General features: G+C 66.3%; 49 protein-coding genes and 5 tRNA genes (1 of these 54 running past the window's edge). 33 read left to right on the forward strand and 21 right to left on the reverse strand.

Annotated features, from left to right (window positions below):
- Positions 1–195: 195 nt before the first annotated feature.
- From folP to HLA98_RS15500, 12 genes are all read left to right on the forward strand, one after another.
- Positions 196–1,092, forward strand: coding sequence for a dihydropteroate synthase (folP, locus tag HLA98_RS15445; RefSeq protein ID WP_057500986.1), 897 nt, complete (start codon positions 196–198; stop codon positions 1,090–1,092).
- Entirely contained in the window at positions 1,092–2,045 is a 954-nt protein-coding gene (gene miaA, locus HLA98_RS15450; protein WP_057500985.1) for a tRNA (adenosine(37)-N6)-dimethylallyltransferase MiaA, read from the forward strand. The genes folP and miaA overlap by 1 nt, the downstream gene beginning before the upstream one ends.
- Before the next feature lie 96 nt (positions 2,046–2,141).
- The gene (hfq, locus tag HLA98_RS15455; RefSeq protein ID WP_004152891.1) at positions 2,142–2,417 is read left to right on the forward strand and encodes an RNA chaperone Hfq; all 276 of its coding nucleotides are present in this window, start codon (positions 2,142–2,144) and stop codon (positions 2,415–2,417) included.
- 14 nt (positions 2,418–2,431) lie between these two features.
- Positions 2,432–3,742, forward strand: a complete 1,311-nt coding sequence (gene hflX / locus HLA98_RS15460) for a ribosome rescue GTPase HflX (protein WP_005412934.1) — start codon at positions 2,432–2,434, stop codon at positions 3,740–3,742.
- A gap of 122 nt (positions 3,743–3,864) precedes the next feature.
- A complete protein-coding gene (locus HLA98_RS15465; protein WP_057500988.1) occupies positions 3,865–4,359 on the forward strand; it encodes a CinA family protein in 495 nt (164 codons plus the stop codon).
- A 34-nt stretch (positions 4,360–4,393) separates the two neighbouring features.
- Positions 4,394–6,076 carry a 2-polyprenylphenol 6-hydroxylase gene (gene ubiB, locus HLA98_RS15470; protein WP_057500987.1) on the forward strand — a complete coding sequence of 561 codons (1,683 nt, stop codon included), beginning with the start codon at positions 4,394–4,396 and terminating at the stop codon, positions 6,074–6,076.
- A gap of 215 nt (positions 6,077–6,291) precedes the next feature.
- On the forward strand, positions 6,292–6,927 hold the full coding sequence (gene lexA / locus HLA98_RS15475) for a transcriptional repressor LexA (RefSeq protein WP_032962190.1): 636 nt from the start codon (positions 6,292–6,294) through the stop codon (positions 6,925–6,927).
- A gap of 204 nt (positions 6,928–7,131) precedes the next feature.
- Positions 7,132–8,169 (forward strand): recombinase RecA, encoded by a 1,038-nt coding sequence (recA, locus tag HLA98_RS15480; protein ID WP_049449560.1) that lies wholly within the window; start codon positions 7,132–7,134, stop codon positions 8,167–8,169.
- A 110-nt stretch (positions 8,170–8,279) separates the two neighbouring features.
- A complete protein-coding gene (gene recX, locus HLA98_RS15485) occupies positions 8,280–8,771 on the forward strand; it encodes a recombination regulator RecX (protein WP_049449562.1) in 492 nt (163 codons plus the stop codon).
- A 109-nt stretch (positions 8,772–8,880) separates the two neighbouring features.
- Positions 8,881–11,529: an alanine--tRNA ligase gene (gene alaS / locus HLA98_RS15490; RefSeq protein ID WP_057500984.1), complete on the forward strand. Its 2,649-nt coding sequence runs from the start codon at positions 8,881–8,883 to the stop codon at positions 11,527–11,529.
- 147 nt (positions 11,530–11,676) lie between these two features.
- Complete coding sequence (gene csrA / locus HLA98_RS15495) at positions 11,677–11,880, forward strand: carbon storage regulator CsrA (RefSeq protein WP_004152909.1); 204 nt, start codon at positions 11,677–11,679, stop codon at positions 11,878–11,880.
- Positions 11,881–11,958: 78 nt separating this feature from the next.
- A tRNA-Ser gene (locus HLA98_RS15500) sits at positions 11,959–12,051 on the forward strand.
- Between the two features lie 120 nt (positions 12,052–12,171).
- On the opposite strand, the gene HLA98_RS15505 is transcribed toward HLA98_RS15500, so the two are convergent.
- Complete coding sequence (locus tag HLA98_RS15505; protein ID WP_129550540.1) at positions 12,172–14,502, reverse strand: TonB-dependent receptor; 2,331 nt, start codon at positions 14,500–14,502, stop codon at positions 12,172–12,174.
- 220 nt (positions 14,503–14,722) lie between these two features.
- Between HLA98_RS15505 and HLA98_RS15510 the strand changes: the two genes are divergently transcribed.
- Positions 14,723–15,205, forward strand: a complete 483-nt coding sequence (locus HLA98_RS15510) for a hypothetical protein (RefSeq protein ID WP_057501263.1) — start codon at positions 14,723–14,725, stop codon at positions 15,203–15,205.
- Positions 15,206–15,262: 57 nt separating this feature from the next.
- Here the strand turns inward: HLA98_RS15510 and aceE are convergent, their stop codons facing one another.
- Together aceE and HLA98_RS15520 are read right to left on the reverse strand one after the other, a co-directional pair.
- Positions 15,263–17,935, reverse strand: a complete 2,673-nt coding sequence (gene aceE, locus HLA98_RS15515) for a pyruvate dehydrogenase (acetyl-transferring), homodimeric type (protein WP_057501262.1) — start codon at positions 17,933–17,935, stop codon at positions 15,263–15,265.
- Between the two features lie 245 nt (positions 17,936–18,180).
- Positions 18,181–18,366 carry a hypothetical protein gene (locus HLA98_RS15520; protein ID WP_232015549.1) on the reverse strand — a complete coding sequence of 62 codons (186 nt, stop codon included), beginning with the start codon at positions 18,364–18,366 and terminating at the stop codon, positions 18,181–18,183.
- Positions 18,367–18,457: 91 nt separating this feature from the next.
- On the opposite strand from HLA98_RS15520, the gene HLA98_RS15525 reads away from it, so the two are divergent.
- The 4 genes from HLA98_RS15525 to HLA98_RS15540 all read left to right on the forward strand — a co-directional run bounded on the left by HLA98_RS15525 (position 18,458) and on the right by HLA98_RS15540 (position 24,673).
- Positions 18,458–18,973, forward strand: a complete 516-nt coding sequence (locus tag HLA98_RS15525; RefSeq protein WP_057501261.1) for an RNA polymerase sigma factor — start codon at positions 18,458–18,460, stop codon at positions 18,971–18,973.
- Entirely contained in the window at positions 18,970–19,992 is a 1,023-nt protein-coding gene (locus tag HLA98_RS15530; protein WP_057501260.1) for a FecR family protein, read from the forward strand. The genes HLA98_RS15525 and HLA98_RS15530 overlap by 4 nt, the downstream gene beginning before the upstream one ends.
- A gap of 141 nt (positions 19,993–20,133) precedes the next feature.
- Positions 20,134–23,067, forward strand: a complete 2,934-nt coding sequence (locus HLA98_RS15535) for a TonB-dependent receptor (protein ID WP_057501259.1) — start codon at positions 20,134–20,136, stop codon at positions 23,065–23,067.
- Between the two features lie 10 nt (positions 23,068–23,077).
- Entirely contained in the window at positions 23,078–24,673 is a 1,596-nt protein-coding gene (locus tag HLA98_RS15540; protein WP_057501258.1) for an alkaline phosphatase D family protein, read from the forward strand.
- Positions 24,674–24,773: 100 nt separating this feature from the next.
- Here the strand turns inward: HLA98_RS15540 and HLA98_RS15545 are convergent, their stop codons facing one another.
- From HLA98_RS15545 to HLA98_RS15560, 4 genes are all read right to left on the reverse strand, one after another.
- Positions 24,774–26,882 carry a phosphocholine-specific phospholipase C gene (locus HLA98_RS15545; RefSeq protein ID WP_057501257.1) on the reverse strand — a complete coding sequence of 703 codons (2,109 nt, stop codon included), beginning with the start codon at positions 26,880–26,882 and terminating at the stop codon, positions 24,774–24,776.
- Between the two features lie 8 nt (positions 26,883–26,890).
- Positions 26,891–29,269, reverse strand: coding sequence for a TonB-dependent receptor domain-containing protein (locus HLA98_RS15550; RefSeq protein ID WP_057501256.1), 2,379 nt, complete (start codon positions 29,267–29,269; stop codon positions 26,891–26,893).
- A 119-nt stretch (positions 29,270–29,388) separates the two neighbouring features.
- Positions 29,389–30,315: a c-type cytochrome gene (locus HLA98_RS15555; protein WP_057501255.1), complete on the reverse strand. Its 927-nt coding sequence runs from the start codon at positions 30,313–30,315 to the stop codon at positions 29,389–29,391.
- A complete protein-coding gene (locus HLA98_RS15560) occupies positions 30,312–31,658 on the reverse strand; it encodes a c-type cytochrome (RefSeq protein WP_057501254.1) in 1,347 nt (448 codons plus the stop codon). Before HLA98_RS15560 ends, HLA98_RS15555 begins: the two co-directional genes overlap by 4 nt.
- Positions 31,659–31,841: 183 nt before the next feature.
- Here HLA98_RS15560 and HLA98_RS15565 point away from each other — a divergent pair, with 183 nt between their 5' ends.
- On the forward strand, positions 31,842–32,960 hold the full coding sequence (locus HLA98_RS15565) for an alpha/beta fold hydrolase (RefSeq protein WP_057501253.1): 1,119 nt from the start codon (positions 31,842–31,844) through the stop codon (positions 32,958–32,960).
- An 81-nt stretch (positions 32,961–33,041) separates the two neighbouring features.
- Here HLA98_RS15565 and HLA98_RS15570 read toward each other — a convergent pair whose 3' ends face one another.
- The gene (locus tag HLA98_RS15570; RefSeq protein WP_057501252.1) at positions 33,042–34,181 is read right to left on the reverse strand and encodes an MFS transporter; all 1,140 of its coding nucleotides are present in this window, start codon (positions 34,179–34,181) and stop codon (positions 33,042–33,044) included.
- Between the two features lie 184 nt (positions 34,182–34,365).
- On the opposite strand from HLA98_RS15570, the gene HLA98_RS15575 reads away from it, so the two are divergent.
- Positions 34,366–35,061, forward strand: coding sequence for an alpha/beta hydrolase (locus HLA98_RS15575; RefSeq protein ID WP_057501251.1), 696 nt, complete (start codon positions 34,366–34,368; stop codon positions 35,059–35,061).
- Positions 35,062–35,208: 147 nt separating this feature from the next.
- Positions 35,209–37,413 carry a TonB-dependent siderophore receptor gene (locus tag HLA98_RS15580; RefSeq protein ID WP_057501250.1) on the forward strand — a complete coding sequence of 735 codons (2,205 nt, stop codon included), beginning with the start codon at positions 35,209–35,211 and terminating at the stop codon, positions 37,411–37,413.
- Positions 37,414–37,494: 81 nt separating this feature from the next.
- On the opposite strand, the gene HLA98_RS15585 is transcribed toward HLA98_RS15580, so the two are convergent.
- Positions 37,495–38,196, reverse strand: a complete 702-nt coding sequence (locus HLA98_RS15585; RefSeq protein ID WP_057501249.1) for a pirin family protein — start codon at positions 38,194–38,196, stop codon at positions 37,495–37,497.
- 140 nt (positions 38,197–38,336) lie between these two features.
- Here HLA98_RS15585 and HLA98_RS15590 point away from each other — a divergent pair, with 140 nt between their 5' ends.
- Positions 38,337–39,257: a LysR family transcriptional regulator gene (locus tag HLA98_RS15590; RefSeq protein WP_057501248.1), complete on the forward strand. Its 921-nt coding sequence runs from the start codon at positions 38,337–38,339 to the stop codon at positions 39,255–39,257.
- A gap of 663 nt (positions 39,258–39,920) precedes the next feature.
- Here the strand turns inward: HLA98_RS15590 and HLA98_RS15595 are convergent.
- The 10 genes from HLA98_RS15595 to HLA98_RS15640 form a co-directional block, all read right to left on the reverse strand.
- A tRNA-Arg gene (locus HLA98_RS15595) sits at positions 39,921–39,997 on the reverse strand.
- A gap of 33 nt (positions 39,998–40,030) precedes the next feature.
- Positions 40,031–40,107 (reverse strand) — tRNA-Arg (locus HLA98_RS15600).
- A 58-nt stretch (positions 40,108–40,165) separates the two neighbouring features.
- Positions 40,166–40,242: transfer RNA gene (locus HLA98_RS15605), tRNA-Arg, on the reverse strand.
- The gene (locus HLA98_RS15610; protein WP_080392889.1) at positions 40,233–41,159 is read right to left on the reverse strand and encodes an alpha/beta hydrolase family protein; all 927 of its coding nucleotides are present in this window, start codon (positions 41,157–41,159) and stop codon (positions 40,233–40,235) included. The genes HLA98_RS15605 and HLA98_RS15610 overlap by 10 nt, the downstream gene beginning before the upstream one ends.
- Positions 41,156–41,965: a bifunctional hydroxymethylpyrimidine kinase/phosphomethylpyrimidine kinase gene (gene thiD / locus HLA98_RS15615; protein WP_057500706.1), complete on the reverse strand. Its 810-nt coding sequence runs from the start codon at positions 41,963–41,965 to the stop codon at positions 41,156–41,158. The genes HLA98_RS15610 and thiD overlap by 4 nt, the downstream gene beginning before the upstream one ends.
- 64 nt (positions 41,966–42,029) lie before the next feature.
- Positions 42,030–42,698: a YoaK family protein gene (locus HLA98_RS15620; protein WP_010484284.1), complete on the reverse strand. Its 669-nt coding sequence runs from the start codon at positions 42,696–42,698 to the stop codon at positions 42,030–42,032.
- A gap of 12 nt (positions 42,699–42,710) precedes the next feature.
- Positions 42,711–43,217, reverse strand: a complete 507-nt coding sequence (locus HLA98_RS15625; RefSeq protein ID WP_057500707.1) for a hypothetical protein — start codon at positions 43,215–43,217, stop codon at positions 42,711–42,713.
- Positions 43,214–44,614, reverse strand: coding sequence for a PhoH family protein (locus HLA98_RS15630; protein ID WP_010484287.1), 1,401 nt, complete (start codon positions 44,612–44,614; stop codon positions 43,214–43,216). Before HLA98_RS15630 ends, HLA98_RS15625 begins: the two co-directional genes overlap by 4 nt.
- Positions 44,615–44,698: 84 nt before the next feature.
- Positions 44,699–45,178: a peroxiredoxin gene (locus HLA98_RS15635; protein WP_049445310.1), complete on the reverse strand. Its 480-nt coding sequence runs from the start codon at positions 45,176–45,178 to the stop codon at positions 44,699–44,701.
- 79 nt (positions 45,179–45,257) lie between these two features.
- Positions 45,258–45,818 (reverse strand): glycine cleavage system transcriptional repressor, encoded by a 561-nt coding sequence (locus HLA98_RS15640; protein WP_005409051.1) that lies wholly within the window; start codon positions 45,816–45,818, stop codon positions 45,258–45,260.
- A gap of 164 nt (positions 45,819–45,982) precedes the next feature.
- Between HLA98_RS15640 and dapA the strand changes: the two genes are divergently transcribed.
- Positions 45,983–46,876 (forward strand): 4-hydroxy-tetrahydrodipicolinate synthase, encoded by an 894-nt coding sequence (gene dapA, locus HLA98_RS15645; protein ID WP_049445307.1) that lies wholly within the window; start codon positions 45,983–45,985, stop codon positions 46,874–46,876.
- 32 nt (positions 46,877–46,908) lie between these two features.
- Complete coding sequence (locus tag HLA98_RS15650) at positions 46,909–47,424, forward strand: hypothetical protein (RefSeq protein WP_049410369.1); 516 nt, start codon at positions 46,909–46,911, stop codon at positions 47,422–47,424.
- 218 nt (positions 47,425–47,642) lie between these two features.
- On the opposite strand, the gene fdxA is transcribed toward HLA98_RS15650, so the two are convergent.
- Positions 47,643–47,966 (reverse strand): ferredoxin FdxA, encoded by a 324-nt coding sequence (fdxA, locus tag HLA98_RS15655; protein WP_004153066.1) that lies wholly within the window; start codon positions 47,964–47,966, stop codon positions 47,643–47,645.
- Positions 47,967–48,158: 192 nt separating this feature from the next.
- On the opposite strand from fdxA, the gene HLA98_RS15660 reads away from it, so the two are divergent.
- The gene (locus HLA98_RS15660) at positions 48,159–49,583 is read left to right on the forward strand and encodes a sugar porter family MFS transporter (protein WP_057500708.1); all 1,425 of its coding nucleotides are present in this window, start codon (positions 48,159–48,161) and stop codon (positions 49,581–49,583) included.
- Positions 49,584–50,110: 527 nt separating this feature from the next.
- Here HLA98_RS15660 and HLA98_RS15665 read toward each other — a convergent pair.
- Positions 50,111–50,185, reverse strand: a tRNA-Glu gene (locus HLA98_RS15665).
- 52 nt (positions 50,186–50,237) lie between these two features.
- Here HLA98_RS15665 and pcnB point away from each other — a divergent pair.
- The 9 genes from pcnB to HLA98_RS15710 all read left to right on the forward strand — a co-directional run.
- Positions 50,238–51,617, forward strand: coding sequence for a polynucleotide adenylyltransferase PcnB (gene pcnB, locus HLA98_RS15670; RefSeq protein WP_057500709.1), 1,380 nt, complete (start codon positions 50,238–50,240; stop codon positions 51,615–51,617).
- Positions 51,618–51,620: 3 nt separating this feature from the next.
- Entirely contained in the window at positions 51,621–52,106 is a 486-nt protein-coding gene (folK, locus tag HLA98_RS15675; protein WP_057500710.1) for a 2-amino-4-hydroxy-6-hydroxymethyldihydropteridine diphosphokinase, read from the forward strand.
- A gap of 34 nt (positions 52,107–52,140) precedes the next feature.
- Complete coding sequence (panB, locus tag HLA98_RS15680) at positions 52,141–52,956, forward strand: 3-methyl-2-oxobutanoate hydroxymethyltransferase (RefSeq protein ID WP_057500711.1); 816 nt, start codon at positions 52,141–52,143, stop codon at positions 52,954–52,956.
- Positions 52,953–53,792, forward strand: a complete 840-nt coding sequence (gene panC / locus HLA98_RS15685) for a pantoate--beta-alanine ligase (RefSeq protein WP_057500712.1) — start codon at positions 52,953–52,955, stop codon at positions 53,790–53,792. Before panB ends, panC begins: the two co-directional genes overlap by 4 nt.
- A 67-nt stretch (positions 53,793–53,859) precedes the next feature.
- Entirely contained in the window at positions 53,860–54,357 is a 498-nt protein-coding gene (locus HLA98_RS15690; RefSeq protein WP_057500713.1) for a hypothetical protein, read from the forward strand.
- A gap of 87 nt (positions 54,358–54,444) precedes the next feature.
- On the forward strand, positions 54,445–54,825 hold the full coding sequence (gene panD, locus HLA98_RS15695) for an aspartate 1-decarboxylase (protein ID WP_005409061.1): 381 nt from the start codon (positions 54,445–54,447) through the stop codon (positions 54,823–54,825).
- Positions 54,822–56,336, forward strand: coding sequence for a glucose-6-phosphate isomerase (pgi, locus tag HLA98_RS15700; RefSeq protein ID WP_049445291.1), 1,515 nt, complete (start codon positions 54,822–54,824; stop codon positions 56,334–56,336). Before panD ends, pgi begins: the two co-directional genes overlap by 4 nt.
- Positions 56,337–56,651: 315 nt before the next feature.
- Positions 56,652–56,858 carry a DUF6229 family protein gene (locus tag HLA98_RS15705; RefSeq protein ID WP_049423517.1) on the forward strand — a complete coding sequence of 69 codons (207 nt, stop codon included), beginning with the start codon at positions 56,652–56,654 and terminating at the stop codon, positions 56,856–56,858.
- An 82-nt stretch (positions 56,859–56,940) separates the two neighbouring features.
- A protein-coding gene (locus HLA98_RS15710; RefSeq protein ID WP_057500714.1) for a type 2 lanthipeptide synthetase LanM family protein crosses the window boundary here: on the forward strand, positions 56,941–57,671 show its 5' portion. The gene runs 2,167 nt beyond the window's last position; 731 of the gene's 2,898 nt are visible here — the first part of the coding sequence; its start codon is at positions 56,941–56,943; its stop codon lies beyond the right edge, outside the window.

Genomic DNA, 57,671 nt, shown 5'->3' on the forward strand with positions numbered 1-57,671 from the left:
GTTGCGGGGGCGTGAGCCGCATGGATGCGGCGACCGAGCTTACATGGACGTACTTGCAGCGGCCCCCGCAACCGGACCCACCCCGCCATCCCACAGGAAACCCGCTTTTGCTGTTGCTGTTGCTCTAGCCTCTGCGGGTGCAGGGCGCCGCCCTGCCGAACTAAACTACCCGCCGTTGTCCCAACAGGATTACCGATGTTCGATACCTCGCCCCAGCTCGATTGCGCCGGTCGCATCCTGCGCCTCGACCGTGCCCGGGTCATGGGCATCGTCAACGTCACTCCGGACTCGTTCTCCGATGGTGGCGCGCACGACACCACCGAGGCCGCGGTCGCTCATGGCCTCAAGCTGGTCGAGGAAGGCGCCGATCTGCTGGATATCGGCGGCGAATCGACCCGCCCGGGCGCTGCGCCGGTATCGGTGGAGGAGGAGCTGCGCCGGGTGATTCCGGTGATCGAGCAGCTGGCGGCCCGTACCCAGGTGCCGATCAGCATCGACACCTTCAAGCCGGAAGTGATGCGCGCGGCCGTGGCGGCTGGCGCCGGCATGATCAATGACATCTACGGCCTGCGTCAGGAAGGGGCGCTGGACGCCGCCGCTGCAACCGGCGTGCCGGTGGTGCTGATGCACATGCAGGGCGAGCCAGGCCACATGCAGGCCGATCCACATTACGACGACGTGGTCGCCGAGGTGCACGGCTTCCTGGTCCAGCGCCTGTTCGCTGCCGAGATGGCGGGCATTGCGAAGAAGAACCTGCTGATCGATCTCGGTTTCGGTTTCGGCAAAACCACTGCCCACAACATGACCCTGCTGGCACGCTCCGAGCGCTTCCTGGAGCTGGGCGTGCCGATGCTGGCTGGCCTGTCGCGCAAGCGCAGCCTGGGCGAACTGACCGGTCGCGACACACCGTCCCAGCGCGTGGCCGCGTCGGTGGCCGCGCACCTGATCGCGGTGCAGCGCGGCGCACGCATCGTACGCGTGCATGACGTAGCCGCCACCGTCGATGCGCTGAAGATCTGGCAGGCGGTCGAGGCCGTGCCGACGCCGCGTGCCGATGCCACGCCGACGATCCGCTGGCCGGACGAAGACTGATGGGCATCGACCGGCGGCCACTGGCGATCGCCGTGATGGGGCCGACCGCCAGTGGCAAGACCGCCACCGCGATCGCTCTGGCACAGCAGCTGGATGGCGAAATCGTCAGCGTCGATTCGGCGCTGGTATACCGCCACCTGGATATCGGCTCGGCCAAGCCGGATGCGGCCGAGCGTGCGCAGGCGCCGCACCATCTGCTGGACCTGCGCGATCCGTGGCAGACCTACTCGGCAGCCGAATTCGCCGCCGATGCCGGCCGGGTCGTTGCCGACATCGTGGCGCGCGGCAAGATGCCGATCCTGGCCGGCGGCACGGGTCTTTATTTCCGGGCGCTGCTGCAGGGTCTGTCGCCGATGCCGGAGGCCGATCCGGCGACGCGCGAAGCGCTCAGCGCCGAGGCGGCCGAACGCGGCTGGGCAGCACTGCACGCTGAGCTGGCCAAGGTCGACCCGGCCGCCGCCGCACGCATCCATGCCACCGACCCCCAGCGCATCCAGCGGGCGCTGGAGGTCTATCGCCTGACCGGTACCCCCATCACTGAATGGCAGCGTCGACCGGGCGTGGCGCCGTTGCCGGTACGCACGCTCAAGCTGATCCTGGCGCCGCGTGACCGCGCGGTGCTTCACCAGCGTATCGAGGCGCGCTTCGACGCCATGCTGGCACAGGGCTTTCTGGATGAGGTGCGGGCATTGCGCGCGATGCCGGAAATGGCCGCCGTGGAGGCGCCGCTGGACCTGCCGGCGGTGCGCGCGGTCGGCTATCGCCAGGCCTGGGAGTACCTGGATGGGGAGGGCGATGCCGCCCGCTTCCGGGACAAGGCGATCTTCGCCACCCGGCAGCTGGCCAAGCGCCAGCTGACCTGGCTGCGCGGCGAACTTGATGCGCGCTGGTTCGACCCCCATATCGACCGCGAGCGCCTTGCCGGCGCGGTGTCGACCTTCGTCGCACGCTGAACCCCCGCCAGCCGTGTAACATCATCGGTCGGCGGGCGGCTCGGGGGCCGTGGCAACCGTCGGCAACCCAATAAGAACAATAATCAGGAGTGTGCAATGTCCAAGGGGCAATCGCTGCAGGATCCTTTCTTGAACGCACTGCGGCGCGAGCGCGTGCCGGTTTCGGTGTACCTGGTCAACGGCATCAAGCTGCAGGGCACGATCGAGTCGTTCGACCAGTTCGTCGTCCTGCTGCGCAATACGGTCAGTCAGATGGTCTACAAGCACGCCATTTCCACGGTCGTTCCGGCACGCAACGTGAAGGTCGGTCCGGGCGGTGGTTACGTGCAGTCGGGTGAAGGTGGTCAGGCAGGTGATGAAGCAGACGAGTAATACCGGAGCGGTGAATGTTTGACCGCTCGAAAAAGGGTGAACACGCCCTGTTGATCCAGCCCCATTTCGGCAAGCTGGAAGACGATGTGCTGGAAGAATTCGGTGATCTGGCCCGCTCGGCTGGGGCCAGCATCGCCGCGACGATCACCGCACGCCTGGACCGTCCGAATCCGTCGACCCTGATCGGCAGCGGCAAGCTGGACGAGATCAAGGCTGCGGCCGACGCCAGCGGTGCCGACCTGATCCTGGTCAACCATGCGTTGAGCCCGGGCCAGGAACGCAACCTGGAACGCTTCCTCGAGCGCCGGGTGATCGACCGTACCGGCCTGATCCTGGACATCTTCGCCCAGCGTGCGCACAGCCACGAGGGCAAGCTGCAGGTCGAGCTGGCGCAGCTGCGCCACCTGGCCACGCGGCTGGTGCGCGGCTGGACCCATCTGGAGCGCCAGCGCGGTGGTTCCATCGGCCTGCGTGGCCCGGGTGAAACCCAGCTGGAAACCGACCGCCGCCTGCTGCAGAAGCGGGTCGAGCAGCTGCAGAAGCGCCTGGAAAAGGTGGAGGTGCAGCGCACCCAGATGCGGCGCGCGCGCGTGCGCAGCGAACTGCCGCGCGTGGCCCTGGTGGGCTACACCAACGCCGGCAAGTCGACCCTGTTCAATGCCATGACCGGGGCCGAGGCGTATGCCGCCGACCAGCTGTTCGCAACGCTGGACCCGACCGTGCGACGCATTGCGGTGCCCGGGGGCAACGTGGTGCTGGCCGATACCGTCGGCTTTGTTCGCGATCTGCCGCATGATCTGGTCGCCGCGTTCCGCTCGACCCTGTCCGAGGCGCGCGAGGCTGACTTCCTGCTGCACGTGGTCGACGCTGCTGATCCGCACCGCGAGGAGCGCATCGCCCAGGTGGACGAGGTACTGACCGCGGTCGGTGCCGGTGACCTGCCGCAGCTGCTGGTGTTCAACAAGATCGACCGCATCGACGGTGCCGACGTCCGCCACGATGGCCAGGACGGTATCCCGGATGAGTCGCGTCGCGAGCGGGTGTGGATTTCCGCGCGTGACGGGCAGGGCCTGGAGCTGCTGCAGGCGGTGCTGGGCAAACGCCTGGGCCTGCAGCATGTCACCGGCGAACTTCGACTGCCGCCGGATGCCGGTCGCCTGCGTGCGCGCCTGCACCAGCTGGAGGTGATCCGCAGCGAGCAGGCCGATGAAGACGGCTGGCTGCTGCAGGTCGACCTGCCGATCGCCGAAGCCGAAAAGCTGGCCGCCAGTGCCGACGGCGCGCCGATCCGGGCGCTGCTGCCGGAGAAGCTGCCGGAGTGGTGAGCTAGCGGCCGATACCGGGTAGTGCCGGCCGCTGGCCGGCAGCGCAGCCGCGCCGGAGGGCCGCGACATCCGCCTGTCATCTGCGGTACAACGTGCAGGTTCTTCACCCCACCGTCATGCCGATGTCCATTCCCACCGACGCTGAACTCAATGCCCAGTCCGCCGCGCTCGGGCGGCGCCTGCAGCAGGTCTCGCTGCAGCTGGTGACCGCTGAAAGCTGCAGTGGTGGCTGGATCGCCAAGTGCATGACCGATATCGCCGGTTCCTCGGCGTTCTTCGACTGCGGCATGGTGGTGTACAGCTACGAGGCCAAGCAGCGCCTGCTGGGTGTGCGCGCGCAGACCCTGGAGCAGTTCGGTGCGGTCAGCCGCGAAACCGTGCTGGAGATGGTGTCCGGCGCACTGGTCAATTCCGGTGCCGGCATCGCCGTGGCGGTGACCGGCATCGCCGGTCCTGGCGGTGGCAGCCCGGACAAGCCGGTCGGCAGTGTCTGGATCGGCTGGAAGCGGCGCGGCGGCTACGCCCGCGCCGAGCTGTTCCAGTTCGATGGCGACCGCGAAGCCATCCGCCGGCAAACCGTGGCGGCGGCATTGCGCGGTATCGACGCCCAGCTGTGACATGCTGCTCCGGTAATCGTCCGGAGCACGCATGATGTGGGAAACGCTGGGCACGGTCCGTGACCTGGGCCGACTGCAGGAAATCGCTGTCGTCCTGATCCGCTATGGCTTCGGCGATGTGGTGCGGCGCATCGGCCTGGCCAGCACGCTGGAGCGGGCAGGGCGCCTGCTGCACTGGAACGAGGAGCGGCAGGAACTGCTGCGGATGACCGCGCCGGTGCGTGTGCGCAGCGCGATGCAGGATCTTGGCCCAACCTTCGTCAAGCTTGGGCAGGTGCTGGCAACGCGTGTCGACCTGTTGCCGCCGGAATGGATCGCCGAGCTTTCTGAACTTCAGAACGCGGTGCCGGCGCTGCCGTATGCGGATATCCGCGAGCAGCTCGAGGCCGACCTTGGCGCACCGCCTGCAGAGGTGTTCGCCTTCCTCGATGAAACCCCGATGGCTGCCGCATCGCTAGCGCAGGCCCATCGCGCGCGCCTGCATGATGGTCGCGAGGTGGTGCTGAAGGTGCGGCGCCCCGGCATCCGCGATGTGGTCGAGGCCGACCTGCGTCTGCTGGCCCGCCTGGCCGAGATCGTTGAAGCGCGACTGCCGGACCTGCGTCGTTACCGCCCGGCCGAAGTCGTGCAGCAGTTCACCGTGTCGCTGCGCCGCGAGCTGGATTTCGCTGCCGAATGCCGCAATGCCGAGCGCATCGCGCGCAACTTCAGCGGCCGTGACGACATACTGATTCCGAAGGTGCACTGGCAGTGGACCTGCGAAAGCCTGAACGTGCAGGACTTCGTCGACGGCATTCCCGGGCGCGACCTGGCTGGCGTCGACGCGGCAGGACTGGACCGGCGCGAACTGGCGCGGTGCGGTGCGGACATCGTGTTGAAGATGGTGCTGGAGGACGGCAGCTTCCATGCCGACCCGCATCCGGGCAACATCATCTACCTGCGCGACGGCCGCATCGGCGTGATTGATTTCGGCATGGTCGGTGCCTTGTCGGAAGTCCGGCGTTTCCAGGTGGCGCAGCTGCTGCACGGGCTGGTCGAGCAGGACCCGCAGGGCGTGGCCGACGTGCTGCTGGACTGGGCCGGCGGTGTTGAGGTGGACGAGAACCGGCTGCAGCACGACATCAGCCAGTTCGTCGACCAGTACCGTGGCGTGCCGCTGAAGGACCTGCGCATCGGCCTGATGCTGGGCGACATCACCCAGCTGCTGCGCAGCTACAGCCTGACCCTGCCGGCTGACCTGGCGCTGATGATCAAGGCGTTCCTGACCCTGGAAGGCATGGGCCGGCAGCTGGACCCGGATTTCGACATGGCCAGTGCCGCGCGCCCGTTCCTGGAGCGGGTGGTGCTGCAGCGCTATGCGCCCAAGGCGCTGCTCAAGCGCGGCCGCCGCAGCCTGCTGGGCCTGGTCGACTTCGCCGGTGAGCTTCCCCGCGACCTACGCAAGCTGGTGCAGGCGGCGCGCCGGGGACGCCTGCAGTTGAAGGTGGAAACCACGGCGCTGCAGGGCTTTGGCGAACAGGTGAACCGCGCAGCGAACCGGTTGGTGATGGGCATCGTCACTGCTGCGCTGATCATCGGTTCCTCGATCGTGATGCACAGCGTCGGCGGCGTCTCCAGCCGCTGGCTGCTGGCGCTGGGCGTCTGCGGCTTCATCGGCGCCGGCTTCTGCGGCGTGTGGATCCTGTTCTCGATATGGAGAAGTGGCAAACACACGTGAATGCGTTTACCGCGGAATCGCGCAGCGATTCCTGCAGAGCCGACTGTTGGTCGGCTGCGGCTGCGGCTGCGGCCGCGGTTGCATTTGCTTTTGCTTTGCCGACCGGCCGGGCGTTAGTGCGCTTGCCGAGCATGCCTCGGCCCAACAGGGCCCGCATCATCCCCTGTCGTCCCCGGCACTTGCAGTCTCGTCGGTTAGTAGTAATACTACTAACCATGGACCTGACCGACACCCAGCAGGCGATCCTGCAGTTGATCGCCGAGCGTATCGAGAGCGAAGGCGCACCGCCGTCGCAGACTGAAATCGCACGTGCGTTCGGCTTCAAGGGCGTGCGCGCGGCCCAGTACCACCTGGAAGCCCTGGAGCAGGCCGGTGCGATCCGTCGCATCCCTGGCCAGGCCCGCGGTATCCGCCTGGTGCAGGCGCCGCCCGTCGAAAAGCTGGCCGAGCCGGGCCTGGCGGACAGCGTGTTGCGCCTGCCGGTTCTCGGCCGGGTTGCGGCCGGCCTGCCGATCGGCGCCGACATCGGCTCGGACGATTTCGTGGTGCTGGACCGGGTGTTCTTCTCGCCGGCGCCGGACTACCTGCTGAAGGTGCAGGGCGATTCGATGATCGATGAGGGCATCTTCGACGGTGACCTGATCGGCGTCCATCGCACCCGCGACGCCCATTCCGGCCAGATCGTGGTGGCGCGCATCGATGACGAGATCACCGTCAAGCTGCTGAAGATCGCCAAGGATCGTATCCGCCTGCTGCCGCGTAATCCCGACTACAAGCCGATCGAAGTGCTGCCGGATCAGGATTTCGCGATCGAAGGCCTCTATTGCGGCCTGCTGCGACCCAATCGTTGACCCGTTCCATAGCGCATTACCCCGCGGTCTTTTGTGGCGATTCTCTGGTTCCACTGAGGTTGGTACGGATGTCCGATAATTCTTTTCAGAGCGCCGGGCAGAATCTCAGCCTGTGCGATACATCCGACTTAAAGTGAGCCCATGGCAAAGAAGACCCCCAAAGACAGCACTTCCAACGACACGACCTCTGCAAGGACCAATCCGATGGACGAGAACAAGAAGCGCGCCCTCGCTGCAGCTCTGGGCCAGATCGAAAAGCAGTTCGGCAAGGGCTCGGTGATGCGCATGGGCGACCGCGTGGTTGAGCCCGTCGAGGCTATCCCGACCGGTTCGCTGATGCTCGACATCGCACTGGGCATTGGTGGTCTGCCGAAGGGCCGTGTCGTTGAAATCTACGGGCCGGAATCCTCGGGCAAGACCACGCTGACCCTGCAGGCCATCGCCGAATGCCAGAAGATGGGCGGCACTGCGGCCTTCATCGATGCCGAGCACGCGCTGGACCCGATCTACGCCGCCAAGCTGGGCGTGAACGTGGACGACCTGCTGCTGTCGCAGCCGGATACCGGTGAGCAGGCGCTGGAAATCGCCGACATGCTGGTCCGTTCGGGTTCGGTCGACATCCTGGTGATCGACTCGGTCGCCGCGCTGACCCCGAAGGCTGAAATCGAAGGCGAGATGGGCGATCAGCTGCCGGGCCTGCAGGCCCGCCTGATGAGCCAGGCGCTGCGCAAGCTGACCGGCAACATCAAGCGCTCCAACACCCTGGTGGTCTTCATCAACCAGCTGCGCATGAAGATCGGCGTGATGATGCCGGGCCAGAGCCCGGAAACCACCACCGGTGGCAACGCGCTGAAGTTCTACGCCTCGGTGCGCCTGGACATCCGCCGTATCGGCGCGATCAAGAAGGGCGACGAGATCATCGGCAACCAGACCAAGATCAAGGTCGTCAAGAACAAGCTGGCGCCTCCGTTCAAGCAGGTCATCACCGAGATCCTGTACGGCGAAGGCATCAGCCGCGAGGGCGAGCTGATCGACATGGGTGTGGATGCCAAGCTGGTCGAGAAGGCCGGCGCCTGGTACAGCTACGGTGAGGAGCGCATCGGCCAGGGCAAGGACAACGCCCGCGGCTACCTGCGCGACAACCCGACGGTTGCCGCGAAGCTCGAAGCCGAGCTGCGCGAGAAGTTCCAGCCGACCGAAGCCACCCGTGAGGAAGGCGACGACGAAGGCGACGACGAATAAGGCTTGCTGTGGGGCAGGGTGGCGCCGTCAGTGACGTCGCCCTGTCCCGCAGGTTCGAATCGCCCAGGGATGGGCAGGGCGCCACGGACGGCGCCACCCTTGGAGCACCGATGTCCGACGCCGACGACATTCCCACCGGCCGCAAACGCCGGTCGCGCGAGCAGACGCCCGTGCAACGAGCGCTGGGCCTGCTGGTCCGCCGCGAGCACTCGCGCAAGGAACTCACCCGCAAGCTGACCGCTCGTGGCATCGAAGACGAGGCTGCGCAGGCGGCTGTCGCCAAGCTGACCGAGGCCGGCTGGCAGGACGACACCCGTTTTGCCGAAAACCTGGTGCGGATGCGCGCCAACACCGGCTATGGGCCGATCCATGTCCGCGCCGAGCTGGGGACCCACGGCCTGGACAGCGCCGCGATTGCCGCGGCGATGGACAGCTACGAAGGCGACTGGCAGGAAAACGCCCGTGATCTGGTCCGCCGACGCTTTGGCGAGGCCGGCCCGCAGGACCTGACACAGCGGCGCAAGGCCGCCGATCTGCTGGCCCGACGGGGCTTCGACGGCGACAGCATCCGCCGCGCGACCCGCTACGACCCGGATGACTGAGACTGGCGGCGCCGGGCCTGATACCCTTTAGGTTTTCGGCGGTCCCTCGCGACCCTGGCCAACGCGGCCGGTGGTCCGGGCCCGCCGGCCCGCAGACTGCCAGCCCCCAATGAACGCATCCGCCAAATTCACGACTTCCCAGATCCGCAGCGACTTCCTTGAGTTCTTCAAGGGTAAAGGCCACACCATCGTGCCGTCGGCGCCGCTGGTGCCGGGCAATGATCCGACCCTGCTGTTCACCAACTCCGGCATGGTGCAGTTCAAGGACGTGTTCCTTGGCGCGGAAAAGCGCAGCTACGTGCGCGCGGCCGACGTCCAGCGCTGCCTGCGCGCGGGCGGCAAGCACAACGACCTCGACCAGGTCGGCTACACCGCGCGCCACCACACTTTCTTCGAAATGCTGGGCAACTGGTCGTTCGGCGACTACTTCAAGAAGGACGCGATCGCCTGGGCCTGGGAACTGCTGACCCAGGTCTGGAAGCTGCCGGCCGAACGCCTGCTGGTCACCGTCTACCAGACCGATGACGAAGCCTACGAACTGTGGCGCGACATGGTCGGCGTGCCGGAAGCGCGCATCGTGCGCATCGGCGACAACAAGGGCGCACCGTTCGCCTCGGACAACTTCTGGCAGATGGCCGACACCGGCCCGTGCGGCCCGTGCACCGAGATCTTCTACGACCACGGTGACCATATCGCCGGCGGCCCCCCGGGTTCTCCGGATGAAGACGGCGACCGCTTCATCGAAATCTGGAACCTGGTGTTCATGCAGTTCGACCGCCAGCCGGATGGCACCCTGGTGCCGCTGCCGGCACCGTGCGTGGATACCGGCATGGGCCTGGAGCGCCTGGCGGCGATCCTGCAGCACGTGCACACCAACTACGAGATCGACCTGTTCCAGGCCCTGATCCGCAAGGCCAGCGAACTGACCGGCACTGCCGATCTGGAAAACAAGTCGCTGCGCGTGATCGCCGACCACATCCGGGCCTGTTCGTTCCTGATCGTCGATGGCGTGCTGCCGTCCAACGAAGGCCGCGGCTACGTGCTGCGCCGTATCATTCGTCGCGCACTGCGCCACGGCTGGATGCTGGGCGTGCGCCAGCCGTTCTTCAGCAAGCTGGTGCCCACCCTGGTCGAGCAGATGGGCGAGGCCTATCCGGAACTGCCGGCAGCGGTGGACACCGTCACCCGTGCGCTGCAGGCCGAAGAAGAGCGTTTCGCCGAAACCCTCGACGCCGGCATGAAGATCTTCGAAGACGTCGCGGGCAAGGCCAGTAATGGCGTGATCCCGGGCGTTGACGCGTTCCGCCTGTACGACACCTATGGCTTCCCGCTCGACCTGACCCAGGACATCGCCCGCGAGCGCGACCTGACCGTTGACATTGCCGGCTTCGATGCCGCGATGGAGCAGCAGCGCGAGACCGCGCGTGCGGCCGGCAAGTTCGGTGGTGGCGTGACCCTGCCGGCCGAGCTGGTGGCGACCCTGAGCCCGACCCGGTTCCTCGGTTACGACCGCCTGCAGGCCGACGGCCTGACCGTGCTGGCCCTGCTCAAGGACGGTCGTCCGGTGCAGTCGGTCGAAGCCGGTGACGCAGTCATCGTCATCACCAACCAGACTCCGTTCTACGCCGAGTCCGGCGGCCAGGTCGGCGACACCGGCGTGCTGACCGGCAGCGGTGTGCGCCTGGCGGTGGAAGACACCCAGAAGTTTGCCGGCCAGTTCCACGGCCATGTCGGTATCCTGTCCGAAGGCGGCCTGAAGGTCGGTGATGTGCTGTCTGGCCAGGTCGATGGCGAGCGCCGTGGCGCCACCATCCTCAACCACTCGGCCACCCACCTGTTGCACGCCGCCCTGCGCGAAGTGCTCGGCACCCACGTGCAGCAGAAGGGCTCGCTGGTCGCTCCGGACCGCCTGCGTTTCGACTTCTCGCACTTCCAGCCGATCAGCGCGGATGAACTGGCCGTGATCGAGCGCAAGGTCAATCAGCAGGTGCGCGCCAACAACGCCGCCGAAGTGCACAACATGGGCATGCAGGAAGCGCTGGACTTCGGCGCGATGGCCCTGTTCGGCGAAAAGTACGGCGAGCATGTGCGCGTGCTGAAGATGGGTGACTACTCCACCGAGCTGTGCGGCGGTACCCACGTCAACCGTACCGGCGACATCGGCCTGTTCAAGATCACCTCCGAGGGCGGCGTCTCCGCCGGCGTGCGCCGCATCGAGGCTGTTACCGGCCAGGGTGCGCTGGATTACGTGGACGCCGAAGAGGCCCGCCTGGTCGAGGCCGCTGAACTGCTCGGCGGCAGCGCCGCCGACGTGGTCGAGAAGATCCGTGCCCTCGGCCAGCGCCAGAAGCAGCTGGAACGCGAACTGGAAGCCGTGAAGGCCAAGGTTGCCGCGGGTGCCACGGCCGACCTGTCCGGCCAGGCCGTCGAGGTTGCTGGCGTGAAAGTACTGGCTGCCCGCCTGGAGGGCTTCGACGCCAAGGCCTTGCGTGACGCCATGGACCGCCTCAAGCAGCAGTTGGGCGACGCTGTGATCGTGCTGGCCGGCGCCCAGGACGGCAAGGCCGCCCTGGTCGCGGGTGTGAACGGCAGCGCAATGGGCAAGGTCAAGGCTGGGGAACTGTTGTCCCATATCGCCAGTCAGATCGGGGGCAAGGGCGGCGGACGCCCGGACCTCGCCCAGGGTGGTGGCGAGGACGGGCCCGCCCTTGCCACTGCGCTGGCTGCAGTCGTCGAATGGGTCAGCCCCCGCCTGTGATGAACCTGGCCGTCCCCCTCCTTGTAGGAGCGGGACGGCTGACGGTACCATTGCGAATCTTTTCCCTTTGTCGTGGTAGCGCTTCTTGACGGAGCGTCAAGCCGGTGGGGGATACCCTTCCACACGGTTCCATGGAGACTTACAAAAATGTTGATCCTGACTCGCCGCGTCGGCGAAACCCTGATGATCGGAGACTCGGTGAGCGTCACCGTGCTTGGCGTCAAGGGTAACCAGGTGCGTATCGGCATCACCGCGCCGAAGGACGTCGCTGTGCATCGCGAAGAGATCTATCAGCGCATCCAGCGTGGTGATGAAGCCGGTGGCACCGGTAGCGAAAATTCTGCCGAATAACGCTTTACCTTCGCACTCGATTAACGTTATGATTCACGCCCCGCTGAGGTGCAACGCACCAGACGCGGAGAAAACCCCGGAGTGATGCCCGAGTGGCCGAAGGGGCTCCCCTGCTAAGGGAGTATAGGGTCAAAAGCTCTATCGAGGGTTCGAATCCCTCTCACTCCGCCAGATACAAAGAAGCGCCTGCAGATCCTCGATCTGCAGGCGTTTTTCTTTGCGCGGATGGAGGGGCCCGGCATGCCATCCAGCGATCATTGATCGTTGGATGGCGACCGAATCACGCTCTCCTCAGAGCTTCACCGTCACACCCACCTGGAAACCACGCCCCGGCAACGGCGCGATGTACTTCAGCGGCGAGTTGTGCGGCCGTGCTTCTTCATTGAGCAGGTTGCTGCCGTTGACGAAAATTTCCATGCCGGCGATATAGCTGTTGCGTACCGGCAGCTCATGACTGACCTGCAGGTCGACCAGGTTGAAGGCATCCAGCGGCACTTCCTCGCTCACGTTGCGGCCGAGGTACTTCTGCGTGTCGTAGTAGGTGCTGGACAGCTGCGCCTTCCAGCCTTCGCGCTGCCACTGCAGATTGGCACCGTAGCGGTTGGTCGGCATGTTCGGCAGGTACTCGCCGTCATTGTGGGCACGCAGCGAATCGGGGCGGTCGGCCTTGTTCTTCACCAGGTCGGCGAAGGCGGACACGTTCAACGTGCCGTAGCGGCCCAGGTCCAATGCCTGCGAGGCATCGATCTCGTAGCCCTTCACCGTGGTGTCGGTCTGCTTCCAGTACTTCAGCGGCAGGCGATTGGCGGTCTGCACGCCCGAGTAACCCAGGTACAGATAGTTCTCGTACTTCATCCGGTACGCGGTGGCCGACAGTTCGAAATCGCCTACGTGGAACAGGCCGGTCAACTCCAGGTTCTTCGCGCGTTCCGGCTCGAGGTTCTGGTTGCCTTCTTCCTGGGTCATCACCGAATAGTGAGCATTGCTCGCATACAGCTCGTTGATTTCCGGTGCGCGCTGCGAGGACGAGTAGCGCACCTTGGCGGCGAACAACGGACCGAGCTCGACATACGATCCCAGGCTGTAGCTGTTGAGTCGGTAGTCGCGGTCCTGCAGTTTCGTGTTGGCGGCATTGCGCGCTGTCTTGAAGCGGCTTGGTTGCAGGTCATGGTCAACGCGCTCGTGGCGCACGCCAGCGTCGAAACTGGCCCAGCCGACGTCCAGCGTCTCCTTCAGGAACACCGCGTTGCTGCGGGTGTCGACGTCAGGCAGGTAGCGCAGCGAACCGCTGCCGGTGACATCACGCGACTGGTGGCTGTAGCCGAGCAGGCCGCTGAGCGGACCGACGCGCTGATGGCTGAGCAGCAGCTCGGCCTGGGTGCTCTCGAAATCGTAGTCGTTGGCCCGGGTGGCACCCAGCCGTTCGCCTGAGGTGTTGTCCAGCTTCGAAACACGCAGTTCGGCGCGCTCGAACCACGGCAGCGGATCGCGCAACAGGGCTTCCAGTGCGTAGCGTTCCTGCTTGATCACCACGCCCACCGGCAATGCGTTGGCGTAGTTGGAACCGAACGACAGATTCTGCATCGAGAACCCCGGCACGCCGTATTCGCTGTCCTTGGCATCGATGCTGACGCCGACGTAGCCACGGTCGAAGAACAGGGTCGACCCGAACGCCACCTGCGAATTGCGCGCGTAGCTGTTGCCCAGCCGGTGGTGATAGTCGGGGGTCACATCATTGTTGATCTGCTTCTGTACGTATGACGGCGTACCGGCGACATAGGCCGGATTGACCGGATTGATATAGGTACGGCGCTGCCAGACCGAAGTCGGGTTGTTGGTGTAGAAGGAGAAATCGCCATCGGCCCAGTCCGGGTTCTCGGTCATGAACTGGTCGATGTAGGGCTGCGAGGCCTTGTTGTAGATCTGCTGCACGCGCGCTTCCTTCTGGCAGCTGTCGGCCAGCGCCGAGTTGACGCCGCCGGTCGGCGGGAACAGTCGGGTGTTGCAGACACTGGCCTTGCTCTTGCCGGGGATGTCGTAGTGCGAGATACGCTGGCGCGAGACCTGCAGGTTGGTCGAGAGGTTGCGCTGGTTGTTGAAGTTCATGCGGAAGCCCTGCGCGTCGGCGGCATTGAAGCCCTTGCGCAGGACCAGTTCCATCGACTGGTCCTTGTCTTCCATGCTGCGCGAGATCAGGCCCGGATCGATCTCCACGCTGCCGCCGATCGCATTGCCGCCGTAGCGCACGGTGTCGGAGGACTTGTTGACGGTGACGCTGCGTACGAACAGCGGATCGAACGGAATGTTGATGTCGCCGCTGATCGCGTTCATGCCGAGGATGGACTGGCCGTCCTGCAGGATCTGCACGCGGTTGCCGCTGAGGCTGCGGATGACCGGAGCGCCCGCGTTCGGCCCGAAGGCACTGCTTTGCACACCGGAGACATGTTCGAGCAGGTTGCCGAGGGTGCGGTTCTGGGCTTGTGGATTGTCGACAGTGGCCCGGCTGTCGATGCGCGAGGGCTGGGAGGCCTGGACCTGGAGGGTGGGGAGGGTGGGTTCGTCCGCGGCCTGGGCGGTGTGGACGGCGAACAGAATGGCAGCAGCAAGCAGGTGGCGACGCATGGCACGATCCGTGAAAAAGACGTGAAATGTTATAACGTAACTATTTGTATCGACAAGGGTGGAACGGGCCTTGCGGCAGGGGCAACGCGCGCGGTGGAGCGAACGCGGTCGCCGCCCGTTCAACGCTTGGTCTTGTGCTGGGCTGCCAATGCCGCGCACGATTCGGGCGCTGCCCCCGATCGCGTCACGCAGCGCTTTCTTCACTGGAACGGAGCAACGTATGAAACTGTTGTCCGCTGTGTTGTTGTCTGCGCTTTCGCTACCCGCCGTTCCGGCGCTGGCAGTGGACGCGTCGCCTTCCCCGCTGCTGGGGCGCTGGTCGCTGGATATCGCCACGTCTGCGCTTCCCGAAGCACAGCGCCCGAAGCACGTGGTGCTCGAGTTCAAGGACGCCGGTGCGGGCCGTTGGAGTTCACACGTGGACATCGTCCTGCACGACGGCAAGACCATGAAATCCGACGGCACGCTGGCGCTCGATGGTACGCCGGGGCCCTTGTCCGGCACCTACGGCGCGGACAAGGCCAACCTGAAACTGCCGGCGCCGAACACCCTGGTGATGCAGCTGGTGGACCATGGCACGCCGGCCTCCACCCGCATCTATACCGTGGCGGCCGACCGTACGACGATGACCGAGACCAAGGCGTTCTACGGTCACGACGGTACGCCGATCCTGCAGACCAACCTGTTCAAGCGGATACCGTAGCGGCGCCGCCGGTGCCATGCCCACGGGGAGGAACTCCGCGGGCATGGCACCGGCACCTTACACCGTCGCCGGGTCGCGCTTGCCGGTGTCGATGCCATACGTGTCGATGGCCTCCTGCATCCGCGCGCGCTCGATGCGGCCTTCGTCGGCCAGCGACTTCAGGGCGGCCAGCACGATGAAGTGGCGATCCACTTCGAAGAACGTGCGCAGCGACTCACGCGTGTCGGAACGGCCGAAGCCATCGGTGCCGAGTGCAGTGAAGCGTCGGTCGTTGATGAACGGCCGGATCTGGTCGCCGACGATCTTCATGTAGTCGGTGGCCACCACCACCGGGCCTTCATGGCCCTGCAGGCACTGCTGCACAAAGGGTACGCGCGGTTCCTCGGCCGGGTGCAGCAGGTTCCAGCGTTCGGCGGCCAGGCCGTCGCGGCGCAGTTCGGTCAGGCTGGTGGCGCTCCACACGTCGCTGGCGACGCCGAAGTCCTGCTGCAGCAGTTCTGCCGCGGCTTCCACTTCGCGCAGGATCGAGCCGCTGCCCATCAGCTGCACGCGTGGCTGCGAGGCGGCATCGGCGGCTGCCGGACGCAGCAGGTAGAGGCCCTTCAGGATGCAGGCCTCGGCGCCTTCGGGCAGTGCCGGCTGCGGGTAGTTCTCGTTGAGCACGGTGATGTAGTAGTAGATGTCTTCCTGGTCGACATACATGCGACGCAGGCCGTCATGGATGATCACCGCCAGCTCGTAGTTGTAGGTCGGGTCGTAGGACACGCAGCTCGGAATCACCGACGACAGCACGTGGCTGTGGCCATCATCGTGCTGCAGGCCTTCGCCCATCAGCGTGGTGCGGCCCGACGTGGCACCGAGCAGGAAGCCGCGGGTACGCGCATCGGCAGCGGCCCAGGCCAGGTCGCCGACGCGCTGCAGGCCGAACATCGAATAGAAGATGTAGAACGGAATCGTCGCCAGGCCGTGGTTGCTGTAGGCGGTACCGGCCGCGATCCATGAACAGATCGCACCGGATTCGTTGATGCCTTCCTGCAGGATCTGACCGTCCTTGGCTTCCTTGTAATAGCTCAGCTGGCCGGCATCCTGCGGGGTGTACAGCTGGCCCAGGTAGGAGTGGATGCCTATCTGGCGGAACAGGCCTTCCATGCCGAAGGTGCGCGATTCATCGGGCACGATCGGAATCACCAGCTTGCCCAGTTCCGGGTCCTTCAGCAGGCTGGTGAGGATGCGCACGAAGCCCATGGTGGTGGACTGGCCGCGATCACCGCTGCCCTGCAGCTGGGTGTTGAAGATCGACAGCGGCGGCAGCGGCAGCGGATCCACCTTGGCCAGGCGCGCTGGCAGCTGCCCACCCTGGATGCGGCGGCGTTCGGCGAAGTAGGCGGCCTCGGCGCTGCCGGGTTCCGGGCGCAGATAGGGCATCTCCTCCAACTGGTCGTCGCTGACCGGCAGGTTGAAGCGGTCACGGAAGGCGCGCACCGCATCGGCGCTCATCTTCTTCAGCTGGTGGTTGATGTTCTGGCCTTCGCCGGCTTCGCCCATGCCGAAGCCCTTGACCGTCTTGGCCAGGATCACCGTCGGCCGGCCGCGGGTGTTCACCGCCTGCTGGTAGGCGGCGTACACCTTCTGCGGATCGTGGCCACCACGTGCCAGCGCCCAGATGTCGTCGTCGCTCATGTGCGCGACCAGCGCCAGCAGCTCGGGGTAACGGCCGAAGAAGTGTTCGCGCACGTAGGCGCCGCTCTGCGACTTGAAGGTCTGGTAGTCGCCGTCCACGCACTCCATCATGCGCTGGCGCAGCAGGCCGCTGTGGTCGCGGACCAGCAGATCGTCCCAGCCACTGCCCCAGATCAGCTTGATCACGTTCCAGCCAGCCGCGCGGAAGGTGCCTTCCAGTTCCTGGATGACCTTGGCGTTGCCGCGTACCGGTCCATCGAGGCGCTGCAGGTTGCAGTTGACCACGAACACGATGTTGTCCAGCCGCTCGCGGCCGGCCAGGGAAATTGCCGCCAGCGATTCGGGCTGATCCATCTCGCCGTCGCCGAGGAAGGCCCAGACTTTGCGGCCCTGGTGTTGTTTCAGGCCGCGGTATTCCAGGTAACGCATGTAGCGCGCCTGGTAGGCGGCGGTCAGCGGGCCCAGCCCCATCGACACGGTGGGGAACTGCCAGAACTCCGGCATCAGGCGCGGGTGCGGATACGAGGACAGGCCTTCGCGGCCGGCTTCGCGGCGGAAGTTGTCCATCCGTGCCGGATCGATGCGGCCTTCCACGTATGCGCGGCCGTAGATGCCAGGCGCGGAGTGGCCCTGGATGTAGATCATGTCGCCGTCGAAGGTGTCGGTGCGGCCACGGAAGAAGTGGTCGAAGCCCACGTCGTACAGCACCGCTGCGGACTGGTAGGTGGCGATGTGGCCGCCGACGTTGGAATGCTTGCCGGCACGCAGCACCATCACCATCGCGTTCCAGCGGATCATCGCGTTCAGGCGGCGCTCGATGGCCAGGTCACCCGGGTAGGCCGGCTGGCGCTCGGGCGGGATGGTGTTGACGTAGGCGGTCCAGGCACGGGTATGCAGGTCGCCGTGCTGCTCGGCGTCCAGATCGCTCAGCTGGTCGATGAGGTAGTGCGCGCGCGGCCGGCCGCCGGCCTGCATCACCGCCTCCAGCGATTCACGCCACTCCCGCGTTTCCAGCGGGTCGGTATCGAAGGGGATCAGGGCTTGGTTCATGGCTTTCTCCAGAGGGCGCCGGTCGGACGTCTGCCTGGGCGACAACACCGGCAGGGCGCACAGCACTGGAGCGGGGTCGCAACGGCGGGGGCCGTGACGCGAAGGGCGACCGTGGCGGCCACCGAGAAGACAAGCGTAGGCCTGCCCCCCAGGCTTCGGTAGGCGGGCGGGGCTTGGGTCTCTGGCAAGCAAGGGTTGGTGCCGCGCGCCGTATCATGGGCCGATGCGCTGGGCGCGGCCGCTGATCAGGCCGGGGACAGCCCCGGCAGGAACACCGGGATGATCGCCACGCCGACGCCCAGCAGGCACCAGGCGACGATGGGCAACCAGCGCGCCAGGCGTTGGGCGGGTTCCGGTGCACGACGGCCACCGATCCAAAGCAGCGCGGGGCACTCCTTGTGCCGGCTGCCGGGACATTGCAGGGGCGGCATTCTAGCGGCTGCCCGCCGGTCGTTGAAACGCCCCTGTCATCGATGGCGGTCACCCTGCGGGGCTTTCCAGCCTCGGGGTGGTTGGCCGGCCGTGAACAGCGTGAGGATCTGGGAGAAGAGCTACGCGCTGCGGCGCCGGCTGCTGCGTGGCTTCTTCCTGCGTCGCGGTTCGGCCAGCGAGGATGCCGAAGACCTGGCGCAGGAGGTCTATCTTCGCCTGCTGCGCAGCACCGGCGAAGATGCCGGTGCGGTCGAGAACCCGGAAGCCTACCTGTTCACCGTGGCGGCCAACCTCGCGCGCGAGCATGCGCGTGCGCGGTCGTTGCTGCCGCCGCTGGAAGACGTCGATCTGCTGGCCGAAGTGCTGAAAAGCGAAGAAGACATCGAAGGTGAATTCGAGCGTGCGCAGCGCTGGAATGACATCCGCAGCACCATCGCACGACTGCCGGCAACCACGCGTCGGGTGATGGAGCTGCACTACCGCGACGGGCTGGATTGCCCGGCCATCAGTCAGCAGCTGCAGGTGTCGGTGCACATGGTGCGCAAGCACATCGGCAAGGGGCTGGAGGCCTGCAGGAAGGCGCTGGGCGCCAGGGAGCACACATGAACCGGACCTCATCGCCCGTAGTCGACGACACGATCGCCTGCGAGGCCATGGACTGGTTCCTGCGCAATCGCGACGGAACACTGGGCGAGGCCGAGCGGGTTGCGTTCCTGGGCTGGATGAAGCACTCGCCGGAGCACGTGCGCGCCTACATGCACGCCCTCGCGTTGCACCGGCAGGTGGGTGAGGCGCTGCAATCACCGTTGCCTGAAGAGGCGCTGGTGCCGCCACGGCAGGTCGCTGCCAAGGTGGTGCCGCTGTTCGCCAGCGTGCACGCACCGCCGCGCGCTGTGCCGCGTCGCGGTCGTGCGCGCTGGTGGGTGATGGCCGCCGCAGCCTGTATCGCCCTGCTCGGCGTGGGCCTGGTTCCGCAGGTGATGCCCACCGGGCAGCTCTACAGTGCCGGACAGGGTGAACTTCGCGACCTGGTGCTGCCCGACCAGACCCAGGTGCGGCTCAACGCGGACAGCCGCCTGCGGGTACGCATTGGCTGGTTCAGCCGCAAGGTGGAGTTGCTGCAGGGTGAGGCCACGTTCGATATCGCCGGTGACCGACGGCCGTTCGAGGTGCAGGTGAACGGCTTGCAGATCCGCGATATCGGCACGGTGTTCGATGTGTCCCGACGGTTGCAGGGCACGCGCATCGGCGTGGTTTCCGGCGAGGTGGAGGTATGGAGCCAGGGCGCGGACGCCCGGCGCCTTGCGCAACTGGGCGAAGGCCGGGTGGTGCAGGTCGACGCGCGCAGCCATGCGGTGGAGTCGCTGGATGTACCGTTGTCGATGCTGCTGGACTGGCAGCGGCGCAAAGTGTCCTTCCTGGATGAGCGGCTGGACGAGGTGGCCGCTGCCTTCAACCGGCACAACCAGATGCAGGTGCGCGTGCTGGACGAAGGTGCGGCATCGGCACGGTTGTCGGGCAGCCTCGATGCGCATCGCATCGGTGCGCTGCAGGCCTTCCTCGAACGCGACCCGCGCTTCGTGGTGAGGCGCGAAGGCGACACCGTGCGGGTTGGCAGCCGCTGAGGCCCGTGTGGTCGTGGACTGTCAGAAAAAATTCATCGAATCCGCGTTCTCCACTTCGGTGGATGCGGGCTCTTACTTGGGAGAAGCCGCTGCCGATCCGCGCAGCGGCACCTGCTGCCTTCTCTCTTCCAAGGACCCGTGATGCGCAACACGCTCTACCTGTCGATCATCCTCGCCCTGTCTCCCTGCAGCGTGCCGTCGGCGGCTGCGGCCACTACCGATGGTCTCGAGGCCCGCGTTTCGGCGCCGATCGAGGCGCAGCCGTTGGCGCGTGCGCTGGAGCAGTTGTCGCGCAGTTCCGGGGTGCAGTTCCTGTACTCGGCCGGCGGTGATGCCCGCATGGCCGGTGCGGTGCCGCGCGGTGCCACCGTCAAGCAGGCGCTGGATGCACTGCTGGCCGGTACCGGCCTGGGCTACACCGTGGTGGATGGCAATGTCATCGCAATCGATCCGGCACCCGTACGCAACGCGCCGAAGCCGGCCCCGCCGAAGCCGCGCGAGGCCGAGGCGATGGCGGCGCCGACCCTGGACACGGTGAAGGTGATTGCCGCACATGAGGTCATCGACCAGAAGAAGTCGTCGCCGGTGATCAAGGATTCGGTGGTGTATGACGAGATGGACAGCTACGGCGACGAGACCCTGGCCGAAAGCCTGATGGCCGCGCCAGGCCTGAGTGCGGTGGAGGATGCCGGTGAGCCACGTTACGTGACCGTGCGCGGCGTACAGGCCAACCTCAACTACACCACCATCGATGGCATCGCGATTGCCAGCGTGGGAGGCAGTGGCTCCGGCGAGCGCATGAACAACCTGCAGCTGATTCCCAGCGACATCGGCACCCGTACCGACATCTACAAGAGTTTCAGTGCCGAGCAGGCTCCGGATGCGATCGGCGGCGTGATCGACATCATCAGCCGCAGCGCCTTCGATCGGTCCGGCAAGTACGTGTTTGCCGATGTGGCAGGCATCTATTCCACCGCCGAGACCAACGTCGAGCGCAGCGCTGGCGGCAACCACGAGACCCTGGGCCACTTCGGCAAGAGCGCCAAGATGGTGTTCTCCAACCAGTTCGGCGTCGACCAGTCGTTCGGCATCGTTGCGGTGGCACGCTATGAGCAGCGTTCGCGCAACAGCGTCAAGCGCTGGGTGGAGTCGAACTACTACTACAACGACGCTGGCAAATACCTCACCGACGGTACCACGGGTCCGGACGAGGCCAAGGGCTGGAACGGGTTGCGTGCGCCTGGCAACTTCAGCACCGGCACCTATACCAACTTCATCACCAACTTCGGTGGCTCCGCCAAGCTTGAGTGGAAGCCCTCGGATGATCCGTTCTACGCATCGCTGCTGCTGTACTCGTACCGGTTCTACGAGAACTCGACGATGAACAAGACCGATCTGTACGGCAACGCCAAGTTTCCGATCCGCAACCAGACCGAAGACAGCGGCACCACCCAGATCAACAGCATCTACATCAAGAACCGGCACGACCGTTGGGACCGCAACAACCGCGGTGCCATCGCCAGCTTCAACTGGGATATCGGTGATCGATCGCAGCTGACCCTGCGCGGTGGCCATACCGAAGAGACCTTCCACAACAACCAGGTTTACTGGGGGGTGCGCGCCTACCCAAGCAATCTGTTCGTCGATTACGAGAATGACAGCCACGGCTTCCCCAACGCGGTGGCCGTTTCCGATTCCAGCCTGCTGACCAGTTCCGCATTCAAGCTCAATCCGGCGCAGGCCTACGTCTCCCCGCGCGATGCCAAGGAGAGCATCGACAACCTGCGCGCCGACTTCAGCTACAACATCGATGCCGATGCGAGAGGTTTCGGCCTGGCCGCCGGTGCCGAGTACCGCCATCTGAAGATCTGGCAGGACATCGACTTCGACTATTTCAAGAGCAGTGCCACGCTCAACGATTACCTGTACCCGGGTTCGACGCTGCTGGGCAGCGTGCCGGGCTTTCCGCTGATCGACAACCGCAAGTGGAACGAGGAACTGCTGCCAAAACTGGGCAACAACAATGCGGCGTATCCGAATGCCAACGTCACCAGTGACTACAAGTATGTGGAGGACATCACCAATGCCTATGTATCCGCGCACTACGCCTGGGACCGGCTGCTGCTGATCGGCGGCCTGCGTTACGACCACACCCGCTTCGATGCCTACAGCCCGTTCAGCGATGATGGCGGCACTACCTATACCTCCGCCTTCCGCAACACGAGCGGTGGCTACAACAATCTGCTGCCCTCCTTGAATGCAACCTTCAAGCTTACCGAGAACCAGCGCCTGCGCTTCTCCGCCAGCCGAACGCTGGGCCGGCCGACGCCGAGCAACATCGCCCAGGCCACCAGCACCAGTTGCGGCGATGACGAGGAGGGCAGGGGCTTCTGCAGCATCAAGCAGGGCAATGCCAACCTGCAGCCGCGCCGTTCCAACAACATCGACCTGGCGTGGGACCTGTATTTCAACGGCAACAACGGCCTGGTCTCGGTGGCGCTGTTCGACAAGGTGATCAAGGACGACATCTACACCCTGACCACCTTCGAGAACGTGGGTGATACCCGCTACCGGGTGACCCAGCCGATGAACACCGATGAGTCCACGCTGCGCGGTGTCGAGTTCGCGGTGGCCAACCGCAACCTGCAGTGGGGCCGCCAGCGTTTCGACATGTACTTCAACGCCACGCGGCTGGAAGGGCAGACCAACTACCGCATCAGTGATGGCACCGAGCGCCGCCTGGACCGGCTGCTGTACCAGCCGGACTGGTCGCTAAACGGTTCGGTGATCTGGCGCATGCCGTGGAAGAGCGCGCAGCTGCGCCTGTCCGGCACCTACCGCAGCCGCATGCTGGTCGACTTCGGCGACACCCAGTGGCTGGATTCGTACTACGACCCGTACATGACCTTCAACATGGGCTTCAGCCACAAGGTCAGCAGGCACGTGACGCTGAAGTACGAGGCCAAGAACCTGTTCAACACCCAGCCGACCTACAGCACCGGCCCGAAGGGGCGCTTCCGTACCGAGATCGACGACTACGGCCGCTTCTTCTACTTCCACATCATCTACAACTGAGGGCGCAGCCGTGGATACGATCAATCGCAGGCGATTCCTGGCCCTGGCCGGCCTCTCTGCCGCCGGCGCCTGGATGGGCACCGCACACGCGCTGGCCGCGCAGGCCGATGCCACCGCGCTGAACCCGCGCAACCTGCTGGTCAAGCCGCGCTTCGCCAGCACACCCTTCACCCTGGGCGTGGCCTCGGGTGATCCCTCGGCCGATGGCATGGTGCTGTGGACACGGCTGGCAACTGAGCCACTGGTGTTCGGCGGCGGTATGCCAAACCGGCCGATGGTGGTCGAGTGGCAACTGGCAGCAGACGATGGCATGCGCAAGGTGGTGCGTCAGGGCTCGGCAATGGCGCATCCCGAACTCGGCCACGCCGTGCACGTGGAGCTGGATGGATTGGCGCCCGGACGGCCCTACTGGTACCGCTTCACCATCGGCGGCCACGCCAGTGCGGTCGGTTGCACCCGCACGCTGCCCGCAGCCACGGCCGTGGTGGATCGCGTGCGTTTTGCGGTGGCCGGTTGCCAGCACTACGAAGAAGGCCACTACACCGCGTGGCGGCGTATTGCCGAGGAGCCGCTGGATTTCGTCTTCCACTACGGTGATTACATCTACGAAGGCGAAAGCCAGCCGGGCCTGCGGAAGATGAACGGCCAGCCGTTCACCAACCTGCGGAATCATGTCGGGCCGCAGACCTACACGCTGGACGATTACCGCCGCCGCTACGCCCAGTACAAGAGCGATGCCGACCTGCAGGCCGCGCATGCGTCGGCACCCTGGTTCGTCACCTTCGATGACCATGAAGTGGACAACAACTGGGCTGGTGCCGAAGACCAGGACGATACGCCCAGCGAAGTGTTCCTGCTGCGCCGCGCACAGGCGTTCCAGGCCTACTACGAGAACATGCCACTGCGCCGTTCGGCATTCCCTCGCAATGGCCACATGCAGATGTACGGGCGCGCACGCTACGGCACGCTGATGGATCTGCACCTGCTCGATACCCGCCAATACCGGAGCAAGCAGGTGAACATGGCGCTGCGTGAGGAGGTGGAATCGCCGGAGCGCAGCATCGTGGGGGCGAAGCAGGAGCGCTGGCTGTTCGACGGCCTGGCCGATGCCGCACCGCGCTGGCACACCATCGCCCAACAGGTGGCGCTGGGCAACTACATGCGCGAGAAGGACGGCGTGGTGCAGTCGTCCGATGACCAGTGGTCGGGCTACCTGGACAGCCGCCGGCGCCTGCTTGACCACATCCAGAAGGTGGGCTTCGGCAACGTGGTGACCGCCTGCGGCGACGCGCATCGCCACTATGCCAGCGATCTGGTGCAGGACTACCGTGACTCGGGTGTGGTCTCCAGCGAGTTCCTCGCCACGTCGATCACTTCGGGGGCGGATGGTCAGGGCGTGGATGCGTACGCCAGGAATCAGCTCGCGCACAGCCCTTATCTGAGGGCGACCACCGACAAGCGTGGCTATGTGCTGTGCGATGTCACCCGTGATGCGTGGATCGGCGACATGAAAACGCTGGATACCGTGATGCAGCCAGATGGCGCACTGCAGAGCTGGAAGCGCTATGCGGTGGAGCACGGCCGGCCGGGATTGCAGGAGGCCTGAGGCTACCGGTCCAGCCTGTAGAGCCGAGCCCATGCTCGGTTGCTTTTCCGGTCAGTTATCGAAGAGCAGCCGAGCATGGGCTCGGCTCTACAGAGATCCTTCAATCGTGTTCGAACCGCAATGGCTCGCTGCCCATCGCCGGGTCACTGGTGCCGGGGCGCCCATCCTCGGCGCGGCCGGCCAGGCGCAGGGTACTGTCGCCCGCACCGATGTGCAGGTCGTACCAGCCTGCGGTGGGCGTTGCGTCCCACGCCAACGTGGTCTCCGCGCGCGCCGGCAGGGCCACCGTCTGCTCGGGCATGTGGCCGGCATAGGCGCCCGCCTGCACACGCACCTGCTGTGCGCTGTCATCCAGGTTGCGCAGGTGCAGCCGCAATTGGCCATCCGCGCGATCGATTGAAGCCTGCAGGGCAGGATCCTTGGCCGCCCCCTGGAAGTGGCGGTGGAAGCCGTTCGGGCCCAGCAGCCACAGGTCATAGCGGCCCTGGGCATCGAGCGGCCAGCGCTCGCGCAGCGGTATGCCCGGCAGCAGCGTGTAGCGGCGTGGCACCGCATCCAGCCGCAGCCGGTCGTAGACATGCAGCACCGCCGCTGCACCTTCGCAGGCCAGCGCCAGATCCACACCCGAGGCGTCCACCGCAGCGATCGATGCCTGTGGTCGATAGGGCAGGGCGCGCGCCGGGCGTACGCCGATTTCCTGCTTTGCTGGTTTCAGCCCCTCCGGCAGCGCCGGCACGGTACGCCCTGGCAAGGCAGCGGCACGTGCGGCCACCGCGCTCACATCGGGCAGGCTGCGGACGAACGGGCGGGTATCGCGCTGGGCGAAGTCGAAGGCACCCGTCAGGTCACCGCAGACCGCGCGGCGCCACGGCGAGATGTCCGGTGCGGCCACGCCAAAGCGTTGTTCGATCAGCCGCATGACCGAGGTGTGGTCGTACACCTGCGAATCGACCCAGCCACCCCGGCTCCACGGCGAGATCACATACAGCGGCACGCGCGGGCCCAGTCCATACGGGCGGCCGCGCAGTTCGGCGAGGTCGTACTTCTCATCACCCGGCGCAGGATGGCGGTGGTACTCGCCTTCGGTACTGACCGAAGACGCACCCGCCCAGCCAGTGCCCACTGGTGAAGGAGGAGCCGGCGGAGGCATGTGGTCGAAGAAGCCGTCGTTCTCGTCGAACATCAGCAACAGCGCGGTGCGGCTCCAGACTTCCGGAACGGCAGTCAGCGCATCCAGCACGCGCGCGGTATAGGCCGCGCCCTGCGCCGGGCTGGAGGGCCCGGGGTGCTCGCTGCCGGCCGCGTCGGCGATGATGAAGCTGACCTGCGGCAGGCGCCCGTCGAGTACGTCCTGGCGCAGCTGTGCCAGGCCACGCGTGCTGACACCGCGTGCGCGCAGCTGCGGATCATGCCCGGGTGCAGCGCTGTACGCCCGACGGAACGCCTCGAAGCCGGCCAGCGGGTTGTCGGTGAAGTTGTCGGCCATGTCCTGGTAGATCTGCCAGGACACGCCGGCCTTCTGCAGGCGCTCGACATGGCTGGTCCAGCGGTACGACGCCGGATGCCCGCCGTGTTCGGGGAAGTTGTCATGCGAATTGGCGATCACCGGGCCGCCGGCGCGGGCCTGTGCATCGTTGTGGCCGGTCCACAGGAACACCCGGTTCGGGTTGGTGCCTGCCTGCATCGCGCAGTGGTAGGCGTCGCAGATCGTGAAGGCATCGGCCAGGGCGAACTGGAAGGGCAGGTCGCTGCGCTGGAAGTAGCCCATCGAGTGGTTCTGCTTGGCCTTCGGCCATTGCCCCATGCGGCCGTGGTCCCAGGCACGCTGCGCGTCGGGCCAGGTGTGCGGCGTGCCTTCCACGCGCATGTAGCCGAAGTGCGCGGCGGTATCCAGCGGGAACGGTGCGATTGCGCGCGTGCCGCTCGCGTCGGGCTGCAGCCACAGACTGCGGGTGCGGCCACCGGCCTGCAGCGCCGGCGCCGGGGCCACGAAGCGGTCGCCGAAACCACGTACCCCCGGCAGCGTGCCGAAGTAGTGGTCGAACGAGCGGTTCTCCTGCATGAACACCACGATGTGCTGCAGGTCTTCCAGGCTGCGCGCCTGCGCCGCAGGGGCGATCGCTGCGGCCCGGGCGATGCTGGGCAGCAGCGGTGAAAGGCCGGCGGTAACGCCGGCCTGCAACAACCGGCGTCGGCCGATATCGGTCACGGGCTCACTCACAGGTCCACGCGGAAGGAGATGCCGACGGTGCGCGGAGCGCCGATGAAGGCGTTGTCGCGGCCGTCCACCCCCGCAAGATACCGCTTGTCGGTGAGGTTGCTCACCACCAGGTTGGCACCCATGCCCTTCAGACGCGGCGACAGGCCCTGCAGGTCGAAGCCGATGTTGGCGTTGAACACGGTGGCCGAGGGCAGCTTGTTGACGTTGGCGGCGTCGAGATAACGCGTGCCCAGGTAACGGCCGGACAGGCCGAAATTCCAGTTCTCGCCCTCCCAGTCGGCCGACAGCACCAGGGTCTGTTCGGGCTGGCCGATCACCTTGGCGCCATCGACGATGCCCAGCTGGGTATCGCGCGCGGCATCGCCACTGCCCAGGTACTTGGAGCGGTTGTAGGTATAGGCGGCGTTGAGGCGCCAGCCGTTGTCCCAGCCGTAGCCGAACGCGGCTTCCAGGCCGTTGCTTTCCACACCGCCGAAATTCTCGTAGACGCCGTCGGTCTCGCCGAGATAGTCGATGCCACTGACGAAACCTGCCGGCAGGTAGACGATGCGGTTGTCGAACTTGATGTTGTAAAGGGTCACCGAGGCGGTCAGCGGCCAGCGGCTGATGCGCATGCCCACTTCGATGTTGTCGGCGGTCTCCGGCTCGACGTTGCGGAAGCGTTGCGGATCAGTCTCGCCAAGCACGCCGGAGGGAATGGCGGCGAAGTTCTGCGAGAAGCCGGCGAACAGCTCCATGCCTTCCACGCCCGGCGCCCAGGTGAAGCCGGTGGAGAGCAGCGGATCGGACTTGGAATCGGACGTCACGTGTTCGCTGGCGCCGATCACGCGGCGACGCGACTGGTCGACGAAGAACTGCTTCACGCCCAGGCGTGCACTGAACGGCCCGAAGCGGGCCACGTCCTCGACGTAGTACATCTGCTCGTCGACCTTGTACTTGTCCTCGAACTGTACCCAGTACGGCTGGTGGTCGAAGGCGATGTCCTGGCCGACGTTGAGCAGGCGGTGCCAGTCGCGGCGCGCCGAGCGGTCCAGCTTCTCCACCCACAGGCCGCCGCGGATCGTGTTGTCGACTGCGCCGAAGGTCTGGCGCCATTCGACGTCGGTGGTCACGCCCATGCGGTCGTTGTCGTAGTGGGTGTGGCGGTAGGACTGCGCGCCCAGCACGTTGCCCGCATAGCAGTTCGGATCGTACTCGGCGGTGAAGCCCTGGCGCGGGGTGCAGCTGGCCAGGCGCTGGGCGGCACTGCCATCGGGATTGACGAAGAAGATCTGGCCGCGGTTGCTACCGCCATACACGGTCTTGCCACCGAGGTATTCCGATTCGGGGCGGCCCGCACCCTCATCGCTGACCTGTGCCAGGTAGGGGGGCAGCCAATCGCCACGACCTTGCATGCGGTGCCCGTAGGCGGCCACCGAGGCCTTGAAGCCGTTGCCGCCGTCGAAGGCCGCGCGCAGGTACCCGAAGGTGTTCTCGCGCAGTGCACGCGAGCCGGAGCGGTAGTTCTGGTCCAGATAGGGAATGCCGGTGAGGGTCCCCACCAGGTTGTCACGATCCGGATTGGTGGCGAAGCCCTTCGGTGAGACGCTGGTGTATTCCGGCTCGTCGGCATCGTTGTAGGACAGGTAGCCGGTCAGCGTCCAGCGGTCCAGTTCGGTGATGAACTTGCCGGCGACGTGGTCGTTGCTGGTCTTGCCGCTGCCATCGATCCAGTCATGCACGCGCGCCGACGAGGCGCTGACCCAGGCACGGGTGTGGCCGCCGAGCAGGCCGGTGTCGTAGCGCACGTAGTACTTGCGCGCCTCGTTGTCACCGGCGCCGACCACGAAGCGCAGACGGCTGTCCTGCAGCGGATCGCTGGTGAGGAAGTTCAGAGTGCCGCCGAGGGCCTCGTTCGAGCGCGAGGAGATATCAGCGGTGCCCTGGCTGACTTCCACCGTTTCCAGGTCCAGGGTGTCGATGTAGCGGTTGGCCAGCGAGCCGCCGCCGTAACCTGAGCCGCCATTGGGCAGGCCGTCGATGGTAGTGCCGATCTGCTGGGTGTCGCGGTTGGTGACGAAGCCACGCATGCTGATCTGCGTAGCCCACACCGACGAGCCGGTGGCATCGGCCTCGCTGACCACCACGCCGGGCACTTCATTGAGCGCGTCGTTGACGCTGCTCATCACCGTCTGGCGGTTCAGCGTTTCCGCGCGCACCGAGGTCTTGGCGTAGCTGGTGGCCTGGCCGATCACCTGCACCTGGTCGAGGGTGCGGGCCTCACTGCTGCGCGCTTCAGCGGCATCGCCCTGCGGTGCTTCGGCCAGGGCGTCCAGTGCGGGGGCGATCAGCAGGGCAAGCAGCGAGACACGGGGAAAGCGCGCAGACGTTCGCATCGAGACCGGACCTTCAGAGGAGGGAAGCCCCGGAGTGTCGGCAGCGCCAATGACATCGGCATGACGTGGCGATGCAGGAACCGTGTTGTGTGACGGCCGTGCCCCCGGCCGCCTGCCTGTCAGTACCGCGCGTCCTTGGGTTTCGGGTCGCGCGGCCAGTCCTTGGCCTTGTTGGCGAAGTCCGGTCGGGGCTGATTGATGAAGTAGCTGGCGATGTCCACCGCGTCCTGGTCGGGCATCACCTGCTGCCCCAGTGGCGGCTCGCGGGTCACCGCCGGTGGCATGTTGTGCTTGACGAAGCCGGCGGCCTTGTACAGCCGCGCCATGCCGGCGCCGATGTTGAAGCTGTGGTCGCCCCACAGCGGCGGGAAGGCGATGTCACCGCTGGCGTCGCGCCGTCCTTCGCCGTTGTCGCCATGGCACGCGGCGCACTGCACGGCGTACAGCGCCTGGCCGCGGACCGGGTCCGGCGTCAGCGTGCTGTCGATGGGCCCCTCACTGGGGGCGGCCACCTTTGCACCCTCTGGCACAGGACTGCTCAACCACGCCATGTAATCGAGCATGGCGCGCATCTGCGGCGAGTCCTTCGGCAGCGGCTTGCCGTTCATCGAACGCTGCAGGCAACCGTTGATGCGCTCGGTCAGCCCGATCACCTTGCCCGGGCGCGGCATGTAACGCGGATAGGCGCCGCCGCCGGTGTTGAAATAGTGATTGCCGAAAGGCCGCTTGCCCTCGGCCATGTGGCACGAGTTGCAGTTCAGATCGTTGCCGACATTGTCCGGCAGCAGCCGTGCGGTCTCGTTGAGGATACGGCGGCCGAGCATCACCGATTCGGCATTGCCGAGCCCGGCGATTTCTTCGGCGCTGGGCGCATGGTAGTGCCCGACCACCTTGCCCTGCGCATCGAGGATATCGATCGTGCTGGCCACGGCGGCATCCAGGTCCGGATACAGATGACGGTAAGCGAGGGTACCGGCCCCGGCGAGCATCACGAGGGTGATCGCACTGCCGATCAGCAGGCGGGAGCGTTTGCGCGAACGTTTCATCGTGCGGCCTCCTGCGGAACGTAGTGCACCGGCTTGTCGCGCACCACCCGGCGCATGCGCGCCACGTCGACCTCGCTCACGGCACTGGCCTGGTTGCCCCAGCTGCTGCGGATGAAAGTCAGGATCTGCGCCAGCTGCGCGTTCGGCAGCTGTTCGAAGCCGGGCATGGTGAAGGCCATCCGGTCGTGCGGGGTGTGCGGCGTGCGGCCACCGATCAGGGTTACCTGCACCAGCGAGCTGGGGTCATCGGCGAACACGATCGAGTTGCCGGCCAGCGCCGGATAGACGCGGGGCATGCCGCGCCCGTCGGCACGGTGGCAGGCCTGGCAGTGCTCGGCATAGGCCAGCGAACCGGCAACACGGTAGTCGCCGCTGCGCAGTGCGGCGGAGGTGGTGTCGGCACCGGGCGACCACTGTGCGCTACGCCCTTCGCGGGCCGGCAGTTGTTTCAGGTAACGGGCCATGGCCAGCAGGTCGGCGTCGGACAGGTACTGCGTGCTGTGCTCGACCACGTCGGCCATGCCACCGAAGGCTGCCGATCGATCGGTGCGGCCGGTGCGCAGGAAGTCGACGATCTCGCCCTCGCTCCAGCTGGCCAGGCCGGTCGATTCGTTGCGCAGGTTCTTCGCGTACCAGCCTTCCAGTACCGAGCCGGACAGAAATTGGCGACCGCCATCGTCGGCCATCGCCTTTTCCTGGAAGGCCAGCCCGCGTGGCGTGTGGCAGGCGCCGCAGTGGGCCAGGCCTTCCACCAGTTCGGCGCCGCGCTGCTGGCCGGCATCCAGCGACGGATCCGGGTTGAACGTGCGCGGGCGTGCGAACAGCAGCTGCCACCAGGCCAGGGGCCAGCGCATGTTGGCCGGCCATGGAATCGTGCTGTCGGCGTTGCTTTGCTTCACCGGCTGCACCGAGCCCATGAAATAGGCATACAGCGCCTTGATCTCGGCATCGCTGGCGATCACGTACGAGGCGTACGGCATGGCCGGATACAGCGGCTGGCCGTCGTGGCGGATGCCGCGGCGCACCGCGCGTTCGAAATCGGCGTAGTCATAGGCACCAATGCCGGTGTCCGGATCGGGCGTGATGTTGGTCGAGTAGATCGTGCCCATCGGCGTCTGCATGCCGAGGCCACCGGCGAACGGCCTGCCGCCCGGCGCGGTGTGGCAGGCCGCGCAGTCGGCGGCGCGCGACAGGTACTGTCCCTGCGCGATCAGGGTCGGATCGCGGATGTCGACCTGCGCCGTCTGTCGTGGTGCGAACCAGTAGGGCGTGGTGCGGGCGATGCCGTAGGCGGCGGCCAGCGTGGCGGCCAGGGCAATGGCGAGCTTGAACGAGGTGCGCATGGCGGCACTGTGGGCAATGCTGCGCGCGTGTTCATTGATCCGGATCAATGACTGAACGGATACAGCGTTCACACCAAGCTGAATCGTTCCTGCGTTGTCATCAAGCCGTCATCCGCGCGCGATAGATGGCCTACGCCCGCATCGCTAACCTGCCACGCTGTCGCACCTTTTCCCTGATTGCCCATGAAGCGCCTGCTGCTGTTGTTGCTGGCGTGCGCCGGCCTGTGGCTGGCTGCATGCTCGTCCTCGATCAATGCCTCGTCCACCTCGCTCGCCGATCGGCTGATCGCGCCGGGTGGCGTATCGACCCTGCTCGATCGCCCGCGCATTGCTGCGGCCATCGCTGAGCTGCCCAACCGCCACGGTTTTGCGCCCGGCCGCGATGGCGTGCCGATCTTCTGGCGTGTGTTCGATCCTGGCGATTACGGCGCGCGTTACCACTACCTGCCGCAGCGCCACGAGAACGGCCTGCCGCTGGATACCGGCCTGAGCCTGGCAGTACCGCAGCCGTTCCGCGCGCAGGCACCGCGCGGCACCGTGGTGCTGCTGCACGGCTGGATGATGAACGGTGATTCGATGCTGCCATGGTCGCTGCAGTTGGCCGAATCCGGCTACCGCGTGGTCACGCTCGACCTACGCAACCATGGACAGTCCGGTACCGGGCCGTCGGGCTATGGCACCTATGAATCGGATGACGTGGTCGATGTGATCGGCGAGCTGCGTGCACGTGGTGAAGTGACCGGCCCGCTGTACCTGTTTGGCGTGTCCTATGGTGCGGCCACGGCGGTGTTCACCGCCGACAAGCTCGGTGACCAGGTGGAAGGCGTGGTGGCGATGGAATCGTTCGCCAATGCCGGCGTAGCGATCCGCACGATGATCCCGCACCTGATGGGACTGCAGCCGGAAGGCCTGAAGGCGCAGGCGGTGGCGTCGTACGCGCGTTGGCGCTATGGCGGCCAGGACATCAACCAGGTGATCGCCGCCGCCAGCCGCCGCATCGACGTCGATCTGGACCGCGTGGATGTAGCGCGCGCGCTGGCCGATACCCGCGCCTGTGTGCTGCTGCTGCACGGGCAGGGCGACCAGCACATTCCGGTCAGCCAGGGCCGCGAACTGGCCCAGGCCAACCCGCGCGCGCACTACATCGAGATGCGCGGCGAGGACCACATCACCCTGCCGCTGCGGCTGGACCTGCTGGCTGGAGTGGTCGACGACTGGATGGCGCGCGACGAGCATCATCCGCAGAGCGTGTGCCCCGCACCGCAGCTGCCGGCCCAGGCCGAGTGGCTGACGCGCAGCTGAGAAAAGGGGACGGAGGGGATTAAGTCGTTTCCCGCACTCCTGGGTTGGAAACGACTTAATCCCCTCCGTCCCCTTTTTCTGTCAGGCCACCCGTCGTGCCAGCGAGCGGGCAGACGCCGCGACGCCCAGCAGCAATGCGGCCACGCACAGGAAGGCGAAGCCGAGGCTGGTGCCGTGTGCCAGCGCACCGATCGCTGCCGGGCCGGCGAGAATGCCGGCGTAACCCAGCGTGGTCACCGCGGTGATGGCGATGCTCTCCGGCATCACCCGCTGCTGGCCGGCCATCGAGAACAGTGCCGGCACGATATTGGCGCAGCCCAGCCCGACCAGCACATAGCCCGCCAGCGCCACCGGGAACGACGGTATCAGCGTGGCCAACGTGAAACCGGCTGCGGCGGTGATGCCGCCGAAGACCAGGGTGCGGGTGCGGCCGAGGCGCTCGACGATGCCGTCGCCGAACAGGCGCATCGCGGTCATCGCCAGGGTGAACAGCGCGAAGCCGGCGCCGGCCTGGTCACGCGGCACCTGCCGCACTTCGGCCAGGAACACCGCGCTCCAGTCCAGCATCGAGCCCTCGGCGAGGAACACCACGAAGGCCAGCATGCCGATGAACAGCACCACGCCGTGCGGCAGCGCCAGCAACGGTCCTTCGTGCAGGATCCGTTGCGGACGCCAGTGCGGCGCCGACAGCACCGCGACCAGCAGCAGCGCCGCCACCGAAACCAGCGCGGCCAGCCACAGCGGCGTGCCGAGGATCAGCAGGCCGGTCATGCAGCCGGCACCGACAAAGCCACCGATGCTGTAGAAGGCATGGAAGCCGGACATCATCGCGCGCCCGGCGTCGCGCTCGACCGCCACCGCCTGCATGTTCATCGCACAATCCAGCGCACCGACGCCTGCGCCGAACACGAACAGCGCCGCGCCCAGTGCCACTGGCGAGGGTGCCAGCACCAGCAAGGGCAGGGCGCACAGCATCATCGCGCAGGTGATCACCATCACCCGGCGGCAGCCCAGTCGCCCGGTCAGCGCACCCGCCAACGGCATCGCCAGCAGCGAGCCGAGCCCGAGGCACAGCAGCACGGCGCCGAGACTGGCGTCGGACAGCCCGGCCTTGGCCTTGGCGTAGGGCACCATCGGCGCCCATGCGGCGGTGGCGAATCCGGGAATGAAGAAGGCGGCGCGGGTGGCGTGCTGCTGGGCACGTGGGGATGAAGGCGTCATGCGCGATGCGAAGCTCCAGGGGACGTTTATGGAAACGTTTTCAGGTCGGCTCGGCAAGTGCCATGCGTGACATCGGGCGACGCATACGATTGCAGTGACCCGATCGCGTCACTGGCGATTAACGTCGCCCACGGACAGTGGCTGCACGGTCGGCATCCCGCCGGCCACTGCCGGAGATCCGTACATGAGCACGACACCGACCATCCTCCTCGTCCATGGATTCTGGGGCGGGGCCGCACACTGGGCCAAGGTGATCCTGGAACTGCATCGCAATGGCCACGACCGTGTGCAGGCGGTGGAACTGCCGCTGACCTCGCTGGCCGACGACGCAGGGCGAACCCGGAAAATGATCCGGCAGATCGACGGGCCGGTACTGCTGGTCGGCCACTCGTATGGCGGCGCGGTGATCAGCCAGGCCGGCAACGAGCCCAACGTGAAGGGCCTGGTCTACATCGCCGCGTTCGCGCCTGATGCCGGCGAGAGTCCCGGTGGCATCACCCAGCAGCACCTGCCGGAGGCGGCGCCGAACCTGGCACCGGACAGCGATGGCTACCTGTGGCTGCGTGCGGACAAGTTCCATGAGAGCTTCTGCCAGGATCTGAGCGAGGACGAGGGCCGGGTGATGGCGGTGACCCAGAAGGCGCCGCTGGCCAGTACCTTCGGTGATGCGGTCAGCGATCCGGCGTGGAAGCACGCGCCGAGCTGGTACCAGCTGTCCCGCCACGACCGCATGATCGCGCCGGAAAACCAGAAGGCCATGGCCGCGAGGATGCAGCCCAAGCGCGTGCTGGAGCTGGATGCCAGCCATGCCTCATTGGCCTCGCAGCCGAAGGAAGTGACGGCGTTGATCCTGGAGGCGTGCGCTGCCATCGGCGGCTGACCCCGCGGCAGCACACCGCACGACAGCACGCCGCACGACAGCCGGGGCGCAGGGGAGTACACTCCTGCGCCTGCGGCTTTCCGGCCGCGTCCCTCTCTTCCCTCCAGCCGCCGCCAGAGGATCCCACCCAATCGTGGAGGTCCCGCCGTGCTGTCTGCGCCTGTTGCACACGCTCCGTTTCCCTTGCCGCGTCGCCGCGCGTTGCCGCAGGCGCTCGCGCAGGGCCTGCTGATCGCTGCACTGGCCAGCAGCAGTATTGCTGCTGCGCAGTCCAGTACGGATCCAGCCAAGGATTCGCAGGCGCCTGCATCGCAGACCCTGCAGACGGTACAGGTCACCGCCAACCTGCTCGGTACCATCACCGAGGGCAGCGGCGCCTATACGCCCGGCACCATTGCCACCGCGACCCGCCTGGTGCTGACGCCACGGCAGACCCCGCAGACCATCAGCGTGATCACCCGCGCACAGATGGATGACTTCGGCCTGCACGGCATCGACGACGTGATGCGGGTGACCCCCGGCATCAGCATCGTCACCTACGACAGCGAACGCACCGAGTACTACGCGCGTGGTTTCGCGATCCAGAACTTCCAGTACGACGGCATTCCGATGTCGCGCAATTCGGCGTACTCCGCCGGTAACACGCTCAGCGATACCGCCATCTACGACCGCATCGAGGTTCTCAAGGGCGCGACCGGCCTGTTGACCGGCATGGGCGATCCGGGTGCGACCATCAACCTGGTGCGCAAGAAGCCGGGCAAGGACTTCGCCGGCAGCGCCTCACTGGGTGTCGGCCGCTGGGACGACTACCGCGCCGAGCTCGATGTCGGTGGTCCGCTGACTGCCGATGGCCGCCTGCGTGGCCGTGCCGTGGGGGCCTGGGAAGACAAGCACTCCAACCTGGACCACTACCAGCGCACCAGCATGGTCGGCTATGCCGTGCTGGAAGCCGATCTGGGCGAGCGCACGCTGTTGTCGATCGGTGGCGACGTGATGGACAGCGACCCGAAGGGCTCCACGTGGGGCGGCATTCCGCTGCTGGACAGCGCCGGCAACTTCAACCGCATGCCTCGCTCGTTCAACAATGGTGCGCAATGGGCCGGCTGGCGCCAGTACGTGCGTACCGGTTTCGCCACGTTGGAGCACACGTTCGCCAACGATTGGATTGCCAAGCTGCAGCTCAACCATCAGGTCAACGGCTATGACGCCGCACTGGCCGGTGCCGCCGCCGGCAATCCCGATCCGTTGACCGGCGAGGGCGTCAGCCTGTGGCTCGGCAAGTACGTCGGCAAGACCGTCAGCAATGCCGCCGACTTCTATGTGAGTGGGCATTTCGGCCTGTTCGGCCGCGAGCATGAACTGGTGGTGGGTGGCAGTGCCTCGCGCAAGCGCTGGACCAATACCGGCTACGGCCCTCAGGCGGGTTTCCCGGATACCGTGCCGGACTACCGCAGCTGGAATGGCGACATTGCCGAACCGCAGTGGCAGCGCACCTATGACAACAATGAAGTGACCCGTGAGAACGGGCTGTACGTGGTCGGCCGTTTCGACGTGGCCGATCCGTTGAAGCTGATCGTCGGCAGCCGGCTGGCCAGCTACCGCTCGCCGGATACACGCGAGACCGGCGTCTATGTGCCGTATGCCGGCGTGGTCTACGACCTCGGTGAGCACTACTCGGTGTATGCCAGCTACAGCACCATCTTCAAGCCGCAGGGCGAGCGTGACGAGCAGGGCAAGGCACTGGATCCGCTGGAAGGCCGCAGCTACGAGATGGGGCTGAAGGCCGAGTTCTTCGATGGACGCCTCAATGCCAGTGCGGCGCTGTTCCAGCTTGATCAGGACAACTTCGCCCAAGCCACCAGTGGTCGCACGCCGTCCGGTGACATCGCCTACCGCGCCTTGATGGGCGTGCGCACCAAGGGTTACGAGCTTGAGATGTCGGGCCAGTTGGCCGAGGGCTGGCAGGTGCAGGGTGGGTTCTCCCACAAGATCGCCCGCCAGGCGGGGACCAAGGTGACCACGCTGGAACCGGAGAACCAGTTCAGCCTGCATACCCGCCATCGCCTGCGCGGTGCCTGGCAGGCGCTGACGCTGGGTGGTGGGGCGCGCTGGCAGGATTCGACCTTCGGCGAGATCACCAATCCGGCCACGCAGGCCAAGGTGGTGCATCGCACGCAGCCTTACTGGTTGCTCGACGCGATGGCGCGCTACCAGTTCAACGATCGCCTGTCGGCCACGGTCAACGTCAACAACCTGCTCGACAAGCGGTACTACACGATCTTCAACTGGTACAGCACCTACACCTGGGGTGAGCCGCGCAATGTACGACTCACCTTGAACTACAGGTTCTGACGCAGGTCCTGTAGAGCCGAGCCCATGCTCGGCTGGCTGTCACACCGCAGCCGAGCATGGGCTCGGCTCTACACGTTGTCGTTACAGCGGCAGGTCGAACACCAGCACTTCAGCGTCGTTGCCGTTTTCCAGGGTCAACTGCGCTTCGTCGCTGACCTGCAGCGCATCACCGGCTTCCAGGGTGATGCCGTTGACCTGCAGCTGGCCACGCGCCACCTGCACATAGGCGCCACGACCGTTGCCAAGCGCATGGTGCAGCTTCTGGCCGCCATCGAGGATGGTGGCGAAGATGCGGGCATCCTGGTGGATGCGCAGCGAACCGTCGGCACCGTCCGGCGAGGCGATCAGGCGCAGCTGGCCGCGCTTGGTCTCCGGCGCGAAATGGGTCTCCTCGTACGACGGCGTGACGTTCTCGGTGTCCGGGAAGATCCAGATCTGCAGGAAGTGCACGGTCTCGTCGGTCGAGTGGTTGAACTCGCTGTGGCTGACGCCGCTGCCGGCGCTCATGCGCTGCACGTCGCCGTAGCGCAGCACCGAACCGGTGCCCATCGAGTCCTTGTGCTCCAGCGCGCCACCCAGCACGTAGGAAATGATTTCCATGTTGCTGTGGCTGTGGGTGCCGAAGCCCTGGCCGCCGATCACCTTGTCTTCGTTGATCACCCGCAGCGGGCCGAAGCTGACGTAGCGCGGGTCGTAGTAGTTGGCGAAGGAGAAGGTGTGGCGCGAGGACAGCCAGCCATGCTCGGCCAGGCCACGGGTAGCGCTCTTGCGGATCTGCAGCATGATGGAATCTCCTTGTTCGATGGTTTCGATGGGGCGGGGTGGGCCGGTAGCCGCTGTGTTTCCCCGTTGCAGAGAAGTATCCGCTTGCGCCCGGGGTTTGAAAAACGGATAGTTTTGACAGCCATCATCGAAAAATTCGAATGCTCAAGCTCAGCCTCGATGCCCTGCAGATCCTGGATGCCATCGACCGCCGCGGCTCGTTCGCCGGCGCCGGCAAGGCCCTGCACAAGGTGCCCTCGACCATCTCGTACACCGTGGCCAAGCTGGAGGAGGACCTGGGCGTACAGCTGTTCGACCGGATCGGCCCGCGTGCCGAGCCGACCGAGGCCGGACGCGCGCTGCTGGACGAGGGGCGGCACCTGCTGCGCGCCGCCCGGGAGCTGGAACTGCGGGTGCGCCGGGTGGCGTCGGGCTGGGAGACCGAACTGACGCTGGCGGTGGACTCGGTGTTCCCGACCTGGTTGCTCGGCCCGGACATCGCCGCGTTTCGTGAGGCGGAGGCGCCGACGCGGCTGCGGCTGATCGGAGAGGCTCTGTCCGGCACCTGGGAGGCCCTGCTGGACCGCCGTGCCGACCTGCTGGTCGGCGCGCCCGGCGAGGGGCCCAGCGGCGGCGGTTATGTGGTCGAGCCGTTGGGCACGGTGGAGTTCGTGTTCGCGGTCGCGCCCGATCATCCGTTGGCCACAGTGCCGGGCGTGCTGGGTCGAGAGCAGCTGGTCGAGCACTGCGCGATCGCGGTCTCTGATTCCGCACGCAGGTTGCTGCCGCGCACGGTCGGCTTGTTGATGGGGCAGGAGATGCTGACGGTGCCGGACATGGCCAGCAAGCTGAAGCTGCAGTGCGAAGGCGTGGGCTTCGGCTTCCTGCCCGAACCGTGCGCGCGCGCTGCGGTGGCGCGTGGCCAGCTGGTGATCCGTGAGGTGGAGGAACACAAACCGGAAGAGACCTTCTGGCTGGCCTGGCGCACCGGCGAGGATGGCGCTGCACTGCGCTGGTGGCGCGAGCGCCTGCGCAGGCCGGAGCTGCTGTCGCAATGGTGGCAGGCAATGGCCAGGGGGTAGGGGTTTGGCAGGGCTGCGCCCTGCACCCGCCGAAGCAACAGCTATGGCCGAAGCAACAGCAACAGCAACAGCTGGTTTCCTGAGGGATGGCGGGGTGGGTCCGGTTGCGGGAGACGCCGTAAACCCCCAGGCCGGCCCAGCCGCTGGCGGCTGTGCGTTCGGGCGCTTGCGAAGCAGTGCTTCGCAAGCAAAGCGCCCTCACCCATGGGGGCTTGGCCGCGGCATCCATGCCGCGGACACTCCCGCAACCGGACCCACCCCGCCTTCGACAGAGTCCCGCTGCTGTTGGTAGGTGTCGACCTTGGTCGACACGGTAGATCCACGCCATGCGTGGATGCTCTTCGATCAATTATCGAAATACTCGAACTCGATGGAGATTCATCCACGCATGGCGTGGATCCATCAGATCGCGGAAATCTGTCAGAGGTGGGGCGGCATGGGCAGGCAGGACCGTTGGCGGCATGGATGCCGCCATCGAGCCCCCATGGATGGGTTTACGGCGTGTCCTGCCTGTCCATGCCGCCCCGCCAACCCACGGAATACCAGCTGTTGCTGTTGCTGTTGCCGTTGCCTTGACTTGAAGCATCTGCAGGTGCAGGGCGCAGCCCTGCCGAAAAACACACATAAAAAAACAGCAGGCCGAGGCCTGCTGTTTCGGTGTAATGGTGCGCCCGGAGAGATTCGAACTCCCGACCGCCTGGTTCGTAGCCAGGTACTCTATCCAACTGAGCTACGGGCGCCAATTACATAAACTTGTTTGTGCTGACTGTGTATGGTGCGCCCGGAGAGATTCGAACTCCCGACCGCCTGGTTCGTAGCCAGGTACTCTATCCAACTGAGCTACGGGCGCGCGGTACACAATCAAATTTTACTGCATTTCCAGCGGCGGATGCTGGAAACCTGTCGAGTGGTGCGCCCGGAGAGATTCGAACTCCCGACCGCCTGGTTCGTAGCCAGGTACTCTATCCAACTGAGCTACGGGCGCCCTGCGACAGGAGCGGAATTATGCGGATGTCGGCGCGTACCGTCAACAGTTTTGTGAAAATTTTCATCCAACTGAATGAAAAAGCTGTCAGCCACGGCATCAGGGGCCTTCAGCCACGCGAAATGATCGGCGCGGGTGCCCAGTTCCTGCGCGGACAGCACGCGCAGCTGCGCGTCCACATTCGGCAGCTTCGCCAGCAGCGTCTGCATCGATCCGGTGGGTGCCAACCAGTCGTGCTCCATCAGCACCGCCTGTGCGCTGCCATGCACGCGTGCCATCTGCGCGTCGAGGTCTTCATCCATGCCGGCCGCGGCGTAGTGGTTGTTCAGGCCCACGCGTGCCCAGTCGGCAATCAGTCCACGCGCTTCGGTGCCACCAAAGCCGAGGCGACGGCCATGCAGCACGCCCTGGCGCTGCGCGATCCACGGCAGGAAGCGGTAGACCAATGGCAGCAGCCAGCCACGCGGTGGCGGGAACCCGCGCCAGAACGGTGAGCCACTGGCGGCCAGCCACAGCCGGTTGAAGTCGTGCGGGTTGCGGCCGGCGTGTACACAGGCCAGCTGCCCACCGAGGCTGTGTCCACCGATGACCCAGGGCAGGGCGCCGGCGTCGTCATCTGCTGCGGCCAGTACCGCCTGGCTGGTCGGCAGATCCTGTTCGAGTACCTCGCGATAGCCCCAATCCTGCGTGCGTGACGGACGCAGCGAACTGCTGCCATTGCCTCGCCACTCATGCAGGTAGACCGCCACCCCCTTCGCCGCCAGCGCCAACGCCAGTGGCAGGTAGTGACGTGCGGCCACGCCCAGCGCAGGCAACCACAGCAGGCGCGCGATGGGCTGTGCAGGCACGCAGGCGATCACTTCGTAGCGATGGCCATCAGCGCACTGCATGGCGAGGACGTCCGGTGTGAGGCTCATGCGTGTGGTGCCGCGCCGAAGTGATCCAGCACCAGCACCTCGCTGCGGCCGGGGGCATAGCCCTGCTGCAGGCCGCGTGCAACGTAGTCGATACCGGCTTCGCAGGCGTTGGCCAGGCTCAGGCCATTGCACAACTGCGCGGCGATGGCCGAGGCCAGCGTGCAGCCGGTGCCATGTGCGTCCAGCGGCAGGCGGGCATGGATGAACTCTTCGCTGCTCACGCCGTCGAAATAACGATCGATCACGCGGTTGCCCTCATGCAGGTGGCCACCTTTCAGCAGCACCGCACCGGCCCCCAGGTCGAGCAGGGCGGAGGCGGCCTGTTCTGCGTCTTCACCGTTGCTGATCTTCCGGCCGACCAGCAGTTCCGCTTCCGGCGTATTGGGGGTGATCAGCGTGGCCAGCGGGATCAGGCGCTCACGCATGGCCTTGAGCGCACTTTCCTCCAGCAGGCGTGCGCCGCTGGTGGCGACCATCACCGGGTCCAGTACCACGTGCGGCGGGCGATGCTTTTCCAGTGCATCGGCGACGGCATGGATCACTTCGGCGTTGGCCAGCATGCCGAGTTTCACCGCATGGATGTCGAAGTCGTCGAAGCAGGCATCCAGCTGCGCGCGGAGGAACTCGATGGGGGGCACGTGCACGGCAATGACGCCGCGGGTGTTCTGCGCGGTCAGTGCAGCAATCGCCGAGAGGCCGTGCACACGGTGCGCGGCGAAGGCCTTCAGGTCGGCCTGGATGCCGGCGCCACCGCCGGAGTCGGAGCCGGCGATGGTGAGGGCGGAAACGGGAGTGGTCGGGCTCATCAGTTGATTGTGCCGTGGTCCCGGAGGGGAAGGTAGATCCACGCCATGCGTGGATGTCCTTGATTCAATGCCGCCAACGCGCCCACTGCTGGTACAGCACATAACCCAGCCCGGTCAGGCCGGTCAGCAGGGCCGGGGCGAGCAGGGCGTCGTACTGCCAGCGCATGAACAACCAGGCGCCGATGATGCCGCCGGCGAGGAAGCCGCTGATGATCAGGCCGCTGAGGGTCAGCCGTCGTACCTGCAGCGGCAACCCGCGCAGCAGGTGGCCCAGGCCGATGCCGAGGTCGGTGAACATGCCGCTGAGGTGTGTGGTGCGCACCACCGCGCCACTGAAGGTGGTGGCCATCGCGTTCTGCAGGCCGCAGGCCATGGCGGCGGCCAGCGCGCCCCAGATCTGGTGTTGTTCGAACAGTGGAATGGCGACCAGCAGCAGCGCCGATTCCAGTGCCAGCGCCACGCCGTAGCGCCGGCCCAGCTGCAGGGTGCTGTCCTGGATCAGCAGGCCGCTGAGCATCGCGCCCAGCGAGAACGCGATCAGCAGCCCCCACAGGTGGCCGACCGCGCGCCAGTCACCCTGGGCCAGTGCCATGCCGAGCTGGCTGGTGCTGCCGGTCATGTGGCTGACCGCCTGGTGTTCGAAACCGAGGAAGCCGACCACGTTGACCATACCGGCTACGCACGAGAGCGCGACCGCGCCGATCCAGACCCAGGTGGGCAGGCGTATTCCCATCGGCGGGGCCCCTCAGGGCCCGCCGAAGCCGCCGTTGAACTGCAGCTCGCTGAAGGTGTTGCTGGCCGGGTCGAACACCGCGCCCCAGAACTGCGTGCCACCGTCACAGACGCGGATCGCTTCCCGTGCCGGATTGATGCCGCTGTCGTCGGGCAGGTGGAAGGCGTTGATGTAGATCAGCCGCTTGCCGGCGCTTTCAATGCCGACGTACTGGCGGTCGAAGTCCAGCACTTTCGGCACCTGGGCCTCCAGCGACGACAGCTGCGCTTCCAGCTGGTCGATCTGCTGCCGGCTGGGCGCCCAGTAGCCGCTGACCCGCCCGGCCTCGCGGCCGGGGCTGGCGCGCGAGCAGGTGTCGAGCACCTGTGCGGCGATGATCGGGCGGGTGACCACCCAGGACTGGCCGGTACGCTCGGCGGTCGGCACGCTGGCCGGGCCGCGCGTGGTGGTGCAGGCGCCGAGCACGGCTGCGAGGGTGATCGCAGCCGTGGGCAGCAGCAGGCGGGTGCGGCGGTTCACAACACCTCCGAAGCGTAGTCGGCCAGGCGCGAGCGCTCGCCACGGCGCAGGGTGATGTGTGCGCTGTGCGGCCAGTTCTTGAAGCGATCCACCGCGTAGGTCAGGCCCGAGGTGGTCTCGGTCAGGTAGGGCGTGTCGATCTGTTCGACGTTGCCCAGGCAGACGATCTTGGTGCCGGGGCCGGCACGGGTGATCAGCGTCTTCATCTGCTTGGGGGTGAGGTTCTGCGCCTCGTCCAGGATCAGGTAGCGTGACAGGAAGGTGCGGCCGCGCATGAAGTTCATCGAGCGGATCTTGATGCGGCTGGCCAGCAGGTCATTGGTGGCCTGGCGGCCCCAGGTGCCGCCTTCCTGATTGTGCGTGAGCACTTCCAGGTTGTCGGTCAGCGCGCCCATCCACGGCGTCATCTTCTCTTCCTCGGTGCCGGGCAGGAAACCGATGTCCTCGCCGACGCTGACCGTGGCGCGGGTCATGATGATCTCGCGGTAGCGCTGCTGGTCCATCGTCTGCGCCAGGCCGGCAGCCAGCGCCAGCAGGGTCTTGCCGGTGCCCGCGGTGCCCAGCAGCGTCACGAAGTCGATCTCCGGGTCCATCAGTGCATTGAGCGCGAAGTTCTGCTCGCGGTTGCGGGCGCTGATGCCCCACACGGCGTGGCTGCCGTGGCGGAAATCATCGACCAGCGACAGCACCACCTTGCCGTCGCCGACCACGCGGCTGACGCGTAGCTCGACCTCGTCTTCGCCCGGCAGGTAGACGTACTGGTTCGGGTACCACTCCTCGCCATCCTGCGCGAGGATTTCGTAATGCGTGCGGCCCTTGTCGCTCCAGCTGCGCAGGTCGTCGCCGTGGCGCTTCCAGAAGTCTTCCGGCAGCTCGGTGGCGCCGGTGTAGAGCAGGCTGAAATCGTCCAGCGCGCGGTCGTTCTCGTAGTCCTCGGACACGATGCCGGCGATGGCGGCCTTGATCCGCAGGTTGATGTCCTTGGAAACGAACACCACCGGCAGGTCCGGGGTTTCTTCCTTCAGCGCCAGGATCGCGCCGAGGATGGCATTGTCGGGAATGACCTTGCCAAAGCTCTTGCCCGCGTCGAAATGGCTGGTCTGGAAGCGCAGCTTGCCGGCGCTCTGCTTGCCGCGCAGCTGCAGGCCATTGGGGCGCTGCAGCGGAATGCCGTCGGCCAGGTTGTCCAGGCCGGATTCCTGCACCAGCTCATTGAGGAAGCGGCTCACCTGGCGGGCGTTGCGGCTCGCCTCGGAGGTGCCCTTCTTGCCGTTGTCCAGCTCCTCGATCACCTGCATGGGCAGGTAAACGTCGTGCTCCTCGAATTTGAACAGCGCGGTGGGATCGTGCATCAGCACGTTGGTATCCAGCACGTAGATGCGCTTGCCTCGGGTCATCGTCGATTCCTGGTTACGGACAGGGAAAAACCACCACGGCCTGCTGCGGGGCAGGGTGATGGCAGACACAGTAGGCAGTGGGACTCACTTGGACTGGGAGGCCTTCAGTTCGGCGAGAACGGCATCGGCATGGCCGGCAACCTTGACCTTGCGCCAGGACTGCACGATGCGGCTGTCGGGGGAAATCAGGAAGGTGCTGCGTTCGATGCCACGTACCTGCTTGCCGTACATGTTCTTCATCTTGATCACGTCGAAGGCGCTGCACAGCGCTTCGTCGCCATCGCTGACCAGCGGGAAGTTGAAGCCCTGCTTGGCACAGAAGTTGTCGTGCGACTTCACCGAGTCGCGCGAGACACCGAGTACCACCGCGCCTGCCTTCTTGAACTTCGGCAGCAGTGCGTTGAAGTCGATGCCTTCGGTGGTGCAGCCGGGGGTGCTGTCCTTGGGATAGAAGTACAGCACCAGCCAGTGGCCGGCGTAGTCGCCGAGAGTGGCCTGTTCGCCACCGGACAGTGCCAGCGGCAGGGAGAGGGTGGTGCTGTCCAGGGTATCGCCGTTGTTCATGAGGTCCTTCTGTCGAGCCTGGGTTCTTTCTACGACAATTGCATGAAACGCCACGCGCCCGTGAGAGGCGCGCGAAGAATCAGAATTTCATCGGGTCCATGATCGCGTCCAGGTTCAGGTGGTCGCAGAATTCAAGGAAGTCGTCGCGCAGCGCGGCGATGTGCATGTTGGCCGGCACGCCGATGGTGACCTGCGCGCTGAACATCTCCGCACCGGTCTGCATGGCGCGGTAGCGCGTGCTCTGCAGGTTCTCGATGGTGATGCCCTGGCGATCGAAGAAATCGGCCAGCTGGAACAGGATGCCCGGCTTGTCGGCGGCGATCACCTCGACGATGTACGGCAGCAGGTTGGACTGCGCCTGCTTGGCGGCGGTGCGGTACCAGACCAGCTTCAGGCCTTCCTCGCGCTCCAGCCGGGTCAGCATCGCCTCCAGCTTGGCCACCGAGTCCCACGAGCCGGTGGCCAGGGCGGTGACCGACACATCGCGGCCGACCGTGGCCAGGCGTGCGTCCACCAGATTGCAGCCGCTGTCGGCGATGCGGCGGGTGACGGACAGCAGGGGGGACTCCGGATGCGTCGTGTAGGCGTTGATCAGGAGGTGGTTTTCGCTCGGCGCGGGGCGCGGGGTGGTGTCGGTCAAGGCGATTCCGGGTAATGCATGCGTTAGTCTGAATGCCCGCCAGAGGCGGGGATCCACCGGTGTCCAGCATACTTGCCCGTGCTTTCGCGCCGCAAGTAACATTCAGGTCACCCCCGGCCTTTCGTGGCGGGCGTTTTCCCTTCCCAGCCAAGAGCAGCACGTCCTTGTCCCTTTCCGGCCTCATCACCGCGCTGGCGACCCCGTTCCGGGCCGACGGCGCCCTCGATCCCGACGGTTGGCAGCGCCTGCTGCACCTGCAACTGGAAGGTGGCGTCCATGGCGTTGTCGTTGCCGGCTCGACCGGCGAAGCGGCAACCCTCACCGATGCCGAGTACGACCTGCTGCTGGCCAGCGCGGTCGAGCGCATCGGCGGCCGCATCCCGGTCATGGCCGGCACCGGCCTGTCCGGTACCGCCAAAACCATTGAACAGACCCGCCGTGCCGCTGCGCTCGGCGCCAGCCATGCGCTGGTGGTCACCCCGCCGTACGTGCGGCCGACCCAGGCCGGCCTGATCGCCCACTACCGCGCGGTCGCCGACCAGGGCGGGTTGCCGGTCGTGCTGTACAACGTGCCAGGCCGTACTGGTTGCGACATGCAGCCGGACACCGTGGCCGAACTGGCCAGCCACCCCAACATCGTCGGCATCAAGGAGGCGGTGGGCGACACCGGCCGGGTGCAGGCGCTGCTCGCCCTGCGCAGCCCGCAGTTCGCCGTGCTCAGCGGCGACGACGGTACGGCCGCGCGTTCGATCCGGGCCGGTATCGACGGCCTGATCTCGGTCGGCTCCAACGTGCTGCCCGGCGCCTACCGCCGGATGTGCGAGCTTGCCGCCGCCCACGATCACGAGGCCACCGAGTCCTGGGATGCGCGCCTGCAGCCGTTCCATGAATTCTGCGGCGTTGAACCGAACCCGATCCCGGTCAAGGCGCTGCTGCGCCGTATCGGCATCGGCCACGATCTGCGCCTGCCGCTGCTGCCACTGTCGGCGCCGCACCACGCGGCCGCCGACCACCTTGCCGGCGACATCGCCGCCCTCGAAGCCCTTTCCAGCCACTGACCTCTCGTCTTGGTCTGACCCAGGAGATTCACATGCGTCAATCCGTTTCCACTGTCCGCGTGCTGTCCTACGCCCTGCTTGCGGTGGCCGTTGCCGCCGGCACCACCGGCTGCTTCAAGCGTGGCGTCAAGGGCGACTACGCCCTGGCCCCGGAAATGCGTCCGCTGGAAGTGCCGCCGGACCTGAACCTGCCGACCACCACCGGTGACAACAAGGTGCCGACGCTGGCGTCGGCGACCAAGCCGGCAGCCCCGGTGGCCGCGGCCCCGGCCGTGGGCAACACCGGTTTCACCATCGCCGGTGGCAAAGATGAAGCTTTCGCCAAGGTTGGTACCGCGCTGGAAGGCGTGGAAGGCGTGACCATCGCCAGCCGCGCGCAGCTGCTGGGCTCGTACGATGTGGCCTACGAAGGCAGCAACTTCCTGGTCCGCGTGGTCGCCGTCGATGCTGGCGCCTACATCTCCGCGGTCGATCCGCGTGGCCTGCCGGCCACCGCCGAAGCGCCGGTGAAGCTGATCGCCGCGCTGAAGGCGAAGCTGGCCCAGTAAGAGCCGGTCGGGTGGGTGCGGCCCAGGTCCGCACCTGCCCGGGTAGAGGCCGATCTTGGTCGGCGCTTCTGTGCCAACCAAGGTTGGCACCTACCGGATCGAAAGGTTGGCACCTACCGGATCGCAAGGTTGGCATACCGGATCTTGCGGTTGGCGTTTACCGGAAAACAGAAAAGGGCGCCCGTGGGCGCCCTTTTCGTTACCGCCGCGGGCGCTTCTCAGCGCTCCAGCAGCTTCAGCTTGTCCGGCTTGCCGTCCCATTCGCCGGCGTCGGCGGGTGGGTCCTTGCGCACGGTCAGCACCGGCCACTCCTTCGCCAGCTCGGCGTTGAGGGCGACGAAGCTTTCCTGGCCGGCAGGAACATCGTCCTCCGGGAAGATCGCGTTGACCGGGCACTCCGGTTCGCAGAGGGTGCAGTCGATGCACTCATCCGGGTCGATCACCAGGAAGTTCGGGCCTTCGTGGAAGCAATCCACGGGGCACACTTCCACGCAATCGGTGTGTTTGCACTTGATGCAGTTTTCGGTGACGACAAAGGGCATGGGCTGGGGGTGGATCGATTCCTGAACCCGCCAATTCTAGAACAGGTTGGCCCCCGGTGTCGGCGCGGGACGGAAATCGGGCGTCTGGCAGGCGCGGCCGTGGCGGCCATTGGCGGCGGGGTGAGGCCTGTGCGACGCTGCGGGTCAGCCGGCTGCGTCGGATGGCCGGACCTCTTCCCAGCAGGATCGTCCATGTCCCAAGCCCAGCCCGGTACCGCCTCCCGCAGCGGTGAGAACACGGCGTTCATCGTCCTGATCAGCTGCGTGGCCACCCTGGGTGGGTTCCTGTTCGGCTTCGACAGTGGTGTCATCAATGGCACGGTCGATGGCCTTCGCCAAGCCTTCAACTCCAGTGAGGCGGCGCTCGGTTTCGAAGTCGCCTCGATGCTGCTGGGCTGCGCGATCGGTGCCTTCCTGGCCGGTTGGCTGGGAGATCGTCTGGGCCGTCGTGGCGTGCTGATCGCCTCGGCACTGATGTTCCTGGTCTCGGCGCTGGGTGCCGGTGCCGCTCACGCCTCCTGGCTGTTCATTGCCGCACGCGTGCTCGGCGGCTTCGCGGTGGGCGCGGCCAGTGTGATGTCGCCGGCCTACATTGCCGAAGTGGCCTCGGCGCGCTATCGCGGGCGCTTGGCCACGGTGCAGCAGATGGCGATCATCTGCGGCCTGTTCGCAGCTTTCCTCAGCAATTACCTGCTGGCCCGTGCCGCCGGCGCGTCGACCGAGCCGCTATGGCTGGGCCATGAGGCCTGGCGCTGGATGTTCTGGATGCAGGCACTGCCGTCGGGGCTGTTCCTGCTGTTGTTGCTGGTGATTCCGGAAAGCCCACGCTTCCTGGTCCTGAAGGGGCGTCAGCAGCAGGCGAGGGCGGTACTGTCGCGGCTGTACGGCGAGGCCTCAGCGGCGGCCAAGCAGGCCGAGATCGAAGCCAGTCTGGCCCAGGACCAGCACAAGCCGCGCTTCGGCGACCTGCTCAACAAGGCCACCGGCAGGCTGCGTCCGATCCTGTGGGTGGGCATCGGTCTGGCCATGTTCCAGCAGCTGGTCGGCATCAATGTGGTGTTCTACTACGGCGCAGTGCTGTGGCAGGCGGTGGGCTTCTCGGAAAGCGACGCACTGCTGATCAACGTGCTGTCCGGCGCGCTGAGCATCGGTGCCTGCCTGCTGACGGTGCTGCTGATCGACCGCATCGGGCGCAAGCCGTTGCTGTGGATCGGCTCGGTCGGCATGTCGGTGGCGCTGGTGTTGATGGTGGTTGCCTTCGCCAGTGGCAGCCTGGCCGACGGCCGACTGCAGTTGTCCGACGGTATGGGTCGACTGGCGCTGGTCGCGGCCAATGTCTACGTGGTGTTCTTCAACATGTCCTGGGGCCCGGTGATGTGGGTGATGCTGGGCGAGATGTTCCCCAACCAGATCCGCGGCCCGGCGTTGGCCGTTGCCGGCGCGGCGCAGTGGACATCGAATTTCGCGATCACCGTGACCTTCCCGATGCTGCTGGCCGGCATTGGCCTGGCCGGCGCCTATGGCATCTACGCGGTCGCGGCGATCCTCTCGATCGTCTTCGTGGTCCGCTGCGTGCGCGAGACCAAGGGCAAGGAGCTGGAGCAGATGGAAGGCTGACGGCGACTGGCTTCGGTTGCGTTCCGTTGGCGCCTGCTTGTCCAGAGTGTGAGGGGGCAGGCCGCCCTCTCCAGGACACGCAAGAGCCCATCCATGGTGCTCGATGGCGCCTTGCTCGCGTGCGCTGTCCTGCGCACTCGGCAAGACCAGGCTTGGGCTCCTGCCCAACCCGTCGGGCGCATGCGCCCAACCCATGGCGCCAACGGTCCTGGAGAGGGCGGCCTGCCCCCTCCTGACAGTTTCATGGTGCGTGCGGATGCGGCGAAGCGATGGTCGGTTGTTGCCGCAGCTGGCGGGAAACCGTCCAGAGTCGGTGGGGTCACCCAGGGCAGGACCGTTGGCGCCAAGGAAGGCGCCATCGAGCCCCCATGGATGGGTTCACGGCGTGTCCTGCCCTGGGTGACCCCCCCCGGCTCGAGCCGATTGCAGGGAGGCGCCAAAGCGACCAACCCGACCGCAATCACTGCAATCCCGGAAAACAGAAAAGCCCGCACAAGGCGGGCTTTTTCGGTTCCTGCTGCGGCGACTGGCGCTCCCTAGGGGACTCGAACCCCTGTTTTAGCCTTGAGAGGGCCACGTCCTAACCACTAGACGAAGGGAGCGTAACTGTGTCGCTGCCGAGGCAGGAGCGCTAGTATATGCACCTCGATGCCATTGGGCAATCCCGAAACTTCAACCGGAAGCGCCAACATCATTTCCTCTGCTACATCACCGTTCAGCCTGCGCGTCATCCCGCGCGACCAGCACACGATCTCCCGCAAGGACATCAGCCCGAACGCCCTGCGCGTGCTTTATCGCCTGCGCGATGCAGGCTTCGGCGCCTATCTTGTCGGCGGCGCGGTGCGCGACCTGCTGGTCAATGGCCAACCCAAGGATTTCGACGTGGCTACCGACGCCACGCCCGAACAGGTCAAGCAGCTGTTCCGCAACTGCCGCCTGATCGGCCGCCGCTTCCGCCTCGCCCACGTTGTGTTCGGCCGCGAGATCATCGAAGTCGCCACCTTCCGCGCCAACAGCGATGACGGCAGCGGTGACCGCGAGATGGAAAACGGCATGCTCGTGCGCGACAACGTGTACGGCACCATCGAAGACGACGCCATCCGCCGCGATTTCACCTGCAACGCCCTGTACTACGCCATCGAGGACTTCTCGGTACGTGACTACACCGGCGGCTTCGAAGACGTGCAGGCGCGCCTGATGAAGCTCATCGGCGACCCGGTGCAGCGCTACCAGGAAGACCCGGTGCGCATGCTGCGTGCGGTGCGCCTGGCGGCCAAGCTCGGCTTCCAGATCGAAGAGGGCACCGCCGCGCCGATCCCGCACCTGGCCGGCCTGCTCAACGAAGCGGCGCCGGCACGCCTGTTCGAGGAAGTGCTGAAGCTGTTCCTGTCCGGGCACGGCGTGGCCAGCTTCGAAGGCCTGGAGCGCTACGGCCTGCTCGACGTGCTGTTCCCGGAAAGCGCCAAGGCGCTGAAGTCCAACCGCACTGGCGCGCTGCGCCGCATGCTGGTCGAGGGTCTGGCCAACACCGATGCGCGCGTGGCCAACGACGAGCCGGTCTCGCCGGCGTTCCTGTTCGCGCTGCTGCTGTGGCCGGCGTTCTGCCGCGCGCAGGCGACCCTGCTCAAGCAGGGCGTGGCACCGGAGGAAGCGCAGCGCCGTGCCGCCGACCGCGTCACCGTGCAGCAGCTGAGCACCATCGCGCTGCCGCGCCGTTTCTCGCTGCCGATGCAGGAGATCTGGCTGCTGCAGTCGCGTTTCGGCTCACGCCAGCGCAAGCGCGTATTCCGCACCCTGACCCATCCGCGTTTCCGTGCTGCATTCGACTTCCTCAGCCTGCGTCAGGTGGCCTCGGCCGAGCACGCCGCCGATGTCGAGTTCTGGCGCGAGGCACAGGCGCAGTCCGGCCGCGAGCTGGAATCGTCGCTGGACGTGATGCACAGCGAAGAGGGTGATGACGAGAGCGGGGCACCGCGCAAGCGCCGCCGTCGCCGCCGTCGTCCGGGCGCCCCGGCCGGTGCGGCTGGCGAGTAAACGATGACCCTTGCCTGGATCGGCCTCGGCGCCAACCTTGGCGACGCGGCCGCCACCGTCGGCGCGGCGATTGCCGCGCTCGACGGGCTGCCCGGTACCCGCCTGCGCCAGGCCTCGAGGCTGTACGCCACGCCGGCCTGGGGCAATGAAGACCAGCCGCCGTTCGTCAACGCGGTGGCTGCGGTCGACACCACGTTGCCGGCCGACACGCTGCTGCAGGCGATGCTGGCGCTGGAGCAGCGCTTTGGTCGCGTGCGCGACCCGGCGGTGCACTGGGGCCCGCGCGCGCTGGACCTGGACCTGCTGCTGTATGGCGCGCAGGTGCTCGACCAGCCCGGTCTGCAGGTGCCGCATCCTTACCTGCACGAGCGTGCCTTCGTGTTGGTGCCGCTGGCCGAAATCGCGCCGGATCTGGCCATTCCCGGCCATGGTCGCGTGCGGGATGCAGTGGTGCGGGTGGATGCCTGCGGGATCGCGCCGATAGGGTGATAATGCCCGGGTTATCTCCCCCGGTTATCAGCACATGAGCACCCACGCAGACAGCAAGCCCTGGACCGTTCCCGCCCTGGCCGAGGCCAAGCGCAATGGCCAGAAGCTGGTCATGTTGACCGCCTACGACGCTGGCTTCGCCCGCACTTTCGACGCAAATGGCGTTGACCTGATCCTGATTGGCGATTCGCTGGGCATGGTCGTGCAGGGCCATGATTCGACCCTGCCGGTGACCGTGGCCGACATGGTCTACCACACCCGCGCCGTGGCCCGTGTGCTGCAGCGCGCGCTGCTGGTGGCCGACCTGCCGTTCGGCGCCGATGCCACCCCGGAGCGCGCGCTGGATGCATCGCTGCAGCTGCTGCAGGCCGGTGCCGAGATGGTCAAGATCGAAGGTGCCGGCTTCAAGGTCGACATCATCCGTTACCTGGTCGAGCGTGAGATTCCGGTCTGCTCGCACCTGGGCCTGACCCCGCAGTCGGTGCTGCGCCTGGGCGGCTTCAAGATCCAGGGCCGTGGCGATGCCGCACGCCAGCTGGTGGAAGATGCCAGGGCCGTGGCTGCTGCGGGCGCCAGCCTGCTGGTGCTGGAGTGCATGCCGAGCCCGGTCGCCGCCGACGTCACTGCCGCTGTGGAAGTGCCGACCATCGGCATCGGTGCCGGCCCGCAGTGCGATGGCCAGGTGCTGGTGCTGCACGATTTCCTTGGCCTGGACAGTGGCCATCGCCGTCCCAAGTTCGTCAAGGACTTCCTTGCCGAAGGCGGTTCGGTGGCGGGTGCCACCCGCGCCTATGCCGACGCCGTGCGCGACGGCAGCTTCCCCGACGAACAGCACGCTTACGCCTCATGATCCAGACCTTCAACGAGCTCGGCGCATTGCGCGAGCAGATCGCCCAGTGGAAGCGCGAGGGCCTGCGCGTGGCGCTGGTGCCGACCATGGGCAACCTTCACGGTGGCCATCATTCGCTGGTGACCCTGGCCCGCCAGTACGCCGACAAGGTGGTGGCAAGCATCTTCGTCAACCCGACCCAGTTCGGGCCGAACGAGGATTTCAGTCGCTATCCGCGTACGCCCGAGGCCGACGTGGCCGGGCTGGAGCAGGCCGGCTGCGATGCGGTGTGGCTGCCCAGCGTCGAGGCGATGTATCCGCTGGGCGTGGACAAGACCACGCAGATGCACGCGCCCGGCGTCAGTGAAGTGCTGGAAGGCGCCAGCCGTCCGGGACACTTTGATGGCGTGTGCACGGTGGTCGCGCGCCTGTTCCTGCAGGTGCAGCCGGACGTGGCCGTGTTCGGCCGAAAGGACTACCAGCAGCTGGCTGTGATCAAGCAGATGGTGGCCGAGCTGTCGTTCCCGATCCAGATCGTCGGCGCGGACATCGTGCGCGACGAGGATGGTCTGGCCAAGAGCTCGCGCAACCAGTATCTGAGCGCCGAACAGCGCCCGGTTGCGACCAGTATCCACCGCACCCTGCTGGGCATGCGCGAAGGCTATGTAGCCGGGCTGGCACGTGACCGCATCGAGGCCGACGCCACGGCGGCATTGCAGGCAGCCGGTTTCCAGGTCGACTATGCGGTGCTGCGCACGCCCGATTTGGCCGAGCCGACCTTCGACGGCGGCGGCCGCGTAGCGCTGATCGCCGCACGTCTGGGCACCACCCGCTTGATCGACAACCTGGAATTCTGAGCCGCATGCGGCTTGGGGGGCGCCCGCAACGGGCGCCTCTCCACTTCCCACGGACGGGAGACCTGAAATGAAAACCCCCGGCACTGATACCGGCCGTCTTGCCCAGGCCTCTATCCTGGCGGTGTTGGCGGCAGGCATGCTGCCGGCCCAACTGTTTGGCGGCCTGATGTTCGCACTTGAATTCAGGCGCACGCCGATGCCCGCGCTCACCGGCGGTGGACTGATGTTCGGGCTGGGCGTCTGCATCGCCATCGCGGTGTTCCTGCCGATGGCGATGCTCCCGCGATCTCGGCAGCCCCTGCGCCGGATCAGCTTCGTGCTTGCAGGGTCTGCCCTGGGCGCGCTGGCCATGGCCATCCATGAATGGCCGGGCGCGATCCATGGGCCGCTGCTGCAGCGCCTGCGCTATGTGGATACATTCGATGTGATCAGCTATGGGCTGACAGTGTTGGCTGCAGGGGGCCTGGGCCTGGCCTCCGGGCTGGCCTTCCATACGGTGTTCAGGCTGTCACCGCAGGGCGGTGCCGTCCATGCCACGGCGCCGCCGCCGGGCAAGGGCACCTGAACGGCCTTCAGCGTCCTGCCGCCGCCCCCTGGCGATGGCCAAGCGGGTGCTAGAATCCGCTCTTTCCTTTGCCGTTGCAGCGCCCCCATGCACCTGTCCCTGCTCAAGACCAAGATCCACCGCGCCACCGTCACCCATTCCGAGCTGAACTACGAAGGCTCGATCGCCATTGATGACAACCTGCTGGCTGCCACCGGCATCCGCGAGTTCGAGCAGGTGCACATCTGGGACGTGACCAACGGTGCGCGCTTCTCGACCTACGCCATCCGCGCCGAAGCCGGCAGCGGCGTTGTCTCGCTCAACGGTGGCGCCGCGCGCCACGTGCAGGTCGGTGACATCATCATCATCGCAGCGTTCGCCAGCATGACCGAGCAGGAAGCTGACAGCTTCAAGCCGAAGCTGGTGTACGTTGATGGCAAGAACCAGATCACCCACACCAACGACACGATCCCGACCCAGGCCGCATGACAACGAACAACGGATTCGACTCGCTGCACTCCCACGCCCAGCGCCTGAAGGGCGCAAGCATTCCCAGCCTGCTCGCCGCCGAACCCGGGCGCGTGCAGGATCTGGCGCTGCGGGTCGGTCCGTTGTACGTCAACTTCGCGCGGCAGAAATACGATGCTGCGGCGCTGCAGGCGTTGCTGGCGCTGGCTGCCGAGCGTGATGTCGGTGGCGCCATCACCCGCCTGTTCCGTGGCGAGCAGGTCAACCTGACCGAAGGTCGCGCGGCGCTGCACACCGCGCTGCGTGGCGATGTGGTCGATGCGCCGGTGGCGGCTGAGGCCTATGCCACCGCGCGCGAGATCCGCCAGCGCATGGGCGTGCTGGTGCGCGCGCTGGAAGACAGTGGCGTGACCGATGTGGTCAGTGTCGGCATCGGTGGTTCCGACCTTGGCCCGCGCCTGGTTGCCGACGCGCTGCGCCCAGTCAGCGGTGCGCGCCTGCGGGTGCATTTCGTCTCGAACGTGGACGGCGCCGCCATGCAGCGTACGCTGGCCACGCTGGATCCGGCGAAGACCGCCGGCATCCTGATCTCCAAGACCTTCGGTACGCAGGAAACCCTGCTCAACGGCCAGATCCTGCACGACTGGCTGGGTGGCAGCGAACGCCTGTATGCAGTCAGTGCCAATCCGGAACGCGCCGCCAAGGCCTTTGCCATCGCCGCCGATCGCGTGCTGCCGATGTGGGACTGGGTGGGTGGCCGTTATTCACTGTGGTCGGCGGTCGGTTTCCCGATCGCGCTGGCAGTCGGCTTCGATCGCTTCGAGCAGTTGCTGGAAGGCGCGGCGCAGATGGATGCGCATGCGCTGGATGCACCGCTGGAGCGCAACCTGCCGGTGCTGCACGGCCTGACCGACATCTGGAACCGCAACCTGCTGGGCCATGCCACGCACGCGGTGATGACCTACGACCAGCGCCTGGCGCTGCTGCCGGCCTACCTGCAGCAGCTGGTGATGGAAAGCCTGGGCAAGCGCGTGCAGCGTGACGGGCAACCTGTCACCACCGACACCGTGCCGGTGTGGTGGGGCGGCGCGGGCACCGATGTGCAGCACAGCTTCTTCCAGGCACTGCACCAGGGCACCAGCATCGTTCCGGCAGATTTCATCGGCTGCGTGCACAACGACGATCCCTACACGATCAATCATCAGGCCCTGCTGGCCAATCTGCTGGCGCAGACTGAAGCACTGGCCAATGGCCAGAGCAGCGACGACCCGCACCGTGATTACCCGGGCGGCCGCCCGAGCACGCTGATCCTGCTCGACGCGCTGACCCCGCAGGCGCTGGGTGCACTGATCGCCATGTACGAACACGCTGTGTACGTGCAGTCGGTGATCTGGAACATCAATGCCTTCGACCAGTTCGGTGTCGAGCTTGGCAAGCAGCTGGCCAGTGGCCTGTTGCCGGCGCTGCAGGGTGAGGATGTTGCGATTGCCGACCCGATGACCCGCGAAATCCTGGCGCAGCTGAAGCGCTGACCCGGCCTGCGGATGTGCCGGCGCCGGCCGGCCATCCCATGTCTCTCCGCTTGCCTTCGATCCGGTCGCGCATGAATGGTGCGCGGCCACGCATTCCGTGTCGTTTGCGTGCTGCACATGCAGCGCATCCGCGTGCCTGCCGCAGCGCAGCTTGACTGCGCATCGCCTGCCATTGCAGTGTGCACGGGCGGCTGTACCTGTCATCCAGTATCGCTCGCAGCATGATGTTGATGCCAGGGACTGGCCGTATCCGAAGGGACGTGGAATCGATCCATGTCCTCAACGCCTCATGTTGTGAATGACAGGAGATTGCGAATGGATCTGAATGACGATGTTGTGTCCGGCTGGCTCAATGGCTCGGACGATGTGGATGGGTGCGCCAACCCTGCGGGTTCGCTGTTCATCTATGGCGCTGCGGCTACCGAGTCCGCACTCACGTCGGCCTCCGACACCCTGATCACCGGTGGTGGCACCGAGTGCACCACCACGATGTCCGTGGTCAATCACTGCCTGTGTTGCTGATGTAGCCCGAGCCGGCACGCAGCGCCTTGCGGCTGCGTGCCGGCAACTGGAACAGACTTCCCGATACCTTGCAGGGGGCGTAATGACCGCTTCTCCGGCTGCGGCCGCGTTTGCGCGCATCACCGAACATTTCCTTGCCCATGCGCGCGCCGCGTTGGCGGCCGGCCTGCATGACCCTGCCATTGCGCTGCAGCCCGGTGAGCGCGAACTGCTGCACGCGCAGGGCGACGCGGCGCTGCGTGAGCATGCCCAGCTCAAGCTCAACCGTGTGCTGTTGCTGGAACTACACGCAGCTGCGCGCGGCGGTGACATCGGCCCGCTTGACAGCGCCGGCACGCTGGACGAATTCGTAGCCCTCGCCACCAGCGAGGGTTTCCGTGAACATCTGCAGCGACGCTACCCGGTGCTGTTGCCGCGGCTGTCGCGCATGCTTGAAGGACAATGCGCGGCCGTGGTGGAGCTGGCCGCGCGCATCGGCAGTGATCGTGCGCTGCTGACGGACCTGCTCGACGCTCCGGCCGGAGTGCTGCGTGCGATCGCGTTGGGGCGGGGTGACCTGCACGGCGGCGGCCGGACCGTGGCACGGCTGCAGTTCGACGGCGGCGTGCTGATGTACAAACCGCGCTCGCTGCGCATCGATGCGGCGCTCGATGGCCTGCTCGCTGCGGTCTTCGGCGAGGGCCCGGGCCGGGTGCGTGTGCCGCGTGTGGTAGACCGTGGCAGCCATGGCTGGGCCGCGTTTGCCGCGCACCGTCATTGCGCCGATGACGAAGAGCTGCGTGCCTACTACCGCGGTCTTGGCCATTGGCTGGC

Origin of the sequence: Stenotrophomonas africana, from assembly GCF_013004645.1 — a bacterium.
GTDB classification, from domain to species: domain Bacteria; phylum Pseudomonadota; class Gammaproteobacteria; order Xanthomonadales; family Xanthomonadaceae; genus Stenotrophomonas; species Stenotrophomonas africana.

Bases quoted from the DNA above. Each gene is read 5' to 3' on its own strand.
- folP (WP_057500986.1), top strand. From the start codon at position 196: ATGTTCGATACCTCGCCCCAGCTCGATTGCGCCGGTCGCATCCTGCGC.
- miaA (WP_057500985.1), top strand. From the start codon at position 1,092: ATGGGCATCGACCGGCGGCCACTGGCGATCGCCGTGATGGGGCCGACC.
- hfq (WP_004152891.1), top strand. From the start codon at position 2,142: ATGTCCAAGGGGCAATCGCTGCAGGATCCTTTCTTGAACGCACTGCGG.
- hflX (WP_005412934.1), top strand. From the start codon at position 2,432: ATGTTTGACCGCTCGAAAAAGGGTGAACACGCCCTGTTGATCCAGCCC.
- HLA98_RS15465 (WP_057500988.1), top strand. From the start codon at position 3,865: ATGTCCATTCCCACCGACGCTGAACTCAATGCCCAGTCCGCCGCGCTC.
- ubiB (WP_057500987.1), top strand. From the start codon at position 4,394: ATGTGGGAAACGCTGGGCACGGTCCGTGACCTGGGCCGACTGCAGGAA.
- lexA (WP_032962190.1), top strand. From the start codon at position 6,292: ATGGACCTGACCGACACCCAGCAGGCGATCCTGCAGTTGATCGCCGAG.
- recA (WP_049449560.1), top strand. From the start codon at position 7,132: ATGGACGAGAACAAGAAGCGCGCCCTCGCTGCAGCTCTGGGCCAGATC.
- recX (WP_049449562.1), top strand. From the start codon at position 8,280: ATGTCCGACGCCGACGACATTCCCACCGGCCGCAAACGCCGGTCGCGC.
- alaS (WP_057500984.1), top strand. From the start codon at position 8,881: ATGAACGCATCCGCCAAATTCACGACTTCCCAGATCCGCAGCGACTTC.
- csrA (WP_004152909.1), top strand. From the start codon at position 11,677: ATGTTGATCCTGACTCGCCGCGTCGGCGAAACCCTGATGATCGGAGAC.
- HLA98_RS15505 (WP_129550540.1), bottom strand. From the start codon at position 14,502: ATGCGTCGCCACCTGCTTGCTGCTGCCATTCTGTTCGCCGTCCACACC.
- HLA98_RS15510 (WP_057501263.1), top strand. From the start codon at position 14,723: ATGAAACTGTTGTCCGCTGTGTTGTTGTCTGCGCTTTCGCTACCCGCC.
- aceE (WP_057501262.1), bottom strand. From the start codon at position 17,935: ATGAACCAAGCCCTGATCCCCTTCGATACCGACCCGCTGGAAACGCGG.
- HLA98_RS15520 (WP_232015549.1), bottom strand. From the start codon at position 18,366: ATGCCGCCCCTGCAATGTCCCGGCAGCCGGCACAAGGAGTGCCCCGCG.
- HLA98_RS15530 (WP_057501260.1), top strand. From the start codon at position 18,970: ATGAACCGGACCTCATCGCCCGTAGTCGACGACACGATCGCCTGCGAG.
- HLA98_RS15535 (WP_057501259.1), top strand. From the start codon at position 20,134: ATGCGCAACACGCTCTACCTGTCGATCATCCTCGCCCTGTCTCCCTGC.
- HLA98_RS15550 (WP_057501256.1), bottom strand. From the start codon at position 29,269: ATGCGAACGTCTGCGCGCTTTCCCCGTGTCTCGCTGCTTGCCCTGCTG.
- HLA98_RS15555 (WP_057501255.1), bottom strand. From the start codon at position 30,315: ATGAAACGTTCGCGCAAACGCTCCCGCCTGCTGATCGGCAGTGCGATC.
- HLA98_RS15560 (WP_057501254.1), bottom strand. From the start codon at position 31,658: ATGCGCACCTCGTTCAAGCTCGCCATTGCCCTGGCCGCCACGCTGGCC.
- HLA98_RS15565 (WP_057501253.1), top strand. From the start codon at position 31,842: ATGAAGCGCCTGCTGCTGTTGTTGCTGGCGTGCGCCGGCCTGTGGCTG.
- HLA98_RS15570 (WP_057501252.1), bottom strand. From the start codon at position 34,181: ATGACGCCTTCATCCCCACGTGCCCAGCAGCACGCCACCCGCGCCGCC.
- HLA98_RS15575 (WP_057501251.1), top strand. From the start codon at position 34,366: ATGAGCACGACACCGACCATCCTCCTCGTCCATGGATTCTGGGGCGGG.
- HLA98_RS15585 (WP_057501249.1), bottom strand. From the start codon at position 38,196: ATGCTGCAGATCCGCAAGAGCGCTACCCGTGGCCTGGCCGAGCATGGC.
- HLA98_RS15590 (WP_057501248.1), top strand. From the start codon at position 38,337: ATGCTCAAGCTCAGCCTCGATGCCCTGCAGATCCTGGATGCCATCGAC.
- HLA98_RS15610 (WP_080392889.1), bottom strand. From the start codon at position 41,159: ATGAGCCTCACACCGGACGTCCTCGCCATGCAGTGCGCTGATGGCCAT.
- thiD (WP_057500706.1), bottom strand. From the start codon at position 41,965: ATGAGCCCGACCACTCCCGTTTCCGCCCTCACCATCGCCGGCTCCGAC.
- HLA98_RS15620 (WP_010484284.1), bottom strand. From the start codon at position 42,698: ATGGGAATACGCCTGCCCACCTGGGTCTGGATCGGCGCGGTCGCGCTC.
- HLA98_RS15630 (WP_010484287.1), bottom strand. From the start codon at position 44,614: ATGACCCGAGGCAAGCGCATCTACGTGCTGGATACCAACGTGCTGATG.
- HLA98_RS15635 (WP_049445310.1), bottom strand. From the start codon at position 45,178: ATGAACAACGGCGATACCCTGGACAGCACCACCCTCTCCCTGCCGCTG.
- HLA98_RS15650 (WP_049410369.1), top strand. From the start codon at position 46,909: ATGCGTCAATCCGTTTCCACTGTCCGCGTGCTGTCCTACGCCCTGCTT.
- fdxA (WP_004153066.1), bottom strand. From the start codon at position 47,966: ATGCCCTTTGTCGTCACCGAAAACTGCATCAAGTGCAAACACACCGAT.
- HLA98_RS15660 (WP_057500708.1), top strand. From the start codon at position 48,159: ATGTCCCAAGCCCAGCCCGGTACCGCCTCCCGCAGCGGTGAGAACACG.
- folK (WP_057500710.1), top strand. From the start codon at position 51,621: ATGACCCTTGCCTGGATCGGCCTCGGCGCCAACCTTGGCGACGCGGCC.
- panB (WP_057500711.1), top strand. From the start codon at position 52,141: ATGAGCACCCACGCAGACAGCAAGCCCTGGACCGTTCCCGCCCTGGCC.
- panC (WP_057500712.1), top strand. From the start codon at position 52,953: ATGATCCAGACCTTCAACGAGCTCGGCGCATTGCGCGAGCAGATCGCC.
- HLA98_RS15690 (WP_057500713.1), top strand. From the start codon at position 53,860: ATGAAAACCCCCGGCACTGATACCGGCCGTCTTGCCCAGGCCTCTATC.
- panD (WP_005409061.1), top strand. From the start codon at position 54,445: ATGCACCTGTCCCTGCTCAAGACCAAGATCCACCGCGCCACCGTCACC.
- pgi (WP_049445291.1), top strand. From the start codon at position 54,822: ATGACAACGAACAACGGATTCGACTCGCTGCACTCCCACGCCCAGCGC.
- HLA98_RS15705 (WP_049423517.1), top strand. From the start codon at position 56,652: ATGGATCTGAATGACGATGTTGTGTCCGGCTGGCTCAATGGCTCGGAC.